The organism is Hydrogenovibrio marinus, assembly GCF_013340845.1.
Lineage (GTDB): Bacteria > Pseudomonadota > Gammaproteobacteria > Thiomicrospirales > Thiomicrospiraceae > Hydrogenovibrio > Hydrogenovibrio marinus.
Genome location: NZ_AP020335.1, coordinates 1 through 57,671, shown reverse-complemented (window position 1 = coordinate 57,671; position 57,671 = coordinate 1). Strand labels below are relative to the sequence as shown.

Here is a 57,671-nt window from a genome sequence, read left to right as displayed (position 1 = left end):
CGTATTAACCACTACCAATAAATTCTTGCCATTTAATTGATAAACATCATTAATATAAGGGAATTTTTTATTGACCCCAACCTGGCAGATTTTATCAACCTTTACCTAGATTTTCCGGTACCTGAATTTTATGGAAAATCGCATAAAGAACCGGCACAAACAGTAATGTCAAAACGGTCGAAAATGCCAAACCAGCCATAATCGCCACGGCCATCGCCACAAAGAAAGCATCTGTCAAAAGCGGAATCATACCCAATACAGTCGTTAATGCTCCCATGCTCACTGGACGAGTTCTGGAGAGCACCGAATGAATCACCGCATCGAATTTTTCTTTTCCATTTGATAACTCCAAATTGATTTCATCAATCAGCACAATTGAGTTTTTGATCAACATTCCCGTCAAGCTGAGGAAACCAAGCAATGCCATGAAATCAAAAGGTTTGTCAGCGGTATAGAGCCCAAATCCTACACCCACCAGCGCCAACGGAACGGTTAACCAGATAATGATGGGCTCTTTGACAGAGTTGAACAACATGACGACAATCAACACCATCATCACCACAAACATTGGAATAGACGCCATCAAACTCTCTTTTGCGTCATTGGAAGATTTATATTCACCTTCCCATTCCAGCCGATAGCCATCCGGCAGTTTCAAAGCCTCTATCGGTGCTTTCACCTTCTCGAAAATGGAACTTTTCAAAGCGCCGATTGCCGGATCACACATCACCTTAAACTTTCTCATACGGTTTTTGGTGTGAGATGCTGCATCGACAAATTTCACTTCAATCTTCTTGATAACTTGATTGATTGGCACATATTTACGGGCACCGCTTGACCAGACCTGAATGTTATTGATCTGGCTGACATCCAAACGGTCTTGTTCGGAAGCACGCGTTACCATTGGAATCATTTCGTCCTGCTCACGATAGTAACCTACGGTCAGTCCGTCGAAATTCAAATCCAAACTCTTGTTAAAGTCTTCACGAGTCACACCCACTTCACTGGCACGCGCTTCATCAAAGACAGGAACGACTTCTTTAACCCTTTCTCGCCATTCGCTGCGGATGGCCGTACCGCCTTTCTCTCGCATAATGGCTTTGATTTCTTCGCCAATATGACGCAATACATCAGGATTCGGGCCATAGATAACCGCTTCTACCGCCGGATTGGTCGGACCTAGTGCAAATTGCTCAGGTCTCGGCAACACAGACGGATAATGGTCTATCACATACTGTCTGAACTTCGCCATCAACGCTGGAATGTCATGGTAATCCTTGACGGTAATGACCAGAAATCCATAACCTGAAGGATCTTTTTCCGGGGTATAAGTCAATAGGAATCTAGGCGCGCCACTGTCAATGAAGCTGGTAACATCCTTAACCTTATCGTCTTGTCTAATCACATGTTCAATTTTGTCGGTGATTTTCTTCACCTGACTAATATCCGTATCTTCAGCAAAATAAAGATGGAACATGAATTGATCACGTGTCGAAGATGGAAAAAAACTGTTCTTTAGATTGCTAAATGCCAGGAATGACAGCGCCAATAAACCAACCATTACCATGACGGTAATCCAACGTCTTCGGATAAGTACAACCAACACCGATTTCATCCAGCGATAAAACTTGTTATCGAAAGGATCTTTATTGGCTTCTCCGGCTTTAACTTTAATGAACATCACACCCAGTAAAGGCACCACCGTGATTGCCACCAACCAGCTCAACAGCAACGAATAGAGAATGACATAGAACAATGAGCGGGTATATTCACCAGTACTGTCTTGTGACAAACCAATAGCACCGAATGCCAAAACTGCAATGATGGTCGCACCCAATAATGGCCAAAAACTTTGAGAAACTACTTCACCGGCGGCTTTGACTCTATCCATACCTTTTTGAATACGAACCAACATGCCATCAATTACGACAATGGCGTTATCCACCAGCATCCCTAAAGCAATAATCAGTGCGCCAAGAGAAATGCGCTCGAGCATAATACCCTGCATTTTCATGATAATGAACGTTGCCATGACGGTAACGAACAACGCCGTTCCGATAATGCTGGCACTACGGAATCCCATGAAAATCATCAGAACGGCAATAACAATGACCACGGCTTCCATCAAATTAACCATAAAGGCGTTAATAGAGGCTGTTACACGATCCGATTGTAATGAAATAGGGTGTAACTCAATCCCTACTGGAATTTCGGCTTGTAGTTGGTGTAGCTTAGCTTCTACCGCCTCACCCATTTTGACGACATTACCACCTTGAACCGTGGATATACCTAAAGTCACGGCTTGGGTACCATTAAACTCAATGTATTTACTGGCGGGCTCTTGATAGCCGCGATAGACTTTAGCAATATCTTTCAAATAGATCAGACGTGAAGATTTATTATCATGATCTTTGGATTCAATCACTAAATTCTTGATATCGTTGACCGCGTCAACTTTGCCCGTTGGATTGATGGTGATGTAATCTGACCCGACTTTCACTTTCCCAGCTGGGACTAGAGTATTTTTATTATTTAAACTGTCGAAAATATCATCAAGACCAATTCCCAAAGTGGCAATTTTGTCGCGATTCAATTCAATATAAATGGTTTCCGGCTGTTGACCTTGGATGTCTATTTTGGCGACATCTTTCACTAACAGAAGTTGTTTTCTGAGAAATTTGGCATAGTCATACAGTTCTTTATAGCTGAAACCTTCACCAGTTACAGCGTAAAGCGTGCCATAAACATCACCAAAATCATCATTAACAATAGGTTTAGAAACACCTGGAGGGAGTTGTGGGATGACATCATCAATCTTCGAACGAAGCTTCTGCCAAATAAGCGGTAAATCCTTTTTACCGTATTTGTTTTTCATAGTCACGGTAATGACCGAAGTGCCACGTTTGTTCAACGCCTGGACTTCTTTTACTTCGCCTAACTCTTGAATCTTAGTTTCGATTTTATCGGAGACTTCTTCTGCAACTTCTTTTGCGCTGGCACCTGGATAATAAGTAATAATCAAGGCATCCTTAACCGTAAACTCAGGATCTTCAAGGCGTCCTAAATTTTCATAGGAAAAATAACCGGCAATAATGACAAATAAAGTGAAAATTAAGGTGACTGTGCGTTTCTTAATAGCGTATTCAGCAATATTCATAATAGACACCTTACTGCTGCTGAGGTGGAAGTAGTTTTACCTGTTGTCCTTCCGTAAGATAATGCACACCGGCAACGACAATTTTCTCTTTCTCTGAAATCCCTTTGAGTACTTCGATTGAGCTCCCTCTTAATTCACCAACTTCAACAGGCACTTTATGTACTTTTTTGTCTTTGTCGATTACCCAAACAAATTGTTGATGATTGCCATTAGGGTCAGCAAATACAGCATCTACTGGTAACTGTATTGGGCCAGACAATGTTGAACCGGATAATTCCACAGTAGCAGTCATACCTGGAAAAAGATTGAATCCTTCCTTATCAATAATTCCCAATGTGATTTTATAAGTACGGGTAACAGGATCAGCTTCCGTGGTGAACTCATTAACCTTTAAAGCGAATTTCTTATTGGGAATAGTCGAAATCACAGCGTTGATTTTTAAATGATCTGCATTTTCCTTTTGCGCAATGATTTGTTCTGGAACGGATATGACTATTTCCAGATCATCATTGTTTTGCAAACTGACAATGGATTGTTTGGCCTGTATATCGGTAAAGTTTCTAACATATTGTTTGGCAACAGTTCCCGAGAAGGGCGCCAACAGTTTGGTATCATCCAACGCTTTCTTAGCCAAACGAACATTGGCATCGGCTTGATCTTTTTGCGCTTGAAGTTTATCCAGATCGGATTGAGAAATGTATTCTTTGGAAATCAGCCTTTTGCCTCTCAAATAATTGGCATTGGCATTTTTGAAACCGGCAACTGCAGAATCGTATTTTGCTTGAAAATCCCGCGGATCTAAAGCACCGATCAATTCACCTTTCTTAAGATGTTGACCTTCTTTAATGGGTAATTTCGTTAACTTTCCAGATACTTGGAAAGACAGATCAACACGATCCTTGGCTTGTAATGTTCCTGGAAACTCACGCAAACCCGCACTATTTGGTGCGGACACTTCAACATATTTGACAGGTCTGACAATTTCCTTTGTCGTTTCTTCGGAGTGATGACCACATGCAGTTAAACCAAAAATCACCGTCAGCATAATAAAAATTAAACGCAAATTCATGAATACATCTCCGAAGGTTTTATTGTTTTATTATGCGTATTTATACGATTTTATTTAATTAAAATCAAAGTCATCTAATTTCGGTTGTGGTGGATTTCCATCATAAATCAAATTCATTCGGTACTGCATATAGGATTCGCGCATAAAGATGTAAGGATCCGGCTGGCTTTTCATCTCGCCCGTTAAATTCACTACCTTGGTGTAATCAACAAACTTACTACCAACAAACAGTAACGCTCTTCCTGATAAATCTGTTTGAATGACATAAGGGTAAGTTGGGTTATAGACCGAATCTATTGATCCCCCCACCAATTCACGCGTGGTATATGGACCTAAAATTGGCATCATAATAAAAGAAGATTTGTCCCAAAATCCCCATTTATAGAGGGTTTGACCTAAATCTTCTTGTTGATATTTCAATTTGGCAGGAGTTGCAATATCCAATAATCCGGCAAGCCCCAAAGTACTGTTAATACTGAATCTCATAAAACTGCTGAGTGCTTCTTTTGGTTTACCCTGGAATAAAGCATTAACCACATTTAATGGTTCTTTCAGATTTTGAAAAAAGTTACTGATGCCCTTTCGTGCTGGAGAAGGGACATAATTCTGATAGGCATTCGCAACCGGCATACCGACAGCATCATTAAATCCCATGTTAAAAGCAAATACTGCACGGTTATAAGATTCATAAGGATCTTTGTCATTCATCGGTGAACCAGGATCGGCAAAAGCCGATACCGAAAATAACAGTAATAAACTTAAGAATAATGTCTTCATAAATATCAATTTTTAGTCGTACATGGCAGCTGAATTGACAATAACAATTCTTGGAAGAGTTTGAGTAATTTCGTTCTTGGAAAACTTTTTCGCCAAGCCATGATAACCGTTCTTTTTGGAATAGGGGCAGTAAGTGGCTTATAAACCAATAATTCATTACTGTTTTCTTGAACAGCAGTACAAGGCAAAATTGTCAATCCCGCTCCGGAAGCGACCATATAACGGATGGTTTCAAGTGAACTACCTTCTAGCGTTTTTTGTAATGGATGACTTTGATAACCGGAGTGATTCAAATTGGGATAGGCTTCAAGAACCTGATCTCTAAAGCAATGTCCGGCACCCAATAAAAACACCACATCTTCTTCAATTTTATTCAAATTGATTTCTGGCTCTACAGCCATTTTGTGATGCACTGGTAAAGCTGCAACAAATGGTTCTTCATAGAGGGTTATTTTTTCAATATTTTTGTCATCGAAAGGTTCGGCAACCAAAATAATGTCCAATTCTCCTGATTGCAGTTTTTTCGCTAATTCATGGGTGTAATTTTCTTCAACTGTCAAACGAACCTGCGGTGCATTTTGGTTAAGTTGTTTGATAACACTTGGCAATAAATAAGGGCCAATGGTATAGATAGCACCAATATTTACTTCAGAAACTTCAGAAAACTCATCTTTTGCAATCTGTTGAATCATTTGCGACTGCTTCAATATATTTTCAGCAATTTCAATAACTTGTTTACCAATTGGTGTCAGTATAACGTCATTTTTTCTTCTTTCAAAAAGTGTGACATTCAATTCATCTTCTAACTTTTTGATAGCAACGCTTAGTGTTGGTTGGCTGACATAGCAGTTTTCAGACGCTTTTCTAAAATGTCTGGTTTTGGCTAATTCAACGCAATATTTAAGTTCAGTTAATGTCATATTATTTAAAGAAAGATATATATATTCTTTTTTTCTTTTTTTGTTGTTATTAGTGAAGCTTTATTTGGTGCATAACTCTATAAATCAGATTGTTTTCAACGATTTATAATGTGGATATTTCCTGTTTAAATTTAATGATAGCCCTTTGATGAGATGTGATTTATTTGTGGATAAATTTTGTGGCTTTCAGTTATTCAAATTTTATTCACAGGTTGTAACAGGTTTTACAGAGGTTTTTCACTATCAGGGTTTTTAAGGATTATATTATTAACCCGTTTATAATAGTTAAAATTAAATTATTACAGTTATCACTATGTCATTAGCCCAATTGATAAAAAATCGCCGTACGGTTTATCAATTTGAAGATAAACCTATTTCATTGAATTTGATTGAATCTTTTATTGAAGCAGCTGTTCATGCCCCAAATCATAAACTAACGGAACCTTGGCAGTTCTTGATTATAGGTCGTCAAACCCAAGATCGTTTAGCTAAGATTTATGCAAGTAATCGTGCATCGAAAAATCATGAAGAAGGGTCTGAGGGTTATCGTTTGTCTTTTGAAAATTCGATTAAGAAATTTTTAGCGATTCCTCAGTTGGTTTTAGTGGTTCAAAATTTATCTAAAGATCCAGTGATTTGTAAAGAGGACTATGCTGCCTGTAGTTGTGCAATACAAAATTTTCAACTGTCTGCTTGGGAACAAGGAATCGGTGTGCAATGGAGCTCAGGACCGATTCTTAAAGATGCTGAAACCTTTTCAATTTTAGAGTTAGATAGTGAAAATCATGAGTTGATAGCAGCTTTATATATGGGATATCCGTTAGCTGTAGGAGAATCTCAACGAAAAGCAATTTCTGAAGTGATTAGGCATTATGATTAGTTAAACTGGATGGATTCTTCTTCTTCTGAATAATTTGGCCCATTTTGGCTTAAAGCTTGTCTTAAGAAACGTTTGAAGAGCAGTTTGTTTTGAACGGCTTCTGGGAAATCCGTAAATAGTAGTATTTCTTTTTTGATCAATACATCAATAACGTCTTCGGTGATACGAACCATATCTAAATCCAGGTCATACATGATTCGTTTGACGTTTTCTTGATTGTCTGTTTTTTGGATAAAGTTTTTAACGTCTTCATTGAAAATGGATGATTTCTCATAATCTGCTTTTTGATCAAAGCAGATATCAATAATTTGATTTTTTTCATCTCTCTTAACGTAGATCATGGAATCATCCTATTTTTTAATTTTCAATTTCAGAGATAACGCTTCCCAATAGCTCGGTTAGACGGTCATTTTCAGAGTAATCGACAGGGCAATCGATAATGGTGACTGTATTCGAAGCTAAAGCGGTTTTCAATGCAGGCAGTAATTCGTCGGCAGCGTTAATTCTGATACCTGTAGCGCCAAAAGCTTCAGCATACTTAACGAAGTCAGGGTTTTTGAAATCTATGTAAGCAGGGCGGCCATAACGGCGCTTCTGTTTCCAATTAATTAACCCGTACTGGTTGTCATTCCAAATCAATATGACAAAAGGCGTTTCACTACGTAATGCAGTTTCGATTTCTTGAGAGTTCATCATAAAACCTGCATCACCTGTTACAGCGACAACCGCTCTATCTGAAAAGGCGAGTTTTGCGCCGATGGCTCCAGGAACGGCAATGCCCATACTGGCAAAACCATTTGAAATAATACAGGTGTTTGGCAACTCGCAACGGAACATACGCGCCATCCACATTTTGTGAGCACCGACATCACTGATAGCGATATCTTTTTTACCCATCGCAGTTCTGAGATCCCAAATGATTTTTTGCGGCTTCATTGGCCAATCTTGGCTTTGTGAAACACGCTCCATTTCATCAAATAAAGATTGCCTTAGTGGGAATTGAATTGGCGTTTTCGGTTGCTCAGGTAAAGCTTGTCTTAAAGCATCTAAATTAAATGCGATATTACCAACCAATTCGACATGAGGGATATAACTGTAATCAACTTCTGCGGAACGGGTGTCGATATGAATAATCTTATGTTTGCGGTTTGGATTCCATAGGTGAGGGTGGTATTCGACCATATCGAATCCTACACAAATTACCAAGTCTGCTTCGGCAAAACCGCCGTTGTTGTAATCACCTTTTTGTAATCCGGCGGTTCCCATAGAAAGTGGGTTTTTATAATGTGGAACCACCCCTTTTGCCATAAAGGTGTTGATGATTGGGATATTGTAGTGAGTTGAAAAAGCATATAGGCTTTCTGATGCTTTAGCTCTTACTGCCCCATTTCCAACCAAAATCAAAGGTTTTTTTGCGGTTTGGATGATATTTGAGGCTTCTGCAATCAACTCAGAATCAGCCAAAGTCAGTTTTGAATGAACAACCGGTAAAGGGGTTTCTTCAATTTCCATTTCACTGATGTTTTCCGGAAAATCTATAAACGAAGCGCCGGGTTTTTCGGCCTGAGCCAATTTAAAAGCTTTTCGCATGACTTCAGGAATGGTTTCCGGTTCAAGAATTTGAATGGCATATTTGGAAATGGGTTTAAACATACTCACCAAATCCAAAACTTGGTGAGATTCTTTATGCATGCGGGTAGTGGCGGCTTGTCCGGCGATGGCAACAACAGGGGAGTTATCCATATTGGCGTCGGCAACCCCTGTGACTAAGTTGGTGGCGCCTGGACCAAGTGTAGAAAGACAAACTCCTGCCTTCCCGGTCAAACGACCATAAACATCTGCCATAAAGGCAGCGCCTTGTTCATGGCGGCAGGTGATGAATTTGATTTTAGAATCAACCAAAGCATCCATAATCTCCATGTTTTCTTCGCCTGGAATGCCGAAGATATATTCGACGCCTTCATTTTCCAGACATTGAACAAAGAGTTGTGATGCTTTCATTAGGAGTCCTTTTTATCCATAGTTAGCTTCTACCCAACCTGGCAGATTTTCATTATTTTTGATTATAAACCAATGGATTTAAAAGGCGATAAAAAACGGCGCAAGCGCCGTTCTCAAAAAAGAAAATTGTTTTGAATATTATTTATGGGTAAGTTCGTTAACCAATTGCCAAAGTTGTGGTTTACCTTCTGCCATTGGAACATCAGTGTGGTATTTACCATTGACGATAACCGCCGGTACACCGTCGACACCATATTCTTTGGTTAGAATTCTGGCTTTTTGAACCATTTGATCGACTTTAAAACTCTTGAACATCTGAACATAATCGCTGTGTTTTACACCGAATTGCTCGCAGTAATTGGCAAGGGTTTCAATATCGAAAATACGTTTTCCGTCACGTTGAATGGCATCAAAATAGGCTTCGTGAAACTTATTTAAGATTCCCAATGCCTTAGCCGTATAAAAAACACGCGCCATAAACACCCAGTTTGGATTATCCAAAACCGCAGGCATGCGTTCGAAATGAACGTTTTTAGGCTTGGTTTTTAACCATTGATTTAAACTTGGTTCAAGGTGATAACAGTGCGGGCAGCCATAGAAGAAGACTTCGACGACTTTTTTCTTATAAGGCTCGATAGAAATGGGTTTAGGCAGTTTCTGGTAGTTGATGCCTTCCAAAAATTTTGATGGTTGAGCGCTCCACGCCTGGGAACTCAGTCCCAGTGTAGAGGCACCGAATAGAGTAGTTAAAAAATCTCTTCTTAGCATAGTGTTATTGATCTATTAAATATTAAAGTTCACCGTATGAATGTAGTCCTGATAGGAACATATTCACACCAAGGAAAGCGAAAGTCGTTACCAAAAGACCAATCAATGCCCAATAAGCCATTGGACGTCCACGCCAGCCTTTAGACATACGGATATGTAACCAAGCCGCATAGTTCAACCAAACAATCAATGCCCAGGTTTCTTTAGGATCCCAAGACCAGTAACCCCCCCAAGCTTCAGCAGCCCATAGTGCCCCTAGGATAGTTGCAATGGTGAAGAAGCCGAAACCAAGAGAGATGGCTTTGTACATTAAGTCATCCATTTTTTCCAATGCTGGCATTCTGGCTGCGAATTCGCTGTTAGGGTTTTTCTTAACGGCAGAATCTGTCAATAAATAGGCGAAACCGACCATTGCTGCAATAGAGAAACTTCCGTAGCCAATGAAGTTAGCAGGAACGTGTATCTTCATCCAGTAACTTTTCAGAGCAGGTACTAGAGGTTGGATAACATAAGCATGACGATCAAAGGTATACCAAAGGATAAAGGCAACAGCAGCACTCACTACCAACATAACGAAACCACCCATGGCACGGGTTTTCAATTTTTGCTCGTAGTAAAGATACAGTAGGGTCGTGATGACTGTAAACAGGATGAATACTTCATACAAACTACTGACCGGGATGTGGCCATAATCAGGGTTGATCAAGTAAGATTCACGCCAGCGAACCAACATTCCGACCAACCCGAATGTAACACCCGACCAAGCTAGGGTAGAAGCTACCTTACCGGTAAATTCAGATTTATTGAACAATGCAAAGAAGTAGGTTGCCATGGCCATGACATACAAAGCGCTCATCCACATAAATGCCGATTGGCTCGAGACCAAGAAGCGTAGGAAGAATGCGTGCTCGTTTGCACTGATTTGGTTATTGTGGATGCTGTAAGACCACAATGCCAAAAGCGTTAAAGCGGTAATGAAATAAGACAAGGTTCTGATGCTAGGCCAAAAACGCCCCAACATGATCAGACCGACAGTGGCTCCGACCAGAATGGCGTCTTCGTAAAGTCCCATCAAGGCATTAAATTCCTGCCAAGCCAAGAAACTTCCGATAGCGACGAGAGCTGCCCAGATAATTTCTCTAATCAAATGGTTCTTATTTCCATAGTTTGTTTCAATTGTCGAGTTGAGAGTGTTCATGATTATGATACCTTCAAGTTAGTTTTGACAATCTCTACGAGTTGGTCAAATTCAATTTTCGTTTCCGGAAGATCTTTTCTATCCTTACCGGCAATCGTGAGTGCGTTTTCTTGTTTAGAGTAAGCCAGCCAAACGCGTTTCTGACGAACATAGAATAGGATGAATACCCCAATTATAAGCATTGCACTCCCGAAAAAAACGACATCTTTTCCAGGGGATTTAGTGATTTGTAACCCGGTTGCATTGATTTGTTTGAAGGATTTCACTTCAAAATACATTGGTGGTCCATAGTTTGGTAAGCTGTTGATTGCATTCAACGCATCTTCAAACCATTGTTTGTCGAAGTCAGACAAATTGTTTCCGCTGATATGCTTATCTGGGAAAGTCTTGTCCATAAATTCAAGGTAAAGCATCTGCAAAGCGTAGCTTGTTTGACTTAAGTAATAGTCTTTGACCTTTTCTTGCTCGTTTTTAGGGACTTTTTTCTGAACGAATAAATCTATACCTCTAAAACCTTTGTCTCGGAACAACACCATCAATTGCTGCAGCAGTTTAAGCTGTAGGCTGTAGGTTTTGTCATCCAAATTGTTTGATTGTGGAATGGCATCTTTCAGATATTGATGGATTTGTACCGAATTGTTCAATAAAGCTAAGAATTTGAAGAAACGGTCTTTAGTACGCTTATCATCCGCAGGAATGAACAGGTAACGGTATGGCGCAGATGGTTCAGTACGCATACCGGTCATGAAAAACCAGCGACCATCCTGTAGGTTAGGTTGCATGTAGTTTTCATATTCCCAGGCAATTCCTTGGTCGTTACGAACCTTAAAGATAATGGTAGGGCCATTGTTGTGCATTTTTTTGCCGGTTTTTTCTTGCTCTTCTTTCGTTGCTGGCACGATATTGAACATTTTGAAATCATTGAATTCAGCTTTGAAAGTACCAATAGGTGTTTTCAAAGGTTCAACCTGACTTACTGCTGTGTCAATGTCCAGAGCATTTGGATATGGCGACAAAAGCGGGTGTATTGCCAACTTCAATTTGGTTCCGCCATCCCCGAAAGACGATTGATAGATTGAATAGTTTTTGTATACCAGCGGGTGGTTTACTTCAATAGTCTTAACAATAGGTTTTTTCAGATCCGGCGCCGTCAGGACAACATCTGATTCAAAAGATTTTGGCATTCCGGTATCGTAGTAGCGAATACGGAATTGCTTAACGTGGATTGAGAAAGGTAGTTTTTGTACCAAAAATCCTTGGCCATAAGGCAAGAAAAGTACATCGGTACTTTGACCTTCAGCGACGTTGACTGTACCACGGAAAGAGAAGTTATTCGGGGATAACCAAGACTTTTGTGGAATTTCATTTAATGGAATCGAGCGGGTTTCTGGTGCAAGCGTTCCTGTCAGTTGGCGATATTTCAGTAATAAGTCGCTATCAAAGAGTGCGCCGACACAAATCACGATAATGGATACATGGGTGAAAATATAACCTAGGCGGCTCCAACGACCCTTCATCCCGGCAACCGTGACGTTACCATTTTCACTATGGTGTACTTTAGTCTTATAACCGTTTTCTTCTAGGGTTTGCTTCGCTAATGCTTCATCGAAGCCTTCAACCGCATAGGTTTCTGAGTAAGGCTGATGTTTGTAAGCATTGATCGACATGGTTTCACTGTAGTGCTTCATGTCTTTGATAAAGTTTGGCGAGTTACGTACCAGACAGGTTGCAGTCGATGTTAGAAGGAAAAGCAGGACTAAAATAAACCAAGCGGCGCCATATACATGGAATAGACCGAGTGTATCGAACACATGGGTCCAAAAGGGGCCAAACTTAATAATATAGTTTTGAAAAGCTTCGTTTTGTTTGAGAACAGTCCCGATAACAGAGGCGATCGCCAGCATGACCAACAGCGTCACAGCAAGGTTCATAGACCCTAGGAATTGGATGAATAGGCTAGGTTTTTTAGATGTAACGATGTTTTTTTCTGACATTTTTACTGATTTTCGGATTTCATTAGACAAAAGATTGTAAAGTATAAACCGATTGTTATTATTGATAAAGTATTAAGGACTTTATCCCCATAACACTCGCTAAAACCCTATAAAATAAGCGGAATTTCGTCAATTCGATCACACAAATTATTATGCAACATCCTCTATATCAAAAAGCGCATTACCTCAAATCTGCACCTGACTTAAGCCATTGTCCTGAAGACGAAGGTTATGAAGTCGCTTTTGCCGGGCGTTCTAATGCCGGAAAATCTAGCGCATTAAATGTGCTTACTTCACAGAAATCCTTAGCGAGAACCAGTAAAACGCCTGGCCGCACACAGATGATTAACTTTTTCGAGTGTGATGAGAATCGACGCTTGGTGGATTTACCGGGCTATGGTTATGCCAAAGTAAATATCAATGTAAAGCAGGCTTGGGAAGCAGGGCTTTCGGCTTATGTAGAGCAACGCGAGTGTTTGCGTGGCATGATTTTGTTGATGGATGTCCGCCTGCCACCGACTGAAATTGATATGGTCATGTTGGATTGGACGTTAGATTTAGGGTTACCTGTTCATGTTTTGTTGACCAAATCGGACAAATTGAAGAAGGGACCGGCGCAAGCAAATCTATTGAAGCTGAAGAAACTCTTGAAGGAATCCTACCCTCACGCAACGGCACAACTGTTTTCTTCTTTAAAACGGCAAGGTGTTGATGTTGCCTGGCAAAAGCTTGATGAATGGATGGAATATGAAAGACCGCCAAAGCAAGTGGTTTAAAGTCTTATGCAGGATAAAGAAGTTAAAGGTATTTTAGACTTTTGGTTTTCGGATCATGTTAGACCCTTGTGGTTTAATTCCACGCTGGAGCTGGATACTGAAATTCGCGAAAGGTATCAAGATTTATGGCAACAAGCCCAGCTAGGGATGCTAGACAGTTGGCTTGCCGATGCCGAATCCGCGTTGGCGCTTATCATTTTACTCGATCAAATGCCCTTGAATATGTTTCGAGGGCTGCCTGAAAGTTTCCAAACTGAACAGCAAGCTGTTAAAGCAACTTATATTGCTCTTGAAAAGGGGTATGCAGATCAATTACCAAAATCTCGCTTGGCATTTTTGTTGATTCCTCTGATGCACAGTGAAAACTTGCATGACCAACAGAAGTCGGTTGAATTGTTCAAACATTATGGATTAGTCGATAACCTTCAGTTTGCCCGACATCATCAAAAGATTGTCGAGCGTTTTGGACGGTTTCCGCATCGTAATGCAATATTAGGTCGACTAAGCACCGCTGAAGAAGAGACCTACCTTACTTCAGGCGATGCATTTAAAGGCTGACCTAGAAACGATAGCCCGCTTTAATGCTATAAGTCGGAACATCTCCAATTTGGTTATATGCAACCAGAACATCCATAAAAGCTAAGTTGATATTCACGCCAACGGCTAATTTAGCTAAAGTAGAGCTTACTTTTTTCAACGTTACGCCACTGATGCGGTTATTTTCTCTTGGATTAACTTCACCCTGAATCACCCCTACCGACGCATAGGGCGTTAAGTTAGCTAAACCTTTCGAAACACCGAGATCTAACCCATAGCTTTTGTAATCTAACGCGCTGATACCATTTGATTGAGTGTAATGTCCATTAATTCCTAGCGCAGGAGACACTGTACTGCCTTCCAAAATTGCCCAATTTAGATTGGTACTCCAAGTAGAAAGGTTGCTGTTGGGAAATGTTGTATAGTCAACACCAATATCAAGACCAAGCGGCATCCCCTTAGCTAAGTGCAGTGTTACACCATTTAATGAACTGCTAGCATTATTAGAGACCGCGTCCATATGTTTGTGTTTGAGTTGCGAGACATTTGCGGAAATGCCTATATCAAATCCGGTTAAACCGAGAGGCTCTGCCGGACTTAAGGTTTTGTAGCCAAGCACTCCAGTGAGGTCGGTTGAAAACGCCTTAAACTGGTTTTGCGAGCTGAAGTTTAAGTAATCAATATTATTGCCCGCAAAAGCGTTCAATGAAAATAGTAAAAGAAAAGCCAAGGGCGCTGTAATCAAGCGAGTAGAAGCATGCATGATATTTACCTTAAATTGAGAATGAACATTTTCATTCTACATAAAAAACCCCTCATTGAGAGGGGTAAAAATTAAGCATTAAATGGAAGGTGAAGACTAGAAGTCGAATTCGATCCCAGCTGATGCAATCAACCCGGCATCTTTTTGTTTGTTAATAACACCAGAGAAGTCAGTTGTTGTTGTTGCAACATCAAGATTCAAGAAGCCGAATGTCAAACCTACGTCAGTATAAGTGTATTTATTTCCTGCTAGGTTTCCACGCATTCCTAAACGAACGTCTGGAACATACCAAGCAGAGTTGGTTGCATAACTAGCACTAGCACTCCACCACTGGGTATCTTGGTTGTTCAAGTCATTGGCTTTTGCCAAATCATATGACCCTGCAATTGTCCAGTGACGGCTGGCGGTATTGATTTGTCCTGTCACGCGGTACTGAGGCTTTAAAGTGAAGTCAGATTCGATATAACTTGCGAAAGCTGTGCTGGCGCTGGTTGTTGATAAGTTATGAGTTTTGAATTTTGGTGAAGTCAAATTCATCCCTACTAACCCGAGGGAGTAGTTTTCATGAATCCAGTTAATACCCACATCTGCTGTAATTGCAGTTTCGCTAGAACCCGTATTTAAGTCAGATAGATAGTCCCCGGTATCTTTACTTCCACTACCACTGTTATCGCTGACAACTTGGCTGAAGTCAACCATCTTGGTATTTGATAGTAAGCTTAGGTATCGAGCAGTAACACCTACAGAAAGGGTAGAGTTATTGTTTGAAATAATATTGGTTCCATAGCCTAAAGCAACTTCTGTAAGTTCTTTATAGCTTAAGTTCCATGCTGCGGCACCGGAGTTAACACTCAAATCATAATTAGATCCATTTGGTGTAGCGGTAACAACGATAGCAGTGCTCGTGTTGTCTACAACATTAACCTTAGTTGCAGCTTGTTTTGAAATATCTAGGGACAACCCGCCGCTGAAAGATCCGGACTTGATTAACAGAGGAATTGTTACTCCTGCCGTTGCTGCAATATTTCCATTATTATAGTTAGAAAAATATGTATTCAAGTTTGATTGTAGTTGGTTTTTCGCATTGTTAGCGTCTGTCGAGTTAGTATATGTTTTGTCTAGGATAGACTGGATATTATCTTTGAAGTAATCTGAGTATCCTTGCAAACCATGAGATTCAACGCCTATTTGGAACCCGGCGCCTAGACCAACGCGGTAACCACCTGTATCGCTTTTATTGATAGCGTTATAAGCGGGGTTAGCCAGCGGGCTGTAGATTGTATTTGAGTTAGATGCATCGCCATAGGTGATATTTGGGCCGATTGGCATGTAAGAGCTAGGTGCTGCATTAGCTCCAGTTGCGCAAGCTGCTAGGACGCAGCTTAATAATACATGTTTTTTCATGGCTTAGACTCCTCCAGAGAGATATAAATAATTGCGTAAATCTTATTATAGGCATCTTACATTAATATGAAAGCTATCTAAAGGCTCTCAATTTTAATTTTTATCTATTTTTTAGCAATATTGTCGCTATTGGATAATCGTTAATGCGCCTCATCCCAGTTGTCACCTTGACCGACTTCAACAATCAAAGGCACATCTAGTGATAAAGCGGCTTCCATTATGCGTTTGATCTCCGGTTGAGCAGCCTCTATATCCTTTTCTGCAACTTCAAAAACCAATTCATCATGTACCTGCATCAACATTTTGAGGTTCAAATCGGACGTATCTAACCATTTTTGAATATCAATCATCGCACGTTTAATAATATCGGCAGCGGTGCCTTGCATCGGCGCGTTAATAGCTGTACGTTCGGCATATTGACGTAGTTGACCATTTTTAGCATTGATGTCGGGCAAATAAAGACGGCGCCCCAATAAGGTTTCAACATAACCGTTCTCACGCGCATTCGCTTGGGTACTCTCCATATAGGTTTGCACGCTGGGGTAGCGGCTGAAATACAGGTTGATGTATTCCTGAGCTAGATTTCTAGGGATATTCAACTGTTTTGCCAAGCCAAATGCGGACATACCATAAATTAATCCGAAGTTCACTGCTTTGGCACTACGACGCTGTTCGCTAGTGACACTTTCAAGTGGCATACCAAAAATTTCTGCGGCAGTTGCTTGGTGGATATCTTTCCCTTCAGTGAATGCTGTGACTAAATTGGCGTCTCCTGATAAATGTGCCATGATGCGGAGTTCAATTTGCGAGTAATCTGCGGCAACGATTTTATACCCCTTCGGTGCAATAAACGCTTGGCGAATACGACGACCCTCGGCATTACGAACGGGGATGTTTTGCAAATTTGGTTCCGTAGACGATAAGCGTCCAGTCGAAGCCACCGCTTGCTGATAAGAAGTATGAACGCGCCCGGTTTTTTCATTGATTTGTTTTGGAAGACTATCGGTGTAGGTGGATTTCAATTTTGCCAAGCTACGGTATTCTAAAATCAAAGTTGGTAATTCGTGACCTTCATCTGCCAGTTGCGCTAAAACAGGTTCCGCAGTTGAGGGTTGGCCTTTTGGTGTCTTTTTCAAAACGGGTAGATTCAATCTATCAAACAGTACTTCTTGTAGCTGTTTGGAAGAATTCAGGTTGAATGGCGTTCCTGCAATCAAGTGAGCATCTTGTTCAAGTTGAACCAGTTTTTCACCAATCTCATAAGATTGATCGGCGAGCATTTGCTTGTCGATGAGTACACCGTTACGTTCGGTTTTTGCCAAGACCGTTAACAAAGGCATTTCAATGTCTTTGAAAATGCGGCAAGGCCCTTCATCTTTTTTCAGTTGTGGCCAAATAGTGAAATGCAGTCGCAAAGTAATATCGGCATCTTCCGCAGCATAAGGCGCAGCCTGCTCAACAGGAATTTGGTTGAATGTCAGTTGATTTTTGCCCTTACCAGCGATGTCTTCGAAATGGATAGTGCTATGGTTAAGGTATTTCAAAGCCAAGTCATCCATATTGTGACGCGTTGCCACGCTGTTCAAACAATAGGATTCCAACATGGTGTCGTAGGCAATCCCCTTTAGTTCAATGCCATGATTCATAAAAACATGCCAATCATATTTCAGGTTTTGTCCAACTTTCTGGATTTGTTCACTTTCTAAAATAGGTTTCAGGCGGCTGAGTGCTTGTTCGAAATCCAGCTGGTTAGGCGCACCCTCATAGTCATGCTTTAACGGAACATAAGCCGCGTGAATCTTGCCAGATGATTCGTATGCAAAACTGATACCGACGATTTGGGCGATCATGGTATCTAATGAGGTGGTTTCAGTATCTATGGCGAAACAATCGGCTTCCTTAAGTTTTGTCAGCCATTGTTCAAAAGTGCTTTCATCCAAAATCGTTTCGTAGGGCGCGATTTCGAAGTTTTCTGATGTTGCAGGCTGGGCTGGGTTTGAGTGGTGTTTGCCATTATGTTCACTGACCAGGGTTGCGCTATGCGCTTTGCGCCCTGTGAACTTGCTGAATGGAAGCTGGCCTTTCGCGATTTGTCCTTGCCAGTTTCGTAGGTCATACTCGGCAAAAAGTTCTGCCAATGCCTGGACATCGGGTGTATGGCGTTTGATGTCACTGAGGTGAACCGGCAAATCGCAATCAATGCGGATTGTTGTCAATTGTTGTGACAGTTTTAATTGATCCAAGTTATCTCGCAGACTTTCCCCAATTTTCCCCTTGATTTCGTCGGCATGGTTTATCAAATTTTCGATGGTGCCGTACTCTTCCAGCCACTTTGCCGCCGTTTTTGGACCGCATTTCGGAATTCCTGGAATATTGTCTGAGCTGTCGCCCATCAAGGCAAGGTAGTCGATTATTTGTTCAGGTTTCACATGAAACTTTTCCAACACCTTTTCCGGTGTCATCAACGTGTCATTCATAGTGTTGATAAGGGTGATATGTTCATTCACCAGTTGCGCCATATCTTTATCACCCGTTGACAATAGAGCGTCCATTTTCGCTTCAGTGGCTTGTTGTGCAAGGGTTCCCATGACATCATCGGCTTCAACACCGTCAATCACCAAAAGAGGGATTCCTAACGCTTTGATAATTTGGTGAATCGGTTCTATTTGAATTCTCAGTTCATCTGGCATCGGTGGGCGATGCGCCTTGTACTCTTCATACATTTCATGACGGAAGTTCTTGCCTTTGGCATCGAATACCACGGCAATGCGTTCAGGTTGATATTGCTCCAACAATTTTCCGATCATATTGATCACACCGAAAATTGCGCCAGTGGCATGACCTTTGGAATTTGTCAAAGGAGGCATGGCGTGAAAAGCGCGGAATAGATAAGAAGAACCGTCTACGAGAATAAAGGGCGCTTTTGGATTGAATTCAAGTTGCATTGCTGTCATGAAACTGCCTAGAGATTTATTGAGTTATGGTAAAATTCGATGATTATTTTAACCTATATTAACCGGATTTAGAGTGTGTCGGTCTATACAGTCATAGAACAAGCAGAACTGGAAGCTTTCCTAGCGGATTATAATGTCGGAGCCTTGGCCTCTTACGAGGGAATTAGTGCCGGAATTGAGAATACCAATTATTTTGTCAACACGGAAAAAGACGGTCAGCTTCAGCAATTTGTCTTAACGGTATTTGAACATCATACGTTTGGTGAATTGCCTTACTTCCTGAATATCATGGCCTTCATGGCTGAGCACGCTATTCCTACGGCTCACCCGGAAAAAAGTCTGTCCAACGGCTATTTGAAGTCTTTACAAGGTAAGCCCGCCGCTTTGGTGGAGCGCTTGAAAGGCGATGGCGTTGAGCTACCGACTCTAAAGCAGTGCGAAGTCATGGGCGAGCAGATGGCCAAGTTCCATCTTGCTGGACAGGATTTTGAGGATTTCCGCGAAAATGACCGTAATCTGGATTGGATGCAAACCACATTCGATTTGATTCAACCCCTCTTGCCTAAAGATGAAGTTGCCCTGATTTCCGAAGAGATCAACACGCTTTCTAATTATGAGTGGGAAGTCTTGCCACAAGGTGTTATTCATGCCGACCTATTCTGTGACAATGCCTTGTTTGATGGCAATGAGCTTTCCGGGATTATCGATTTATACTACGCCTGTAATGGTCCATTGCTTTATGACCTTGCCGTAATGGTCAATGACTGGTGTCGTTTGCCTGATCTTACTTACGATAGTGACAAGGTCGCCGCAATGTTGTCGAGCTATCAGCAGATTCGTGAATTGACCTGGCAAGAAAAGGTCACTTGGCCTTACGCTTTGCGTTTAGCAGCATTACGTTTTTTCCTTTCGAGATTAAAAGATAAACACATGCCGCGCGAAGGGGAAATGACGCAAATCAAGGATCCAAATGTCTTCAAATCGGTTCTGACCTATCATCAGAACCATGCGCAGCCATTGTAGTGGCTTATCAAAGCGCATGTCTTTAAAGGACTTTGAGGAAAGCATTCCTCTCTTTACCCGACTCGAACAAACACTCAATTGTGACGCCTATACCGAGCTACCTAAAGATTGGTATGTGGTCGTCACCGATGTGGTGAACTCAACCAAAGCAATCGAGCAGGGTCGCTATCGTGATGTAAACGCCGTTGGTGGCAGTACCATCGCTGCGGTGGTGAATGCCACTAAGCCTCAGAAAATTCCCTATGTATTCGGTGGCGATGGTGCCAGTTTTTGTCTGCCACCAGAGTTGATGGAAAAAGTCCGGCGCGCATTGCGCGGTTGCCAAGAACTCGCTTCAGATGGCCTGGACTTAAAACTTCGCGTTGGTATTGTGCCTTATCAAGCTTTAACGCAAAAAATACATCTATGTCGTTACCGAAGTGCGCCGAACCTGACCCAGTATTTTTTCATGGGGGGCGGCATGGATGAAGCTGATGGACTGGTTAAAAGCCACCTCGGTTATGAATTATCGGAAGACACGATTTCAGATGCCGACTTTTCCGGTTTTGAATGTCGTTGGAACCAGATCCCAAGCCCCAAACAAGTCACTTTTAGCCTGTTGGTTAAATCTCGACTAGCGGAAAACAAAGATACCTTGGCGCTCTATCGGAAGCTGACCCAAAAAGTTGATGAGTTGTTGGGTGACCGAATTGAGCACCACCCATTAAGTCAGGATAATTTGTCATTAAGTTTCAGTGCCGAGAAGCTCAAGGCAGAGACACTCGCGAAAAGTTTTCATCACAACCTTTGGTATCGTTTGAAAACAGCGATTCGCATTCGTCTGGAAAGCCTAGTGGGTGTCTATTGGATAAAAACCAACAAGGCGGTTAATGGGTATGAATGGGGCGACTACAAGGCCGATTTGGTAGAAAATACCGATTATCAAAAACTTGACGATAACTTCAAAACAGTAATGTCCTGCAACCAATCTGATTTACAAAACCTGTTGTCCTGGTTGGAAGAACAACATCGGGCGGGTATTCTTTTTTACGGTTGCCATCAAACCAATGCCGCAGTAATTACCTGTCTTGTCGAAAAGACTGGAACCGATCACGTCCACTTTGTCGATGCCGCTGATGGTGGTTATGCCGTGGCGGCAAAACAGCTCAAAGCCCAAATAAAACTAGGGTCAGAAGCACCTGTCCATTAATTTATTTTGTGTAATCCTGTCTAAATCATTGAACTTTGATTCGCCGTTGAAAAATAGTTTTGAAAAAGCATTTTTTAGGAATAATCTAGTGGCGAAAAATTTGTGGTTCTCACTTTTTGAGGAGTTCACGTTGTGAGTTCTCATGGTTTTTCTTCTACTTGACCCAAAACTGATATAAGCCGATGTGAAGGCTTTTGATTATTTTGAAGGAAGTGGTAATCACTTCATGCAGGTAATCGGCGGCACTTAAGTTTTGTCATATTTTGGATTTTTCTTGTTTTACCTTACGAGGGAAATTTTAATGAAACGTTTTTTGAAATTAGTGTTGTTCGTTTTTGCAACCAGCGCGTTTACGCTATCTGCCCAAGCAGCAGAGCCAGCACCTGCGCCTGCCAAAGCCATGGAAAAACCGATGAAGAAGCCTAATGGCAAAGGGTTTTATCATGAACTACTGCATGCGAACTTTATGCCGAACCTGATGCCGAAATTGCTAAGAAGTTACACGCACGGCAATCCGCTTAAGCTAACTAAAGAGCAATATGAAAAATTGGCTAAATATCACAAAGAGCATTTTCCAAATGTTAAAGCCATGATCAAAAATGTGATGCATTTGGAAGCAGAAGCTCGCAATATGGCATTGGCTGGCAAGGATGATAAAGACATCATCAAAGTGGGTGAGCAGTCTTTGAAAGTGCGCTCAGATATCATGCATGCTAAATTGAAATGTCGTGCGTTCGTACGCTCTGTATTGACGCCAGAACAGTTCACAATGTTGGCGGACAACTTTCATCATCCGAAAAAAATGATGCCAAAGCCTGCACCAGCCGCTAAGGCTTCATAATTTCAGCTTTTCATATCGCTGAATGAAACCTGAAACCAGCCTTGTGCTGGTTTTTTTATTGTCTGGACAATCGCTGAACTTTTGCGATAAACAAAAAAGCCCAGAAATTCTGGGCTTTTTTCCTAGTTAACAACTTCTTATTGAGGAATAGCAGCGCGTAGTGCTACTACGAGGCTAACACACAGAGCAATCATCATAATCGCTCCGCTAGATGCAATTAAATCTTCCATGGGTGACTCTCCAGTTTTCTCGAACAAACGTTCAATCCTTTTTACCAAGGATGTTCAAAAAACAAATTCCCAAAAGCTTTAGCTTGGCGGGAACCAATGATGGAAATGTGGGTATTGCTATCCACATGGGTGTGAAAATTGACTTAATTGATATTTGATGTCAGAGATTCTGACATCACCACTTTCAATGATAAGCCTAAAGTTGTTGAAGTTACTAGTGTTTTTTGCCGTTAAGCTTGCCAATATAGAAACAATTTATAACAATTCGCGTCATGATAGAGCGAAATGAATCCGTTGTTTAACGCGCTTTTAATGCTTGAAAAACATCTCCCAGAATCCCATGAATACTTCCACAAGAATCAGCAGAATAATGATCCACTCCAAGAAAGAACTGTGTTTGTGTTGATAAAGATCGATCATCATCGTTATATCTTCTTTCAGCGTGTTGAGCTTATAAGTCACCACCTCAAAACGTTCCTGAAGATCTAAGAGTTCTGCCAAGCGGTTGTATAGTTGCTCGTAAGCTTCATTGTCCCAAAGGATATTGGGCTTATCCAACAGCATCAAATCCAGCACCATATCATGGCGCAAAAGACTTAATTCAATTGCATAGTCGGCAAACTCATGGCGCTTCATCCAGCTAAAGGAAGTGGAGGTCTCAACCATATTTCGACCTTTGCTGTAAAAGCGGTCGACCTCTTTTTCGAATTTCTCCAGACCCACACTTTGCGCAATGACCAAGCTGACAATCATCAGTGGCCAAAGGCTCAATTCGCGCAACTCAATTTTGTTGTTGTCTACGTGAAAAGGGGTGGTGGCGTCTGTATTCAAAGTGATGTTGTAGTCTTGGTAGAGCGTCGCCTGCTCATAGGATTGCGTTAAACCGAGCTTCTTCAACGCCTTGCTGACATCTTCTTTCGGCCAATTGACGAAGGTGATGACGTCAAACTGAGTGAAGAACAGAAAGCGGCTCGGCGAGGTGTCGGTGATTTCGGCGTAGAAGGAGGCTTCAATTCCTTTTTTCAAAGGAATATTCAGTTTATCCGCTACCTCCATATGGCTGAAATCTGCGGGAAGATAAACAGACAGCAGGTTAATCTGAGCGATTTTAGAAGCGGGCGATGAAGTGTTCATCATGATTCCTTAGTAAAGTAATAACAGCATGAAAATCTGCCAGGTTGGGATATTTTAAAATAAAGCAATGCGTTGTTTTTGGAATGTTTATGGCCTGAATGAATCTTTTTCAAGCGCCCGTTTCTATGTGGTAAATCGCCGCTAAAGGGGATAAGAACGATAGAAGAAATGACCTCTCACCCAACGGCCATATAGCACTTCGAAACTGACGGACAGTAAGACGAAAGCAAAGAAAATAAGTACTGCCACTTTTTGGGTTTCGTAGGTGTGTATCAGTAAGGTGATGAGTGCCGCCAAGCTCGACATACCGGCAATGAAGAATATCCAGCGATTGCCTTGGATTTGGTCATAGAGCTTTAAAGCACTTAGATTGACCATCAGAAACACCAGCAAGAAACTTGCACTGCCGATAATCGCGATTTCATTCAAAGAAATACTATTGGCGAGTAGCAAGCTGAGTACGGATGTAGCGACTGTCGCCATAAAGGGTTGGTTACGCTTTTCCTTCTCCAGGAACTTCGGCAAATTGCCTTCTTTGGCGATGATGTAACCCAAGCGAGCATTGCCGTATATGGTGGCGTTGATGGCGGAAAAAGTCGCTAACAGGGCAGCAACTGCTACCAAAGTAAAGCCGAGTTGTCCCATTGCCGGTTTCGCCGCCAATGCCAACGCATAGTCCTTTGCCTGCATCAGTTGTGCTTCGGGTACTGCGCCAACGGTGATGATGGCGATGAGCACATACAGCAAAATCACGAAAAGTATTGAGCCGTAAAATGCGCGGGGCAAGTTACGCTCCGGGTCTTTGATTTCTTCTGCGGAATTGGCAATCAACTCAAATCCTTCATAGGCGACGAAAATAATCATCCCCGCCACAAAGATGGAAAAGGGTGCTTTCCACTGATGAGGATCGAGAGCTTTTGGGTCAACAAAACTCGCACCGGTGACGATAATAACCACCAGTAAAAACACTTTGATGAGGACAATGAAGGTTTCTGAGCGACTGACGAAAGCCGCACTGATCCAATTGATCAACGTGGGCAGAAGAATCGCCAAGGTGATAAAAAAGTGGTTCAGTAGATTGGAGTGTTCATTCGGAAAAAATGTCTGGGCATAGGAGGAAAAAGCCACGGCGTAGAGTGAAATCGTTACCAGATAACTCAACCATAGCATGAAATTCATACTGCTTGATAGGATGTTGTGGCGGAAAGCCTTGTCAATAAAAACGACTGTTCCACCCTGACTTTGAAATGTTACCGATAGCTTGGCGTAGGCATAAGAGGTTAATAAGGCGACTGCACCAGCGACCAGGAAGGCAACCGCCGTCGCGCCATGTGCCAAAGAAACCGCTTCACCCAATACGGCAAAAATACCACCCCCCACCATGCCACCGATACCGATGGCAAGTGCGCCAAGCAAGCTGACACTGCGGACAGGTTCGGTCATGTAGCGCCTCCGCAAGACCTAGTCGACATAGATGCTATAACCATTTTTTCCACCTGAGGACAGCCACTTGGCCTAGGACGACCAAACATAAGAGCCCGACAAAGATCCAAAAGGCCGAGTTGCCTTGAGCGCCAGGAATACCGCCAAGGTTGACCCCCAATAAACCGGTCAGGAACCCCAAAGGCAAGAAAATGGCAGATAAGATTGATAGCACATACATGCGCTGGTTCAACTGTTCGGACAAGCGGCTCAATAATTGTTCGTTCATTACCGAGGTTCTTTCTCTGACCACATCGATATCTTCAATGTGCTGTATCAGGCGCTCACCGACTTCGCGCATTTTTCTGCGGTGGATATCCTGAATCCAACTCACCTGCTCCACCATGATTTTAGTCAAGGCATCGCGTTCCGGTGACAAGTAACGGCGAAGGGCAATAGTTTGACGGCGTAACACTGATAAGTCATGGCGCAAATCACTTGGGTTTTCAGTCAGGGCTTTGTCTTCGATATCGTCGATTTGTTCTTCAAGTTGATCTACCGTATCAATCATGCGCCAGACCAGCCTGTCTGTCAGATAGACGATGAACTCCGCCATGTCTTTTGGTCCTTTGCCGCGTTCCAGTTGGCGCAACAAGTCTTTGACGGATAGCAGTTTGCGTTTGCGAGTAGAGATGATGCGATCGGCTTCCGCCCAGATACGGATAGATACCATGTCTTCAGGGTCGGCGCCGGGGTTGTTGTTGACACCGCGTAGCGTAATCAACAGGCCGTCATCTATGTTGGTGGTACGGGGACGAGTGTCTTCCGTTAGGAGTGCGTCGATAATAATTTGATCTAGTCCACTGTCGCTTTCCAGCCAGCTGCGGGTAGCGGTAACTGTGTAGTCAAAGTGAACCCAGATTTTCCCTTGGTCGGGTGTCCAATCTTGAAGCTCTTCCCAGCTCAATAACCGACCACCGCCTTTACCGTTCATCAAGAATGCATGAATTAATCCTGTTTCACTGGTTTCCTGGACGACTTGTTCGGCCATACAATCTCCTTGATGAGGGTGAAGGGCTATTCTAGTTTCGGGTTGAGCATACTATTTTTGGCAATTTCGATGGCTTCTTCAAGGTTTTTGGAGAAATCTACCCTTCCCGTTTGTTTATGGATGCCGGCTTTTTGTAATTTTAAAATCAGTCTTTCATTACATTGATTAATAATGATAGCGATTTTTTGAGCTTGCAACCTTGAATAAATCGTTTCTAAGACCATTATCGCACTCATATCAAGCATAGACACGTCGCTCATATCCAATATGAGGACCTTAGTGTCGGGGTTGACGGTTGCCATACTGTGTAACGCCTTTTGAGCGGAACCAAAAAATAATGGGCCGTTGATGTCATAGACTAACACTTCTTTCGGTAAATTTTTCAAATGCGGGTGCTCGGATTGATGTTCCCATTTTTTCACTTCCGTGAGCTGAATGCTGCGGCTGATAAACAGCAGTGCCGCCAAGCCCATGCCGATGCTGACCGCCATGACCATATCGAACAACACGGTGATAGAAAAACAGGTCAACAACACGGCAACATCAGCACGCGGTGCAATTTTCAAAATACGGATAAAGTGTTTCGCCTCACTCATGTTCCACGCCACCATAATCAACAGTGCCGCCAAAGCTGCCATGGGGATGTGCGATAACACCGGCGCAAAGAAGACGATTGCACCTAATACAAATAAAGCATGCACCACCGAGGCCAACGGTGAGCTAGCACCGGAGCGAATACTGGCGGCAGTACGGGCAATGGCCGCGGTTGCAGGAATGCCGCCGAAAAACGGCACCACAATATTGCCGATGCCTTGGCCTATTAACTCCTTGTTGGGTTGATGTTTGGTTCCGGTCATGCCATCGGCAACGACAGCACAGAGCAGTGATTCAATCGAGCCCAACAGCGCAATGGTAATCGCTGGCCCCAGTAAATCGTGAATCAGCTCAAAAGACAAATGTAAGGGTTTGCCGTCAGCACCGGGTTGATTCCAAGGCAAGGACAATTCCGGCAGAAAAGGGGGAATCCCTTGACCGGAAACACCATCCATCAGGTAGTGAAAGCGTGACCCAATGGTTTCGACCTGAAAGGCAGGCAGAAAATAGGGTAGTGCCAATGCGGTGAGGGTGCCGACCAATAAGGCAATCAGGTGAGGTGGGATGTAAGATTTCTGTTTGCTCCACAGGATAAAGGTCACCAGTGTCAGTAACCCGATCAGCGCCTCTTGCCAATGAAATTGTGGCAATGACTGAAGAATGGTTCCCGCATTTTCAATGAAGTGCCCGGTTAGTGTCGGCAATGGCAAGCCAAGCAGATCTTTGATTTGTAAGGTTGCAATCACCACTGCAATCCCAGAGGTGAAGCCGACGGTAACAGGATACGGTACTACTTCAATCAGGCGACCCATATTGGTCAGCCCCATGATGATGAGCAGTATTCCCGCCATCAGTCCACTTAACAGCAAACCGCCCAATCCATATTGGTAAACGATCGGCAGTAAGACCACGACAAAGGCTGCCGTCGGCCCGGAAATATTGATTTTGGAACCGCCGAAAAGGGCAATGACCACCCCGCCAATCATCGCGGTGTAAAGACCATGCTGTGGCGGCACGTCAATGGCAATCGCCAGTGCCATCGACAAAGGCAATGCGATGATACCGACAGTCAAGCCTGCCAAAACATTGGGTTTCAGGTCAGAAGGGTGAAGAAGGCTTTGCCAAAAACTCTGTAAGTTCGGGAACCAGTTTTGCAACATGGGCGCTATGTTCCTCTATAGATAACAAAGAAGTGATAGACAAAAGTTTATCAAAATCCTCAAATCAAAGGCAAAAATCTACCAGGTTGGGGGTGTGAAGCGAGGAATGATAAAAAATACGTTTTGTGACAATTTCGTGAGGATTTAAGGGGTTAGCAAACCCGATAATGAAATTCCTTTTTAAATCATCACATGGAGAAAAGGAATGAAACTACACAAAATGTTAAACTTGAAAACAATGGTTTTTCTGGGACTGAGCCTGTCTATGCAAGCTTCTTTTGCCCAGTCTACCAACAAACTACCAGCGCCAACGGTGGATGGTATTGAATTTCCGGCTGGCTATCAGGATTGGAAATTAATTTCTGTTACCAACCGTGACGACAACAAAACGCTGCGAGCGGTGTTAGGAAATGATGCGGCTATTAAGGCGATTGAGGAAGGCAAGACCAACCCATGGCCTGATGGCGCTGCATTAGGCAAAATCGTTTGGAAAAAAGAGAAAGATCCACACTGGCCGACAGCAGATGTTCCTGGTAAGTTCGTTCATGCGGAGTTCATGTTCAAAGACAGCAAAAAATGGGCTGATACCCATGGCTGGGGGTGGGCCAGATGGGTTGGTATGGAGCAAAAGCCTTTTGCAGATGCCAAAGGATCCGCTCATGCCAGCTGCATCGCTTGCCATACGCCAGTGAAAAATCAGGACTGGGTGTTCCATAAACCAGCTCTTTTACCAAGCCGTTTGCCTTAATCGGTAGCGCCTCTGCCCAGAACACAACTTGATGGGCAGAGTTTAAGGAATTCATATGAGCGACCTATTCAAAGCTTTGATTGTAGAGGATGATGCAGACATCGCCAATCTGGTTCGTTTACAGGTAGGCAGCCTCAAAGGACAAGCCACGATATTGGATCGATTAGAGCAGGCGAAATCCTATGTTGAATCAAATGTTATCGATCTTCTTATTCTTGATTTGTCTCTTCCTGATGGAGATGGTCTTGAGTTTTGTCGTTATTTTCGCAGACAAAACCATATTACCCCTATTTTGATGCTGACGGCGCGTTCCGATGAGCAAGACAAGGTTGCGGGCTTGGAACTGGGAGCGGACGATTATTTGAGCAAACCTTTTGGGCTGGAAGAGCTCAAGGCACGTATTAAAGCTCTGATGAGACGTTCACGAACGCACAACACTCTGGACACGATTGTTCAGGTCGGCTGCCTCAAGCTGGATTTGCAATCTCACCAAGCCTGGCTGAAAGACACTTTATTGGAGTTGACCACTAAGGAGTTTGACCTGTTGAAGTTGTTCGCGGTGTCTCCAAACCAAGTTTTTACCCGACATGATTTGTTGGCGCAAATTTGGGGATCAGATTATTTCGGGTTTGAGCACACCATCAGCTCACACATTAATCGCTTGAGAAAGAAAATTGAGAAGAATCCCGCCAAACCCAAAATTTTAGAAACGGTTTGGGGGGTGGGCTACCGTTTGAATCCAGTTTGTTTATCCGAGACAATCGAACATGTTTAAATCGAAAATCTCCAGACAATATAGCTTGTGGCTGGTCGCGATTTTTTCCGTGATGGGTATCAGTTATCTGGCGTTGAGCCTTGCCTTGTCCAGCCACTATTTGAAGCAGGTGCAAATTAAGATCAATGCGGATGTTGCCCAAACCTTGATACAAGACAACGAGTTGGTCAAGCAAGGTAAGCTCAACGAACCGGCGATTGAAGATACTTTCCATCGCTATATGCTGTTGAATCCGAATCTTGAGATTTATCTTGTCGATTTATCCGGAAACTTGCTTAAGTACTCAGCAAACGCCGATAAAATCAAGCGTAATCATATCGACATCCAGCCTTTGCAACGCTTTTTAAAGCATCCATCCGAAGGGCTGATTCTGGGTGACGATCCCAGAAGCTTTGATGGTAAAAGCCTCTTTTCGGTTGCCTATTTACCCAATGCCGAGCATCCTGAAGCTTATCTCTATGTGGTGATTCAGCCTCATATTGCCGAAGAGGTCGACAGACGGTTGCAAGAGAGCATCCTCCTTAAACTCAGTGGTTGGTCTTTCTTGACCAGTTTGCTGTTGGGCTTAGGATTGGGAGGCGCGTTGTTCTATTTTCTGAATCGTCGTATTGCCTTGCTGTCAGAAAAGGTAAAACGGTTTGAACAGGCGCCGCAGCACGTGATTCCGCCACCGGAGAAACTCAATGACGAATTGGATGAGTTGGCACTCGCCACTTCCGATATGTCAGTACAGTTGCATGATCAATTGGAACATATCCAACAGGCGGACCAACAACGGCGGTTTATGATTTCCAGCTTATCGCATGATTTGAGAACGCCCTTAACCAATTTGCTGGGTTATATGGAGCAGGCAAAAGTCGACAATTCGATGGATTATTTGGATACGGCTTTCCAAAATGGTTTGAAGTTGAAAAACTATCTGGATAGATTATTCGAGTACGCCAAACTGGATTCAAACTTAATTCAGTTGAATGCACAGTATCAGTCTCTCAGTGAGTTTTGTGAAACGTTACTTGAACAGTATCAAACGCTTTCCCCAAATGCTGATTGGTGGATAGATATCCATGCAGGCATTGAGATCGCATTTGATAGAGAGTTGATGGAAAGCGCTATCAGAAACCTGTTGGATAATGCGATGAAATATGGAGATGGTTGGGTCAGTTTTGGGCTTTATCGCCTTGATGACGATATCACCATCCGTGTATGCAGTGCCGGAAACGAATTACACCAAGTGAATCGGTTATTGGAAAGTAAACTGGCGGTTGGAAATGCTGCCAACCATCCTGCACAGAACCATACGGGCTTCGGGTTGGCGATTGTGCGCTTTATTGCCGAGAAGCATGCTGGCTCTCTTGTCTATGAGCATGAAACCAACAAGAACTGTTTTGAAATCCGCCTTAGCAAGGCATCGTAATTGCTGGCTAGCTAACGTGTAATGGAAAGGCACCATGGATGCCTTCAATCAGCATTTGCACGCCAATGACCGCTAGAATCAATCCCATCATTCGTGTAATGACACCCAAAGCCCCTGCACCGATAAAGGTGACAAAACGCTCACCGAAAATGAAGATGAAATAGGTGATGACACACAGCACTGCAAACGCAAGAATGGTGGTCACCATTTCAAACAGACTACCGCCAGCGGAAAAATTCATGGCTGTTGCTATGGTCCCCGGCCCAGCCAGCAATGGCATGGCAAGCGGAGAAATCGCCACACTCAATTTGGCATCTATCGCCTCTTGGCTGTCTTCTTCATTCAGTTGGTGAACGCTGGAGGCATTCCCCTGTAGCATGTGATAGCCAATCAACAACACAATAAAGCCACCTGTGATTTGGAAGGCAGGTAAAGTAATGCCGAATAAATCGAAAATCACCTTCCCCAGCACCGAAAAGGCTACCACAATCACGAATGCCAGCAGCAATGCGCGCAAGGCGATGCGCTTGGTGGTTTTGGTGTTGTCTTGCGATGTTAAGCTGAGAAAAATGGGTGTGTTTGCAATGGGGTTCATGATGGCGAAGAAACCCATAAAAACGGTGAATAAATGTAATGAGATGGATTCTAACACTGCGAAACCCCTGAATTTCTGTCAGTTCATTATATGCAAAAACCACAGAGATAAAAGGTGACGATTGTTTGAATGGAAGGATTCGGCGGCTTCAGATAGAAACCGCCTAGAAAGTATTTAATAGAAGAATCGGGACTTAACGGTTTGGGCCACCACCACCCATGCCGCCGCCTTGTCTCATCATGCCAGGCCCCATTCCTGAGCCGGGTCCCATACCGGAACCAGGACCCATTCCCGAACCTGGTCCGCGAGATGCTGGTGGTTCATCTGGCAAAGTTATGCCCTGCTCTTTGGCACGCTCTTGCATTTGTTTGTGGTGTTCATTTCGAATTTGATTTCTTTCTTCTTGCGTCTTGGCAGCTCGCATTTGGTTACGATATTCATTCATCTCTTGTTGTGTCATGAGTTGTCTGCCATAGATTGGCTGATCCGAATTCGGTGTTGCGGCAAAGGCATTCGCTGAAAACAATGACAAACTGCAGGCCAAAGCCGAAACAAGTATCGTTTGTTTGATCATGGTAAATTCCTTGTAAACTAATGTGTTGTTGATTGTTTCACGGTGCTGTGTGCTCTGTAGATAACACACAGCACCTATCTGTTTTATTAAACGCCGATTGTTTGGTGAAAACTAATTAAATCTATTTATTTAGAGCGGCTGGTAATTAGTTTGTTTAATTGTTCATCTGCCATGTCGTAGCCTAATCTGATCATTTCTTTGGCTCGGTCAAACTCCAGTGTTCCGCAGGCATTGCTGGCAATCTCAATAAGATAGTCCGGCGGATAAGCGGCCAGTTTCTGGCGGGAAATTGTTGTTTGCATGGCATCAAATGCTTGGTTGGCAATGTCGTAAATACTCCAGTCTGAGCGCTCGGTTGGTGCTTCGGTCTCGGTAAATCGACGGATGAAATTGTGGACCTTTTCATAGAAGGGATTGGGTTCAGATGAATTTTCTGATGTGCTGGGTTGAGGTGCCTGTATGTCACCATTCAGGTTGGCGGCAATGGTTAAATCCGTGGCATCACCAAAAGTTGGCGCGATGGGAACCGGGTTTAGCACACCGCCATCAATCAGGTCAATTCCATTGTGGCGCATGGGGGTGAAGAACAAAGGCAGGGAGATGGATGCACGGATGGCATCAAACAGTTTCCCTGAACGTAACCAGACTTCCTTTTGGTTTTGAATATCCGTCGCAACGGCAGTGAAATGGACGGGCAACTCTTCAATTAGCTGGTTGCCGACCAAATCAATCAAGGAGTTGATAATTTTGTCACCTTTGACCAGCCCGTTTTTTTGCCAGGAAATATCCAACAGAGCGACCATATCCATTTTACGGATGGCGCATACCCATTCTTCAAAGTCGTCCAGTTTTCCCATGGCGTAAATGCCACCGATCAGTGACCCCATGGAACACCCTGAAATGGAAGTTATCTCGAAGTCATGTTCTTCTAGCCAGCGGATAACACCGATATGTGCGAGGCCTCTAGCGCCGCCACTGCCTAAGACAAGAGAGATGGTTTTTTTAGGAGAGTTGTTTGACATAGTGTGTCCGTTGCTTTTAATTTTTTGTCAGGCTGACTTCCGGCAATCGCCAAGTCCAGAGTGCGCCGATGATGGCGATAACACTCAATAGTAAAATCACGCTTTGTACCGACCAAATATCTGCTAGCAACCCGACACCACCCGCCAGCAACATGAAAATACCGATAAGAGTATTACTCAACGCAACATACATGGCACGGTTTTCACCATTTGATAAATCCACCAAGTAAACTTTGCGCCCCAAGCGGATGCCGCTGTGAAAGAGGGTGATTGCCATAAAGAACCCGGCGTGGGTAATTGGATGCGTCAGCCAGGAGGATTGTTCTTCAACCATCGCAAACAATAAAATGCCTAATAAGCCCGATAAACCGGCGGCAGTGATCATGACCTTGCGGCTGGATTTGTCTGACATTTTCCCCCAAATCGGTGCGCTCAAACTGCTGGCGAGACCGCCAGCGATAATCAGCATCCCTAAACCGCTTAAGGCACCTTCACTATAAGACTGGGCAACCAATACATAAAATGGTGGAACCAAAGCGGTACTCAGGAATAGTGTTCGAGCAATGACATATTGGCGAAAAGGCGCGTCTGTTTTCAGTAAAGAGAAACTTTCAATCGCGGCAGCCAGAGCATTCTTGCCACCTTCGGTGGCGCCGGGTTGTTCGATAATGCGGTTAAAGCTGAAATAAGCAACAACCCAAAGTACTGCGCCCAATGCGAGAAGGCTTGCCAATAAAAGCTGCGAATTGCCACCTTTATTTTCCCCGAGCATTTCGATAATGGCACCGATACCTAAGGTAATCACGCCCGCAAAGCTGGCACTATAGCCCATCAATACGCCACGCTTGCCTTTTGAAATGGTCTTGCCCAGGACATCCTTAGCAGAAACCGAGCAAAGCCCTCTTGCCAAACTGAAAACAAGCAATGCAATGATAATCGCCCAACCCGCCATCGCACCGCTGGCATAAAACGCGGTAATCGCCATGCCGAACAAAGCCAGTGCTGACAAGGCTGCGCCGAGAAGCCAAACCCCTTTTCGTACTGGGAGATTGCGCACCAATGCGGCGACCATGAGTTGCGGCAGTAATACGCACGCCTCACGTATCGGTACCAGAAAACCCGCAAAAATCGCCGGTGCGCCGAGCATGCCAAGAAGCCAAGGCAAAATCAATTTGGCACTGGCGAGTTCATCGGCGATTTTGCCAAGGCTGTTGGCTGTTAAGTAAGCGAAGAAATTTCTGGGTTGATCGTGGCAGGCGGATTCCGGTATGTCTTTGCATGCACGTGTGTCTTCGTCGCCGTGTATCAAGTCATAAAGACGGTTAAGTTGTTGAGAATCCGCTGTGTTCACGTTTACCTTTTGCCTAAGCTAGATGTTTTCTTAATTAGTTTTTCGGAACCTGCCATTTCTGAGAGAAGGCTTTCAGTGCTATCAACTGTTGCTCAATCAATTGTTGAATTTTCGGGTCAATCAACTCGCTTTCCTCATTGAAAGTGTTGGCGAAAGCATTGCAAAACACCTCTGGACGATTCAGCAGGTGCAGGTTCAAAAATACGCAGACTTGGCGCAGATGGTATTGTGCACGCGAGGTACCCATGCCGCCGCCAGCGCCCATCATCGCCGCAGGTTTGTCGTTGAGCAAGAGGTTGCTCGGCTCTCTGGATGCCCAGTCTAATGCATTTTTCAATGCCGGGGCGATGGAGTAATTGTATTCCGGGCAGGCAAACAAAAAGCCGTCTGCTTCAGACATTTGTTGAAAGAGAGCTTCCACCGAGCTGGGTTTATCTTTGATATCTTCGTTATAAAAGGGAATATGTGATAAATCGGCAATTTCGATGGTCATGCCTTCCGGCACATGCGCTCGAGCATAACGAAGCATGCCCATGTTAGTGGATTTTTTGCGAAGACTGCCGCAAAGACCAAGAATCTTCAAGTTTTCCATAACAACCTCCTTCAAGCGTTAGCTTTTTGAATGGTAGCAATGATTGTACGCCGAAAGACAGGCAATGCAACTGTCTGTTTTTGAATGCAAAAATCTGCCAGGTTGGGGGTATTACTCAAGCATTAGGCGATAAGGTCGCATAGGTGACGCTTGAAAACCATGCTTTTCATAGAAGGTTTGCGCTGCAGTATTGTGATGGTCAGTCAGTAAGGTGATGCGAAGGCAGTTTTGGCGCTTGGCTTCGGCAATGGCGGCTTGAATCAGAAGTGATCCGATGCCTTGATGTCGCACCTCATGAGAAACTACCATGTCTTCCAATAAGGCGACCTTGCCGCCAAGGGCAGTGGAGATAGTGAATAACAAATTCACCATGCCATTCATTTTTTCCGGCGCAGTTGTTTCACATGAAACCAGAATGCAGCCCATGGTCGGGTTTTGCAAAATCTCGGTCAAGCCACGGGTTTGCGCGGCGATATCCGGTACGAATTCGTCTTCCTGTTGAAATAATGCACACAACAAATTATTGAGTGCGTCCATGTCTGCCAAAGTCGCTAGGCGGCAGGTGTATTCAGGGGAGCTATTTTCGTTCATGGTCGTCCTCGTCGGAGACGGTCTTTTCGCCGGTAAGCATGGATTGAATCAGGTTTTCATTGTGTACCACACTGGAAAATAGTACACCGATGATGTGGACAGTCACCAGAAACAAAGTGGTGTTGGCAAGAAATTCATGGATGCCTTTCCAAATGGAGTGGCTTTTGCCGCCATCGGCAAAGGCAGTGCCGATAGGACTTAAATCTAGCGACAATCCTGCTAGAGGCCCCTTACCTTCTGCCGCATAGGCTTCTAGCCCTGTCCAGGTGGTGAGCAATAAAAATGATAAAAGTAGGATAATCATCCAACCACCTAGCGGATTGTGACCGATGTAATGAATGGGGCGGAATTGCAAGATTGAGCTAATGTAGGTTTTCACCGTTTCCCGACCGTAAACGAAGTTGGTGAATCTTGCATAACGTGTACCGATTATGCCCCAAATGATGCGGATAACCACCAACGTCAATACGATATAGCCGGTGTAAGCATGGAGAATACTGTCGTCACCCGTAAGGTAAGCTAGGAAAAACGTCGGAACGAGCGACCAATGAAAGCTCCTAACGACGATATCCCATACCTTGACCTGATGTGACATGGCTTTCTCCAAGTTGAAAGCGTTGAGTTGCTATGCGGAAGCGCCGAACATCAAGCCCACATATGTGGTGATTCCCATTGCGATAGCTCCCCATATCAGCATACGGACGCCGCCTTTAATCATATTGGCACCGCCGGTTTTCGCAGCGATAGCCCCCAAAATGGCAAGTAGTGCCAGAGAGCTGAAGGCAACGATATACCCTAAATTCTGCATGGGTAGAACCGCCACCAGAATGACCGGAATCCCTGCACCGGAGATGAAAGAAGCTGCTGAAGCAAAAGCGGCCTGCAAAGGGCGTGCGGTATGAATTTCGGATAGCCCGAGTTCATCGCGGGCATGGGCATCAAGAGCGTCATGTTCCATCAATTCGGTGGCAACTTGGTTGGCGGTGGCTTCACTGACACCGCGCTGCTGATAAATCAGTGCCAGTTCTGCATGTTCGGTTTCCCAGTCATCTTCCAGTGCTTGACGTTCAATTTCCAAATCGGCTTTTTCAGTATCCGACTGAGAGCTGACGGAAACATATTCGCCAGCCGCCATTGAAAGTGCGCCAGCAACCATGGCGGCGACGGCAACCAATAACACATGCTCTTTATCCGAACCGGCGGCGATGACACCGACCAACAAACTCACGACGGAGATAATGCCATCATTTGCACCTAGCACGGCGGCACGCAGCCACCCCATGCGGTGGCTGTAGTGTTTGTCTGCTAAATGCTCATCAAGCATTTCTTCGGTAAAGTGAGACATGGTTTTTGCTCCTGACTAAAAATTATTCTGGCTGCTCGGCTTCGTCTTTTTCTTTGTGTTTTGAGAGGCTCGAAAACAGTAAGCCAAGTATAAAACCTAAGCCGATCAGAATCACCACCAAAAGCGCAATTTGAGCGGAAAAGCTCCAAAATAAAAGTTTAATTTCGACAATTGCTGTGTTTTGCAGCGCAAAAATCGTCACCAGTATGATGGCGACAATGGAACTGATGGAATGTAGCTTTTTCATCATCTCTCCTTTTCAGTTGTGCTTAAACCCAGACTTCTTCGCCATGCTCCACAATATGCACGGTTTTGTTGAATCGGTCTTGAATAGCGGTTTTGAAAATTTCCTGCTTGTCTCTTTCGCCATGAATTAGGAATACCTTTTCCAGATGTTGGAATTGTCCAATCCATTCCAGCAATTCTTTTTGGTCAGCATGCGCGGAAAACCCGTTGATCATATAGGTCTTGGCGCGGACTTTAATTTCTTCACGGTAGATGCGGATGGTTTCGGCACCGTCCACCATCAGACGACCCAGTGTGCCTACGGCTTGATAACCGACGAAAATAACACTGTTTCGTGCATTCCACAGGCGATGTTTGAAGTGGTGCAAAATCCGACCTCCAGTACACATACCGCTACCGGCGATGATGATACAGCCGCTTTCAATGTCATTGATCGCCATGGACTCTTCGCCTTTCAAGGTGTAGTGAAGATATGGAAAGTCGAACACCGAACCATCTTGTTCTAAAAAGGCTTGTGCGTCTTCATTCAACTCCTGAACATATTGGCTATAGATGCGTGTGGCACGAATCGCCATGGGGGAGTCGACAAAGATTTTGCACTCTGGCAGCGTTTTGTCGTAGTACATTTGTTTGAGCAACAGCAATATTTCCTGGGTACGCTCAATAGCAAAAGACGGGATCAGGACATTCCCTTGATTGATTAAGGTGTCTTTGATGGCGGTCTTGAACTCTTCGATACTCTCGGTCAAGGAACGGTGGTTGCGATCCCCATAGGTGGATTCGATATAGAGTGCATCACCATTACGGACGCTTTCTGGCGGAGGGAGAATCAAATCTTTCTTATTTCCCAAATCACCGGAGAAAACGATAGTTTTAGTGGTGGAATCTTCCTCGTAGTCAATCTGAATACTTGCCGAACCCAAAATATGGCCGGCGTTATGGAAGGTCGCCTTGATGCCTTTTGAAAGACTAATCGGTTTGTTGTAGTCAGCATATTGAATCGATAGGTTGAAGACATCACCTACATCGTCCATATCATACAAAGGTGGTGTTACCTTGTCTTCTTCACCGCGACGTTGCGCCTTTTTCAGGTCAGTTTTGTAGTCTTCCTGCATAATTTTGGCGCTGTCGAGCATGATGACTTCCGCCAGCTCTAAGGTAGCACGCAGGCTGATAATGCGCCCGTCAAATCCCTCTTTCACCAACTTCGGAATTCGGCCCACGTGGTCGAGGTGAGCATGGGTGACCAGCAAGATATCCACTTCACGAGGGTCAAAGCCAAAGTCATCACTATTTTCATGGTCGGTGTGGCCTTGGAACATGCCACAGTCGATTAATACGACGGGACCTGATTTGAAACGTACTAAGTGGCAGGAGCCGGTAACGGTTTCAGCGGCACCAAAAGATTGAATCGGAATCATAAATGTCTCCTTGTTCAGTGTTCAGGGTTGACTGGAAAGTAGTTTCGCAGCCAAACCGACAAAAATGAATGCTGTGATGCGGTACAGAAGTCGCTGCGCTTTTGGAGAAGTGTTCAGCTGTTTCAATCGCCCGGATAACAACGCAATAGAACTAAAAACCAGAAAGGTCACCACAATGGTCGTGAATCCCATCAACCAGATTTGTTGTGAAACATTGCCGTGTTCGACAGAAACAAATTGAGGTAAAAATGCGAGAAAGAAAAGCGAGACTTTCGGGTTGGACAGGTTCATGAATACGCCACGGCGATAGAGTTTCCATGGGGAAAGCATGGGTGTTTTCGTTGCTGAGAGTTGGAGTTGTCCGGCTTTGAATGCCTGCCATGCCAGATACAGCAAATACAGCGCCCCCACAATTTTCAACAGAGTGAATGCGGTGACGGAACTCATCAATAATGCTGCTAGCCCGAGTGAAACGGCAGTGGTATGCACCATCAATCCCGTGCATAACCCCATCGTTACCGAAATGCCGGCGGAGTGTCCATGCAGAACGGATTGCATCAACACATACAGATTATCCGGCCCAGGTGATAGTGCAATCAGTACCGTGATGCCGATAAAAGAAATAAAAACACCAACTTCCATAGTTGTCCGTCCCTTTATTCTTGGTGTTGATTGTCCATTCGCTATCAGACAGCTAGTCGCGTTTTTCCTGAATAATCCATGAATGACTGAACCAGCGCCATTTGCCATCTGCTGTTGGCTGAGTACAAGCATAGCGATCACGCGGTGGTGACAGTTTTTCCTTATCTTGCACAACCAGCGTCAAGGGAGTTTCCCAGCGGAGCTGCAAGGGCTCACCTTTATGATTAAAACATTGTATGCCTTTTTGTGGCGTCGCGAAGTGCAAAGTGAGTCTTGGCGGGTTTTGTTTGACCTCTGGATCGAAAGGTTCATAATGTTTTACCGGCAACACTTGAGTGTTCACTTTGACTTTGAAAGACTTGATGTCGCCATAAGTTTCACTCATCGGAAAACGCATCAGCGCGAGCATGTTCGAGTCATAGCCGACGGCTCCGGAATTTTGTGCAACGGCGGTGTAACCCATTTGTTTCACCTGTTGTGCCAAGCCTTCGGAAAACTCGCCATAAGGGTACGACAAGAGTTTCATGTCGTTACTATTGGTTCCCAGCTCTTTTTTCAATCTTGCTTGTGCAGCGTTGATGTCATCTTCCACGCGCTTATGCCATGCGGTGAGACTTTCATTACCGGTTTGAATCAAGAAATCATGGGTTTTGGTGTGGTTGGCGAACTCCATGCCATGCTGTTGCATTTCTCGCATTTGATCCCAAGTCATGTTGGATTTATAGCCCTTGTCCACAGGGCTTGTATTGACGAATATCGTCATTGGCCAGCCTCTGGCTTTCATGCGTGGATAGGCTGCGGTATAGACGCTCTTCCAGGCATCGTCCACCGTCAGCACCACGGTCTTTTCAGGAATTGGAGTATGATTTTTCAATGCGGCGACCAGTTTGGACAGTGACCAGACATGGAAATGGTTGTCAGCAAGATAGTCAAGTTGAGCGTCAAATTGATCCAATCGAATGCTGGTGCTGGGCAACTTATCTTCCCCAAAACGGTGGTAGAGTAGGATGACGGCACTGCCTTCCGGGTTTGGATTCAAGGTGGCGGATTGCGCTTTATCTTCCGCCCAAGCGGTTTGTGGTAAGCCGGTAAGCAGCAGGATGAAGCAAGTGATCGAAAAAAATGTTTGGACGAATCTGTGAGATGTCATAAGCGGAAGAACCCTTTCTACCTCCAAGTTATACCTTGATTCCAAAGGCTTTCAAGGCAATCAGCATTAAGAAATAACCGCCAGCGGTCATTAGCATTGATATTAGCGCACTCAAATAAAAATGTAAGCCATTTTTTAATAAAACCGGCAAGGCAATGAAGAAGATAAAAGAGGGAATCACCAGCCAAATGATTTGGTAGGACAGCTCGGAAATTTTTTGTACGTCCTGCGTGTCATGGTACAGCCAGAACATCGCCAAAATCGACACCAGGGGTAAAGAAGCGACTAAGGCACCAAATACACTGCTACGCTTAGCGGTTTCCGCAATCGCCACAATCAGTACAGCCGAAATAAGGACTTTAATGAGGTAATAGAACATGAATGCTCCTATTGATGGTTAAGTTAACGGTGCAAAATGGAGAATGAAAATCTGCCAGGTTGGGATCTGACTATCATAACTTGAGCAGCGAATTGAGACCTAGAATTGATTTAGCACAAGGTTCATTTTATTTAAAGAAACAAGAATTTATTTTCCTTTATGCCAAGCGTATGATGGGAAATCGAGTGGTTTCACACTTGGACAAAATCATTGGAGGGTATCGGAATGGAGAAGTTACAAGAAGCAGGTGCGACGATTCAGCGGTTATCTGAAGATATGCCGCAAGCGGTCGGAAATTTTATGGCATTTATTGCGGCGGCTGAGCAACCAGGCGCGCTGGAAGAGAAAACCAAACATTTGATGTTGTTGTCTTTGGCGGTAGCGTTTCAATGTAGCTGGTGTATTGCCGTTCATGTCAAAGATTGTGTCGACGCTAAGGCAACAAAAGAAGAAATGCTTGAAGCTGCAATGATGGCGGTTGTGATGGGCGGTGGACCTAAATTGATGTATATCGACTTGGTTTACGAAGAGATGGACAAATACTTCAAGTAATTTGCAATTTCTTTGGAAAGTATCGTTTTCCCGCCAATCTGTTTATTTGGCTGAGGCTTCAGTACGGATTTGATTTCGTCCATTGTGCTTGGCGCTGTAAAGTGCCATATCTGCACGATGGATGAACTCCGCAATCGGTTCGTTTGGTTTGATGGATGCAATTCCGATACTGACGGTCAAGGGTTTGGCAATAGAAAATTCGTGATCTTCCACCAGCTTGCGGAAGGCGTCTGCGGTTTGTTCAGCGATGGTCAAATCGCTGTTTTCCATCATCACGATAAACTCCTCACCACCCCAACGACCCAAGTGGGCATTCTCGTTGAAAAACAGCTTCAAGCAAACCGATAACTCAATTAGAACTTGATCACCTTGATTGTGACCGAAAGAGTCGTTGATGGACTTGAAGAAATCCAAATCAATCAACAACAGACTGAAAGGCGTATTTTTTTGTTCAAACTCTTGCTGAAAAGTTTCCAGCAAGCTTTCCATTTTTAAGCGGTTATACAATTGTGTCAGAGGGTCGGTAATCGACAATTCTTCGAGAATACGGTTTTTTTCCAGCAATGCTTCCTTGGTTTCATAAAGCTTGCGGGTACGATTTTCCACTTCTTTTTCCAGGGTTTCATTCGCCTGGTTGAGGCGTTGATTCATGCGCAGAAACTTACGACCGATGATAAAAGCTAATACGACACTCGTGAAGACAATCAGTAGCGTGAAGATAATGATGACATGCACCATATTGTCGACTTGGTGTTTGGCTTCAGTAATCAACTGCTTGGTGTCTTGTGCCTGATCACGGGAAAAGTCGTTAACTTTCTCACTAAATGTATTGAGTTGTGGTATCACTTCATGTGTTAAGAGCTCGATGCCTTGAGCACGTTGGTCGTCCAACGCCATGTTGGCGATGCGGTCTTGCAACGGCCCCGTGATTTTCGCCATGGCATTGATTTGATCCACCCAATGCATTTCGGTTGGGTCGCCTTGCACCAACTCGGCCAGTTTATCTCGGTGAATGGTATAGTTGCGTCCGCTTTGATAAAACGCGGTCATCGCCTTATCTTGTTCGAAGGGATCTTCAAGCATCAATATCAAGCTGAGGTTGACGGTACGATTTTGCCCAGACAGGTGGAGGTTTAATAGGTTATGGAGTTTTTCATACTGAAGATTGGCCATTTTTGCGGCGTTATCGATGGTGCGCTCGGTCAAACGTTGTGCAGAAATGGCCATGATAATGACTAAGGCGACGGAAAACAGAAAAGCCGCTAATATCCACCACTGATTATATAGATTGCGTGCTAGCCACGAGAGGCGGTTTTCATCGGGTTGTTCGATGGATTTCGTCTTCATTAACGTATGTTCGTTAGCGGTTTAAATCGTTAATATTAAAAGAAATTTTTGTATAAGGCAAGCTTAGTACGAAGTGATGCTTATCCCTCTTCATTTTGTATATTGATGTGCTTGGAGGGATTTTCCGCAGATTTTTGGATAAAATAGATGCCGGAAATTTAGAGGTTAATTCATTGAAAGATATCAACATCACACAAGCGATGGCGCTTATACAAGCTGGAGAGATTCTGGCGTATCCGACAGAAGGCGTTTATGGGCTAGGTTGCGATCCTTTCAATCAGCAAGCATTTGAAAAGCTGTTGGATGCCAAACAAAGACCCGTTGAAAAAGGTGTCATACTCATCGCATCAACGGTGCAGCAAGTTAAAGATTTGGCCGATATTTTTTATCAACCCTGGACACAAAATGTACTCAATTCCTGGGAGTCGATCCTTAGACCGACAACTTGGATTTTACCGGCTACTGAAGCCGTTCCAGACTGGATTACCGGTGGACGTGATACGGTTGCGATTCGTGTGACGCATCACCCTCAAGTCAAAGCGCTTTGTGATGCGCTCGATATGCCTTTGGTGTCTACTAGTGCCAATTTAAGTGGACAACCGCCGATCAAAAATCGTGCAGTTTGTCACGACACTTTTCCTGACATTCCGATACTGGAAGGGTGTTTGAGTGGTCTTTCCGAACCTTCCCAAATCTGGGATGCGCAAACGATGGCGAGAATCCGTTAACGGGATTGCTTTGCTTTGAGATAGAGCGGCTCGACGAGTTTAGCGTAGTGTTTTAGATCTTCTATTCGTGAAGCATTGGATGGGTGAGTGCTGAGAATTTCCGGTGGCGCGTCTTTTGAAATCTTACTCATTTTTTCCCACACGTGTACCGCCGCATAAGGGTCATAACCGGCTCTAGCAGCAAGTTCAACCCCCATGCGGTCGGCTTCTTGCTCGTGTGTGCGGCTATTGGGCAGAATGAAAGTGGCCTGCATCACCATATTGCTGGCATCCAGTGCTGGGCCTTGAATGCCAGTAATCAAGCTCAATGCGTTTAGCCCAGCTTGACCAACCATGGCTTCTGATGCGCGCTCTCGACCATGTTCTCTTAGGGCATGGGAAATTTCGTGCCCCATAATGGCGGCGATTTCATCATCGGTTAAGTGCAATTTATCGATAATGGCGCTATAGAAAGCAATCTTACCTCCAGGCATACACCAAGCGTTCAACTCTTTGGATTGAATCAGGTTAACTTGCCAGTCCCATTTAGGCGCATCATCGCGGAAAATTTTCGTTTGCGGAATCAGTCGATCAGCAATAGCTCGCAGGCGCTTCAATTCCGCCGGATTATTATTGAGTTTATTTTCTTTCTTCGCTTTTGCCAGAATCTGAGCATAGGCCTGATTGGCACCCTGTTCCATTTCTGATTCTGATATCAGCATCAACTGACTGCGTTGGACTCCCACGGTTCCCTGCTTGGTAACATTACTGGTACAACTTGCCAGTAGAGTGAAAACCAATGTCAGGATGGCAGGTTTGTAGCGGTGAAAAAACGAAAGTGAGTTCATGGTTAACCAATCGTAAAGCTGTTTACAGGATATTTTAAAAAACAATCAAGGGCTTTTCTATAAAATAGAGTCCATTAAACGTTCAACTGATGGAGAAAGCATGTCCGAAATCAACATTGATGCCGTAAAAGATTATCTGTTAAACCTGCAAGCCGATATTTGCCGTCAGTTAAGTGAAGAAGATGGTCAGGATTTCATTATCGACGAATGGGAAAGAGCAGGCGCAGAGGGCGCAATGGGATTGACCGGTGGCGGACGCACTCGTGTGTTGGAAAACGGCAACGTTATTGAAAAAGGTGGTGTGAATTTCTCTCATGTACGCGGCAAAACGCTACCGGCTTCTGCAACGGCGCATCGCCCGGAGTTGGCGGGACGTTCTTTTCAAGCGTTGGGGGTGTCTTTGGTGATTCACCCCCGAAATCCTTATGTGCCGACATCCCATGCGAACGTACGCTTTTTTGTTGCCGAAAAGGAAGGTGAAGCGCCGGTTTGGTGGTTTGGTGGGGGCTTTGATTTGACGCCTTATTATTTGGATGAAGCGGATGCGATACATTGGCACCAGCAGTCCAAAGAAGCATGTGACCCTTTTGGTGAAGAGATTTACCCTGCGTATAAAAAGTGGTGTGATGAGTATTTTTATCTGAAGCACCGTGACGAAACCCGTGGTGTTGGCGGGCTGTTCTTTGATGATTTGAATACTGAAACCTATGGATGGGATTTTGATAAATGTTTCGCATTCATGCAATCTGTTGGCGACCATTACATTACGGCGTATCGCCCTATTGTTGCCGGAAAAAAAGACAAAGAATATGGCGAAAGACAGCGCGACTTCCAATTGTTCCGTCGCGGCCGTTATGCCGAGTTCAACCTTGCGTTTGACCGCGGCACCATCTTCGGTTTGCAGACGGGTGGGCGTACCGAGTCGATTTTGATGTCGATGCCGCCATTGGTGACTTGGAAATATAACTATCACCCGGAACCGGGTACGGAAGAAGCGAAATTATACGAATATCTGTCTCCTAGGGAGTGGTTGTAAAAGCGTGTCCGAAGCGTTAGATAAACTGAGAGTTGATAAATGGTTGTGGGCAGCGCGATTTTTTAAGACGCGCGGTTTAGCATTGGACGCTATCAAAGGTGGAAAGGTCGAGCTGAACGGGCAGAAGCCCAAGCCGAGTAAGACATTAGCGACTGATGACCGTTTGACCGTGACGCAGGCTCACCGCCAAGTTGAAATCACAGTATTGGCATTATCCGATAAGCGTGGCAATGCCGAGGCTGCTGAGAAGCTGTATCGCTTAGACAAAGAAATACTCAATCAACGCAAGCCGATGCCCGACATGGCATTGGTCGGTTTCCGTGAGAAAGGCGCTGGAAGGCCGACCAAACGGGATCGCCGTAAGATTGAGGACTTCAGTAAAGGGTTTTAACGGGTGAGTTTTACCCAACACCGAGGAGGCAAAGTGGCAGAATCAGCGTTTAAATATACACTGGTCTTTGATGCTGACAAGCAAACGGAATTTGAAGAGACCGTTTTACCGTCACTTGCTGATTGGGATGTTGAGCAGCAGTCTTTTCAGAATTTGTTTGCCGAAGGGTCTTCTCCGTCATTTGATGAAGATAGCCGATTGTTAGCATGGCTAAGTGATGTGCAGTTGAGTCAATTTCTAGCCGCCGCTTCTCAGAGTGGTTGGCAGGTCGGCGTGTTGCCACACCCCGAAGCCATTAGGTTCTACCGCAGTTTCCCTATCAAAAACAAACTCCCCGATGCTCTAGAAGATATCCAAAGCACCGATACTCCCAACCTGGCAGATTTAATGACCTGTAACGGTGAACTGGTTTTCGGCTCGGTGATGTTGGGTAAACGTGAAACCATGGCATCCGCTTCTCAGGTAGACTTGGGCTTTTTCAGCAAAATAAAGAACTTGTTGAAATTGACATTCAGCCTCAGTCAAACGCGCCTGAACCCTTTTCGATTGGAAACCGCCAAGCAGACAGTTATCAATACCGCAGCACTGGGTATTGCCGTTGTTTACCGCCCTGCTGATAGTGATTTTACCAAGTCGATTGTCGGCGAAACACCGCAAGACGAGTCCAGCCTGAATGCAATCGTTCTGGCTCCGAGAAGTATTTCTGAGGTGGTCAGGTTTTTGATTAGTCGGGTTTTTCCGAGAAAAGGACACAACAATCGTCTCAGAAGTTATCTGGGCATGATCAAGACTGAAAAATTGATCATTTCGACATCCAACAACACGGTTGATTATTACCTGAATGGCGAAGAACATAATGCAGAGAAGGTGGAAGTTGAAGTTCAGGTTGATGCCTTAAAATTATTGACGCAACTGCTGCCTGAAAAGTCGGGACAAACCGATTTGAAAGAATCACTTCGAGTTTCCGGATTGCCCATTGGACAAGGGGTGGAAGAGCTGGTTGCTTATCCTTTGCCATGGATTCACCACGCCGATCCCGAAGAAGTCAAAGAAACCTTTGTCACGCTGAAAGAGAATGCCAAACTTTCGGAGTCCTATGTGGTTCTGATGGTGTTGTCGACTTTGTTGGCCACACTGGGTCTGTTTGCGAATTCGGCGCCAGTAATTATCGGTGCGATGATTCTCGCTCCGCTGATGTCGCCGATTATTTCTTTGGCGATGGGGGTGCTCCGTCAAGAAACGGATATGATGATTCATTCCGCCAAAACGCTTTCTATCGGTATTTTGCTGGCGCTGGGATGTGGGACGATCCTCACGTTCCTACTGCCTTTGCATGTGATGAACCATGAAATCAGCGCGCGGTTAAGTCCGACTATTTTGGACTTAGGCGTGGCGATTATCTCCGGCGTGGCGGGCGCCTACGCCAATGCGCGTTCTGAAGTTGCTAAGAGCATGGCAGGTGTGGCGATTGCGGTGGCATTGGTGCCACCTTTGGCGGTATCGGGCATTGGTATTGGTTGGTATGATTTTGACGTGTTTTATGGTGCGTCTTTATTGTTTGTCACCAACTTGATCGGCATTGTCCTTGCGGCGGCAGTGACCTTCTTGCTGATGGGATACAGTCCGTTCCATTTGGCGAAAAAAGGCATGGCGTGGAGTTTGTCGTTTGTGATTTTGGTTAGTATCCCGTTGGTCATCTCTTTCCACCAAATGGTGACTGAGCAGAGTATGGTGTATGCGTTGGAAGGTTGGGAAGTTGATGGCGTGGAGATCAGGAATGTTAAAGTCAGCAACGGTAAGCAAGGCGAACCTGACTTTGTTGCAGCGACACTGGTCTCGCAAAAGAGTTTAGGCAATAAGGATATTGACCATATCAAGCAACGTATTGAACAGAAGCTTGGACATTCTATTTTGTTGGAGGCGACGTTGGCAGTACAGCGTTAAGTTGAGAAAGCCCGAGACATAAAAAAACCCGCAAATGCGGGTTTTTTTGTCGAACGGAAGTTGATTAACCGTTCAACTTCGCCATAGCAGCGCGTTTTTTCTCAATCAAGTTGTGGATGATTGGAGACATCATTAGATCCATCGCGGTAACCATGTGTGAACCGTTACAAACCAAAGTCTCAGGGTTTTGCAAGAATGCACCTGGGATTTTGTCTTTGATTTGTTCTAGGTTGATGTCTTGGTGACGTACATGACAGATAATCAATGAATCTTCTGGAGCTGGCCCCATAGGCGCATCTTCAGACATCGTTGAGAATGGATCAGACGTATCAATTAACGGTACACGGTGGAAGTTGATGTGTGTACGGTGGAATTGAGGAACGATTGTCTCGATGTAATCAGGCATACGCTCAAGAATCACGTCGCGAACTTGTTGTACTGAATAAGGACGCTCAGACGTATCGCGGTAGATTTTTTGCATCCACTCGATGTTGATAGATGGTGCAACACCGATACCTAAATCAACGTATTGAGCAACGTTATGCATGCCTTCTTCTGGACCGTGATCCATACGCTTAACCATACCGTGAAGACCTTCATAGAACAGGATATCTGTTCCTTCAGGAATTGGTTCCCAAGGTGTAAATTCACCTGGAGCCAAATCAGTTCCTAGACGGCCGTTGTGCTCAACTGCTTCTTCATCGCTGTGGATGTAGTAACGACGTTTACCAGTACCGTTTTCTTTATATTCTTTAAATAGAGCTTCCAATTCATTGAACAGGTTCGCTTTTTCAGAAAAGTGTGTCAGAACCGGACCATCGTTCGCTTTTGACTCTGCAACTTTTTCTCTCATGTCAACACGGCTGTACTTGTGATAGCTGTCGCCTTCAACGATAGCAACGTTCAAGTTTTCGCGTGCAAAGATTTTTTCTACAGCGCGTTTTACGAAAGATGTCCCTGCACCGGAAGAACCAGTAACCGTTACAATTGGATGTTCTACTGACATTTCAGTCTCCTTAACTAAATGCCCTTCTTGCTTTTTAGCAAGTCAAGCATATCCAAGCCCTTGAATTTAAAGGTTTATTTAAAAATAAACTCTAAAAATCTGCCAGGTTGGGGTTTAAAGTTTAAAAAATAATTTGCGTATTTAATCCGATTTATCGTTTTTTTGTCAAATGACACTTTTTTATAAGTGCTTGAAATTTCGTCACACATCGCTTCGAAAAGGACGCTATAAAACGTTATGAGAAGCTAAAGGGCCAGGCAAAATTCGCGAAGAAGCGGAGTTTACATGAATGTAAATGAGCATTCTGAGCGGATTTCAACGAAGCAAATCAGTTTCGGAATCGTTTTTTAGTGTCCTAAATCACACGTCGATGTTTTCAGCTTTCAGTGCATTCGACTCGATAAAGTCTCTACGTGGCTCGACTTCATCTCCCATCAAAGTGGTAAAGACTTGGTCAGCCTGAACGGCATCTGCAATCGTCACTTGTAGCAAGCGACGTGCTTCTGCGTTCATCGTGGTTTCCCATAGCTGTTCCGGGTTCATTTCCCCAAGACCTTTATAGCGCTGGATGGTTTGACCACGTTTCGCTTCATTGAGTAACCAGTCTAGCGCCTCACGGAAATGTGTGACTGGCTCTTGTTTTTCGCCACGCTGAATATACGCTGTCTCCGTCACCAAGCCGTGTAATTCGGTACTGGTTTTGGCGATTTGCTCATAGTCAGCGGAAGCAAAGAAATCTTCATCAAACACTTGCGAGCTCAAGGTTCCATGTTCACGCTGTTGTAAGCGGATTTGGAATTTGGTTTCGCCTTCATGTGCTGGTTCTACCGAAAGCTGGTATTCCACTTTTTGTGATTCACCAGCGGCCTTCAATCTTGGTAAGGCTTCGTTGATCCAAGCTTGTGCTTGATCCATGTTGTTTAGCATATCAAGCGACATTTTCGGTAAATCCGTCATCAGCTCCAAGAAAGGCTGACTGTAACGACGAGAAATGCGTCCGATAATGCGGTTGGTTTTCAAGAAGCTCTTTGCCAAATCTTCCAAAGCAACACCTTGAATCGGCGGTGTGCTGGTTGAAGGATAAAGACCTGCTTGATCCAAAGCACTTTGTAGCAAGTAGCTTTCAAGTTCAGAATCGTCTTTCAAATAGGCTTCTTGTTTACCTTTTTTCACCTTGTAAAGTGGTGGTTGAGCGATGTAGATGTAACCGCGCTCAATCAACTCCGGCATTTGACGGTAGAAGAAAGTCAACAGTAGGGTACGAATGTGCGAACCATCGACGTCGGCATCCGTCATGATGATGATACGATGGTAACGCAGTTTGTCCGGGTTGTAGTCTTCATGACCGATACCGCAACCTAAAGCGGTAATCAAAGTACCCACTTCCGCAGACGCCAGCATCTTATCGAAACGGGCTTTTTCAACGTTCAGGATTTTACCTTTCAACGGCAGAATCGCTTGTGTACGGCGGTCACGACCTTGCTTGGCAGAACCACCCGCGGAATCACCCTCCACCAGGTACAGTTCAGAAAGCGCAGGATCTTTTTCTTGGCAGTCTGCCAACTTCCCAGGAAGTCCGGCGATATCCAACGCGCCTTTGCGACGCGTCATTTCACGTGCTTTACGAGCCGCTTCACGGGCACGGGCAGCATCAACAATCTTTGCGAATACTGATTGTGCTTCTTTTGGGTTTTCCAATAGATATTCGGACAGTTTCTCGTTCATTGCGGTTTCAACCGCAGACTTCACTTCGGAAGAAACCAGCTTGTCTTTGGTTTGAGACGAGAACTTAGGATCAGGCACTTTTACCGAGATAACGGCAGCCAACCCTTCACGCGCATCGTCACCTGAAACGGTCATTTTGTATTTCTTGGTCAGACCTTCTTTTTCGGCATATTGGTTTAACGAGCGTGTCAATGCAGCACGGAAACCGGATAAATGCGTTCCGCCATCGCGTTGAGGGATGTTGTTGGTGAAGCAGTAAATGGCTTCTTGATAAGCCTCTGACCATTGCATTGCGACTTCTACAACAATATCGTCTTTAACGGTTGAGAAATAGAATGCTTTTTCATTAATAGGGGTTTTGTTGGTGTTGATATAGTCAACGAAAGCCTTGATTCCACCTTCGAACTCGAAGACTTCATGGCGGTCATCACGCTTATCAAGTAGCTCAATATGAACACCAGAGTTAAGGAAAGAAAGTTCTCTTAGGCGTTTCAACAAATAGTCAAAACTGAATTCGGTTTGGTTGGTAAAGGTTTCTTTACTTGGCAGGAAGCGGATTTCCGTTCCTGTTTCATCTGTGTCGCCAACCGCTTCTAACGGTGCATCTGGTACACCATGGGTGTAACTTTGCTTCCAGATGTGGCCTTCACGTTTGATGGTCAGGTGCAGTTCGGAAGACAGAGCGTTTACTACCGAAACCCCCACACCGTGCAAACCACCGGAAACCTTATAAGAGTTGTCATCGAACTTACCACCGGCATGAAGCACGGTCATGATAACTTCGGCTGCGGAAACCCCTTCCTCTTCGTGGATACCGACGGGGATCCCACGTCCGTTATCGGAAACGGATACCGAACCATCAGTGTGAATGGTGACAACGACTTTGTCACAGTGGCCGGCTAGCGCTTCATCGATACCATTATCGACTACCTCGAACACCATGTGATGAAGACCTGTGCCGTCATCCGTGTCACCGATATACATACCGGGTCTTTTTCTAACAGCATCTAGTCCTTTAAGGACCTTAATCGACGAGGAATCGTATTCGTTTGTTTGCGTTTCTGGAAGGGTGTTTTCTGCAGTCATAGATCAGAATTCTTTGTGAGTATCTTTGTTGTTGTTTTATAGGGGTTTTACTTCGATTTTACCGATGCAAAAACTTAAAGAATTTTACCACAAAACCCACTCGTTTGCACAAGCATAGATGTGCCTTCGTGAAAGGACGTATCTATTTGAAAATAAACAATTTTTATTAAGAAAATAAAAAGATTTTAAAACCAAAAAAATTTAATAGAGTTTAAAATTTCCTTACCCTATTTAGGGAATAGGGCAATCAGACCTAAATGGAGGGTTAATTATGAGCTTTTTTTTACGAACAATTGATCCACTAAAAGAGTTGCGTGATTTAGAAAAACGCTTCCAATCCTTTTATCCTGAAGCTATGGCTAAAGACAGCGGTACTGTAGAGTTTTCACCTTCTGTTAATACGCGTGAAGGTGAATATGCGTACCACATAGAAGTCGATTTGCCAGGCGTGAAAAAAGAAGACATAAAGGTCGAAGTCAACAACGGCCAGTTAACCATCTCAGGAGAGAGAAAAACGAAGATGGAAACTAAAAAGGATGATTACTACCGTATGGAAAGTCAGTATGGGAAATTCATTCGAACGTTTAATCTTTCTGACCAAGTAGATGCGGAAAACATTACGGCGAATTGCGAGGATGGCGTTCTGGAAGTAGTGTTGCCCAAATATGAAGGTGACAGAGGGGTGCAACAGGTTGAAGTGAAATAGCTTTCAGCGCATGCACAAAAAATGAAAGAGCGGCATCTGCCGCTCTTTTTTCTCAGTCTGATTATACCCAACCTGGCAGATTTTGAGTTATCGGCAAGGCTTTTCGGCTGCTTCCTTAAACATTTTGGTGAAGGCATTTTGACGATTTTTTGCCTGCACATAATCAACGGGCAGTGGTTGAATCAAGTATACGTAATCGCCTTTTTCCAAGTCTTTTGGTTGTAACTGTGGTTTGTCCGGGTTAGTCGCCACAATAGGACTGATGACAACCACTTTCAGTTTAGGGTTGCGCTCTTGTAACAATGCGGCAGTACCCAAGTGAGATTCACTGTGGAAGGTGCCATTGGTGTGAATCACCTGAGCACCAGGGTTCGATTTAAGTGCTAGCAGAATGGATTCCGCCATGGTGTTGTCCCGTAGCAGTTGGGCTTCATAGCCTTTTTGGTTTTGCGTATGAGGTTTTGCCATAGATTGAAATTGCGCGAATTTCTTTTGGTAAGCGGCATTGCTCATAAAAGGCTGACTTGCAATCTGCTCTTTCTCTTCTGCCGTGAGTTTTTTCAAGTAGGGCTTGCCTTGCCTGCCGACACAACGCACGGCTTGAAAAGGCGCGTTGGCAGCAACGACAGGAAGGAAGTGTTGTTTAGCGAATTCAATCAATGGGCGGTAACTACCGCTGTAGTTTGACCAAGCATCACTTTGCTTGATGAAGGTTTTTTCGCCGATTTCACCGTCAAGGTAGCGATCGATGGCTTGCTGATGGTCTCGATTGAACTGTTCCATCGATAAGACTTGATTAGGTCGTAAATCGTATAGCGCAGATTGCAGCTCTGACTCGACAAGATGGGAGGCTTGATTGCCGTGGAATTCACCGATGAAAACCACATCGGCATGCTGTATTTTTTGAGCCAGTTGGTTAACTGAAATTAGCGTTCCGGTTTGGCTGTCAATCAGATCAAAACTGTAAAGGGTTTTTAACTTGGGATAAGTTTGTGAAGAAACCGCATCGTTGTTTGCATAGGCAGGGCTGAAGTTTAGAACCAGCGTCAGCAATACCCAATGCAAAAAACGACTCGGCATAGTGTTATTTTGGTTCGAAGCTAAACTTCTGTCCGCCAAGTGTTGCTTGATACATCAAACCGCCTTTGGCAATGGTAAAGGTGGCCATGCCACGATAGTAGTCAGCTTTTCCAGTGGCGTTGTTGCTACCGCCGCTTGCACCCGTAGCAGTTCCTGTCGTTCCGGCAGACGCGGAAGCACCAGCAGTGATGGCAACCACCGAGGCCTCACCACCAAACTCAAAGCCGTCTTTGGTAAAGTCGTCGTAAGCGTCTTTGTTTTTAAAGAAGATGATTTCACTGAATACTTGACCGCCCAGCTGGAAACCCAAGGTTCCTTGAATCAAGGTGCTGTTACCCACCCAGCTACCGTGTTTATAAACGCGACCTTTGCCATAAGCCCCACCAATCACAAAGCCGCCTTTCCCGACACTAGGGAAGATTGCATAGCCATAAGCATTTTTGAAGAAAGGTGCGGTGGCATCTACAGACTTAAAGGATTTCAGTGCTTCTGCATAACTGTCATCGGCATAAGCTTTGCCGACACTCAATGATGTTAGCAGTGAAAATAAAGTAATTGTTAAGATGTTGCGTAAAGACATAGAGCGCTCTCTGTTGTTTTTATATAGTGAAATTATTCATGAAAACAGCCTAAATAGCAAAGGCAATCACTGACATCCGTCTTGAAGCAGTTCGGAGAATTGTCCATTTTCAAGTTGCCAGACTTTGGCATTGTCAGCATCCAGTAGTGGAATCAAAGCCTTATCGGTGCTGGTAAGGATGTGCTGGATATCCAATGCCTGTAATAATTTAAGTAGTGTCTCACGGTGGTGGGCATCCAGTTCCGCAGGTAAATCGTCAATCAACATGATGACCGCTTCATTAGCCGTTTTTTCGTAAAGGCTGGCTTGTGCCAGTAGCAGTGCGCAGACGAACAGTTTTTGCTGCCCTCGTGAAAGTTTCATCAATGCATCCTGGCCGTCAAAACGAAACTTAATGTCAGCTCGGTGGCAGCCGTATTGTGTATGGCCTTGTTGCAAGTCTTTGTGGAAGTTGGATTCCAGTACTTGAGTAAAGGTACCTGATGATTTTGGCCAACCAGTACGGAAGTGGCACTCCGGTAAAACAGTCAGCTCCGGCATCAGCGCCTGACAAAATTCGGTGAGATAAGGAGACAGATCTTCAACATACTTCTCTCGAATTTGATCAATGGCATGAGCGGTTTCAATCAACTGTGCATTCCAAAGCTCAATCTGCTCTTTGGGTAATCGTGATTTCAGACCATGGTTGCGTTGTTTCAGTGCTCTTTGATAGTGTCGCCAAGCATTGATGAAGGGTTGTGATTGATGAAAACAGCCCCAGTCCAAGTATTGACGTCGAGCTTTCGGACCTTCTTCCAACAGGCGATGGCTTTCCGGGGTTAAAAGTTGCACCGGCAACTTACTGGCAAGCTCGGCTTGGGTTTGTATGGCTTCACCGTCCACCTTGATGAACACTTTCTCTTCAGAACGGGATAATCCGATGGCATGCACTTGGTGCTGTTGCTCGACTTTGGCAAATAAGGTCAACTCTGAGGTGTCGTGCTGAATCAGTTGCTGTGGTTTGGCGGTACGAAAAGAGCGCCCGGATGAGAGTGCCCAAACTGCTTCAATCAAGGACGTTTTCCCTGCAGCGTTATCGCCTGCAATCAAGTTAAGGCGTGGGCCGAATGTCAGTTTGTAAGATTTCAGGTTTCTGAAATGCTGGAGCTGTAATTCAAGTAGTTTAGCCAAGTGATGCTCACTTAAATGCTTGGGAAATCGGTCGTATCCGAAGGCTTAGAAATGTTGAGGATAGTGGATTTGACGAGCGGGTATTGAGAACCCACTCGTTTTCAAAAGGACTACAGACGCATTGGCATGATGACATGCTGGCAATGACAAGCTTCGTTTTGTGTCTCGACCATGCAGCTGCTGTTGGCATCTTTCAAGTACAGGGTAACCGTTTGCTCGTGCATTGAGTTGAGAACATCAATCAGGTAGTTAACGTTAAACCCGATTTCCATTTGCGTGCCTTGATAATCAATCGCCATATCTTCATGAGACTCGTCTTGATCGGAGTTCTGTGCATGAACTGCCAACAAGTTTGGCGCTAGAGACAAACGGATGCCCTTGAATTTGTCATTCGATAAAATGGCCGAACGTTGAAGGATGCTACGAAGTACTTCACGGTCGGTTTGTACCAATTGATCATTATGCTGAGGAATGACACGTTTGAAATCTGGGAAGCGGCCATCAACCAATTTACAGGTGAAGACCGTTTCTTCGAACTGAACTGTCAGATAGTTTTTCGCCAAAGAGAAGGAAATCAAGCTGTCGTCATCACCGATCAGTTTTTGTAGTTCCAAGACCCCTTTACGCGGCAAAATTGCCTGAGTCGCTGTCAGACCTTCTGTTTCCAAAAGAGTGGAGCAAGTTGACAAGCGGTGACCGTCAGTCGCAACCACACGTAAAGTTTGGTGACTGATGTCAAATAACATACCATTCAGATAGAAGCGCACATCTTGGCTTGCCATTGCAAATGCAGTGTTATGAATCAATTGCTTTAACTGATGCTGCTGCATTGAGAAGGACAGTTCTGCTTGAGTCAGGTCAATGGTTGGGAAATCGTCTGCAGGCAGTGTTGACAGTTTGAAATTCGAGCGTCCTGCAGAAAGCTTACAGCGCATTTCTTCAAATTCCAAAACGACAGTCAAACCGTCTGGTAAAGAGCGAACAATGCTGATGAGCTTAATGGCGGGCAGTGTGACGTCGAAATCGCCATCACTTGTTTCGAGTTCTGTAGACGCTCGCGTTTCGATTTCTAAATCGGATGCGGTAACAGTAAGGGTGTTTTGGTTGATTTGGAATAAGATATTTCCCAAGATCGGCATGGTCTGGCGTTTTTCAACAACCCCTCCTACCGTTTGAAGGACTTTTAAAAGGTTTTCTCGCGATAGACTGATTTTCATCCTGTTTCCTATTTAGGTTCCTCACTACTGACAGTTATTATGCCAAAATATTTTTGAATTCCTATGCTTTCTTGCAAAGAATTCATCACAAATTCACAGTTTTATTTAAGTCTGCTTAATTCGTGATGATTCTCACTAAGGAACTGAAATCTTCATCAATGCGATGATCGGACTCTCTCAGCTCTTTCATCTTACGCACGGCATGTAATACAGTGGTGTGATCGCGCCCACCAAAAGCATCGCCGATTTCCGGTAAGCTATGGGTTGTCAGCTCTTTTGAAATTGCCATCGCCATTTGGCGAGGGCGAGCAATATTGCGTGAACGTTTTTTGGATAAAAGATCCGCGACACGCACTTTGTAAAAATCCGCGACAGTCTTTTGGATGTTCGATAACGTCACCATTTTTTGCTGTAGCGCAAGCAAGTCTTTTAAAGCTTCTTTAGCAATTTCGACGCTGATCATTTGTTGAGTGAACTGAGCGAAAGCCCCCACACGCTTCAATGCCCCTTCCAAATCACGGACATTGCCTCTAAGGCGTTTGGCAATAAAGAATGCGACTTCGTCCGGTAGGATAAAGCCAAATTCAGACGCTTTTTTCATCAGGATAGCAACACGCATCTCAAACTCAGGTGGTTCCACCGCGATGGTCAACCCCCAGCCGAAGCGGGATTTCAAACGGTCTTCCAAACCATCGACTTCTTTCGGGAAGCGGTCACTGGTCAAGATAACCTGTTTGTTGCCTTCTAATAGGGTATTGAAGGTATGGAAGAACTCTTCTTGCGATTGTTCTTTGTTGGCAAAGAATTGAATATCATCAATTAGTAGAGCGTCTAATGAACGGTAAAAACGTTTGAAGTCGTCTATTTTGTTATGTCTAAGAGCGTTGACCATGTCGGCAACGAAGCGCTCTGAGTGCAGATACACGACACGCGCTTTTGGGTTCTTACGGATTAGTTCATTTCCGATGGAGTGCATCAAGTGAGTTTTACCCAGACCTACACCACCATAGATAAAGAATGGGTTGTAACTTCCACCTGGATTTTCAGCCACTTGTCGCGCGGCGGCGGCAGCCAGTTGGTTAGCTTTACCTTGGACAAACGAGTCAAAAGTGAAATGCGGGTTTAGGTTGTGCTGGATGGTTTTGGTAGTTGTGTCATCCGATCGGGCATCGGATTTAGGTTTTGACGGTGCTCTTAAGGGTTGTGGAACGGAAGTGTCTTCAGCGACATTCAGGCTTTCGATGGCGTATTCACCTGCCTCCAATGCAACACGTGGCGTGTTGACCGGCGACACCAGCGAAATGGCGTGTTCGATTTGGGATAGAAGATGTTTGTTGACCCAATCCAGAATAAATCCAGAGGGCGCAATCAAGCGTAATACTTCACGATCTTCAACGGCTTGTAACGGATTGATCCAAGTGTAAAGCTGTTGGTCCGTTAAAACATTTTGCAATTGCTTAAGCAATTGCGGCCAGAGAGGTGTTGTCAAAATATCCTACCTTTTCAATACTTTGTAGAAAAGCCAAAACAGCGTTTCTAACGTATTTTTTGTATCTATTAACGCATAGAAAACCCGACCACACTTAAGT

General features: G+C 44.3%; 53 protein-coding genes. 15 read left to right on the top strand and 38 right to left on the bottom strand.

The genetic code is table 11. From position 1 onward, the window contains the following. Nucleotides 1-94 precede the first annotated feature (94 nt). Genes HVMH_RS00265 through HVMH_RS00250 form a run of 4 tightly spaced genes read right to left on the bottom strand, consistent with a single transcriptional unit; the run spans nt 95 to nt 5,923 of the window. Entirely contained in the window at nt 95-3,157 is a 3,063-nt protein-coding gene (locus tag HVMH_RS00265; protein ID WP_029911354.1) for an efflux RND transporter permease subunit, read from the bottom strand. A gap of 10 nt (nt 3,158-3,167) precedes the next feature. After that, nucleotides 3,168-4,226, bottom strand: a complete 1,059-nt coding sequence (locus tag HVMH_RS00260; RefSeq protein WP_029911355.1) for an efflux RND transporter periplasmic adaptor subunit — start codon at nt 4,224-4,226, stop codon at nt 3,168-3,170. Between the two features lie 54 nt (nt 4,227-4,280). Beyond that, on the bottom strand, nt 4,281-5,003 hold the full coding sequence (locus tag HVMH_RS00255; RefSeq protein ID WP_081822734.1) for an MlaA family lipoprotein: 723 nt from the start codon (nt 5,001-5,003) through the stop codon (nt 4,281-4,283). A gap of 5 nt (nt 5,004-5,008) precedes the next feature. Next, entirely contained in the window at nt 5,009-5,923 is a 915-nt protein-coding gene (locus HVMH_RS00250) for a hydrogen peroxide-inducible genes activator (RefSeq protein WP_029911359.1), read from the bottom strand. A gap of 313 nt (nt 5,924-6,236) precedes the next feature. Between HVMH_RS00250 and HVMH_RS00245 the strand changes: the two genes are divergently transcribed. Continuing rightward, entirely contained in the window at nt 6,237-6,803 is a 567-nt protein-coding gene (locus HVMH_RS00245) for a nitroreductase family protein (RefSeq protein WP_029911360.1), read from the top strand. Here the strand turns inward: HVMH_RS00245 and HVMH_RS00240 are convergent. From HVMH_RS00240 to HVMH_RS00220, 5 genes are all read right to left on the bottom strand, one after another. Continuing rightward, entirely contained in the window at nt 6,800-7,144 is a 345-nt protein-coding gene (locus HVMH_RS00240; RefSeq protein WP_029911361.1) for a hypothetical protein, read from the bottom strand. The two genes, HVMH_RS00245 and HVMH_RS00240, sit on opposite strands and share 4 nt — an antisense overlap. Nucleotides 7,145-7,160: 16 nt before the next feature. Next, a complete protein-coding gene (locus tag HVMH_RS00235; RefSeq protein WP_029911362.1) occupies nt 7,161-8,804 on the bottom strand; it encodes an acetolactate synthase large subunit in 1,644 nt (547 codons plus the stop codon). Between the two features lie 138 nt (nt 8,805-8,942). Then, a complete protein-coding gene (locus HVMH_RS00230) occupies nt 8,943-9,572 on the bottom strand; it encodes a thiol:disulfide interchange protein DsbA/DsbL (RefSeq protein ID WP_029911365.1) in 630 nt (209 codons plus the stop codon). Between the two features lie 22 nt (nt 9,573-9,594). Continuing rightward, the gene (gene ccsB / locus HVMH_RS00225; protein ID WP_029911368.1) at nt 9,595-10,770 is read right to left on the bottom strand and encodes a c-type cytochrome biogenesis protein CcsB; all 1,176 of its coding nucleotides are present in this window, start codon (nt 10,768-10,770) and stop codon (nt 9,595-9,597) included. A 2-nt stretch (nt 10,771-10,772) separates the two neighbouring features. Next, entirely contained in the window at nt 10,773-12,764 is a 1,992-nt protein-coding gene (locus HVMH_RS00220) for a cytochrome c biogenesis protein ResB (RefSeq protein WP_029911371.1), read from the bottom strand. 152 nt (nt 12,765-12,916) lie between these two features. Here HVMH_RS00220 and yihA point away from each other — a divergent pair, with 152 nt between their 5' ends. Together yihA and HVMH_RS00210 are read left to right on the top strand one after the other, a co-directional pair. Continuing rightward, the gene (gene yihA / locus HVMH_RS00215; protein ID WP_029911374.1) at nt 12,917-13,540 is read left to right on the top strand and encodes a ribosome biogenesis GTP-binding protein YihA/YsxC; all 624 of its coding nucleotides are present in this window, start codon (nt 12,917-12,919) and stop codon (nt 13,538-13,540) included. Between the two features lie 6 nt (nt 13,541-13,546). Then, the gene (locus tag HVMH_RS00210; protein ID WP_029911378.1) at nt 13,547-14,098 is read left to right on the top strand and encodes a DUF924 family protein; all 552 of its coding nucleotides are present in this window, start codon (nt 13,547-13,549) and stop codon (nt 14,096-14,098) included. A 1-nt stretch (nt 14,099) separates the two neighbouring features. Here the strand turns inward: HVMH_RS00210 and HVMH_RS00205 are convergent, their stop codons facing one another. The 3 genes from HVMH_RS00205 to polA all read right to left on the bottom strand — a co-directional run bounded on the left by HVMH_RS00205 (nt 14,100) and on the right by polA (nt 19,198). Continuing rightward, nucleotides 14,100-14,840, bottom strand: a complete 741-nt coding sequence (locus HVMH_RS00205; protein WP_029911382.1) for a hypothetical protein — start codon at nt 14,838-14,840, stop codon at nt 14,100-14,102. Between the two features lie 96 nt (nt 14,841-14,936). Further along, nucleotides 14,937-16,244 (bottom strand): conjugal transfer protein TraF, encoded by a 1,308-nt coding sequence (traF, locus tag HVMH_RS00200; RefSeq protein ID WP_029911385.1) that lies wholly within the window; start codon nt 16,242-16,244, stop codon nt 14,937-14,939. 140 nt (nt 16,245-16,384) lie between these two features. Next, nucleotides 16,385-19,198: a DNA polymerase I gene (polA, locus tag HVMH_RS00195; protein ID WP_051623067.1), complete on the bottom strand. Its 2,814-nt coding sequence runs from the start codon at nt 19,196-19,198 to the stop codon at nt 16,385-16,387. Between the two features lie 75 nt (nt 19,199-19,273). Here polA and HVMH_RS00190 point away from each other — a divergent pair, with 75 nt between their 5' ends. The 3 genes from HVMH_RS00190 to HVMH_RS00180 all read left to right on the top strand — a co-directional run bounded on the left by HVMH_RS00190 (nt 19,274) and on the right by HVMH_RS00180 (nt 22,251). Next, on the top strand, nt 19,274-20,221 hold the full coding sequence (locus tag HVMH_RS00190) for a homoserine kinase (RefSeq protein WP_029911392.1): 948 nt from the start codon (nt 19,274-19,276) through the stop codon (nt 20,219-20,221). Nucleotides 20,222-20,237: 16 nt separating this feature from the next. Continuing rightward, complete coding sequence (locus tag HVMH_RS00185; protein ID WP_029911395.1) at nt 20,238-21,410, top strand: DUF3095 domain-containing protein; 1,173 nt, start codon at nt 20,238-20,240, stop codon at nt 21,408-21,410. Nucleotides 21,411-21,711: 301 nt separating this feature from the next. Further along, a complete protein-coding gene (locus HVMH_RS00180; RefSeq protein WP_029911399.1) occupies nt 21,712-22,251 on the top strand; it encodes a Spy/CpxP family protein refolding chaperone in 540 nt (179 codons plus the stop codon). A 539-nt stretch (nt 22,252-22,790) separates the two neighbouring features. Here HVMH_RS00180 and HVMH_RS00175 read toward each other — a convergent pair. The 4 genes from HVMH_RS00175 to dauA all read right to left on the bottom strand — a co-directional run bounded on the left by HVMH_RS00175 (nt 22,791) and on the right by dauA (nt 27,842). Further along, nucleotides 22,791-23,618, bottom strand: a complete 828-nt coding sequence (locus HVMH_RS00175) for an RMD1 family protein (protein WP_081822735.1) — start codon at nt 23,616-23,618, stop codon at nt 22,791-22,793. Nucleotides 23,619-23,756: 138 nt separating this feature from the next. Next, complete coding sequence (locus HVMH_RS00170) at nt 23,757-25,058, bottom strand: APC family permease (protein WP_029911405.1); 1,302 nt, start codon at nt 25,056-25,058, stop codon at nt 23,757-23,759. A gap of 34 nt (nt 25,059-25,092) precedes the next feature. After that, nucleotides 25,093-26,088 carry a zinc transporter ZntB gene (gene zntB / locus HVMH_RS00165; RefSeq protein WP_029911408.1) on the bottom strand — a complete coding sequence of 332 codons (996 nt, stop codon included), beginning with the start codon at nt 26,086-26,088 and terminating at the stop codon, nt 25,093-25,095. Between the two features lie 26 nt (nt 26,089-26,114). Further along, on the bottom strand, nt 26,115-27,842 hold the full coding sequence (gene dauA / locus HVMH_RS00160) for a C4-dicarboxylic acid transporter DauA (protein WP_035628996.1): 1,728 nt from the start codon (nt 27,840-27,842) through the stop codon (nt 26,115-26,117). Nucleotides 27,843-28,047: 205 nt separating this feature from the next. On the opposite strand from dauA, the gene HVMH_RS00155 reads away from it, so the two are divergent. From HVMH_RS00155 to HVMH_RS00145, 3 genes are read left to right on the top strand one after another with little or no spacing between them, the layout of a single operon-like run. Beyond that, complete coding sequence (locus tag HVMH_RS00155) at nt 28,048-28,590, top strand: cytochrome P460 family protein (RefSeq protein WP_029911414.1); 543 nt, start codon at nt 28,048-28,050, stop codon at nt 28,588-28,590. A gap of 55 nt (nt 28,591-28,645) precedes the next feature. Continuing rightward, nucleotides 28,646-29,365: a response regulator transcription factor gene (locus tag HVMH_RS00150; protein WP_029911416.1), complete on the top strand. Its 720-nt coding sequence runs from the start codon at nt 28,646-28,648 to the stop codon at nt 29,363-29,365. Beyond that, nucleotides 29,358-30,779: a sensor histidine kinase gene (locus HVMH_RS00145; RefSeq protein ID WP_029911419.1), complete on the top strand. Its 1,422-nt coding sequence runs from the start codon at nt 29,358-29,360 to the stop codon at nt 30,777-30,779. The genes HVMH_RS00150 and HVMH_RS00145 overlap by 8 nt, the downstream gene beginning before the upstream one ends. Before the next feature lie 7 nt (nt 30,780-30,786). Here HVMH_RS00145 and HVMH_RS00140 read toward each other — a convergent pair whose 3' ends face one another. The 13 genes from HVMH_RS00140 to HVMH_RS00080 all read right to left on the bottom strand — a co-directional run bounded on the left by HVMH_RS00140 (nt 30,787) and on the right by HVMH_RS00080 (nt 40,687). Continuing rightward, nucleotides 30,787-31,431, bottom strand: a complete 645-nt coding sequence (locus tag HVMH_RS00140; RefSeq protein WP_029911422.1) for a MarC family protein — start codon at nt 31,429-31,431, stop codon at nt 30,787-30,789. Between the two features lie 136 nt (nt 31,432-31,567). After that, nucleotides 31,568-31,948 carry a hypothetical protein gene (locus HVMH_RS00135; protein WP_029911425.1) on the bottom strand — a complete coding sequence of 127 codons (381 nt, stop codon included), beginning with the start codon at nt 31,946-31,948 and terminating at the stop codon, nt 31,568-31,570. Between the two features lie 125 nt (nt 31,949-32,073). Beyond that, complete coding sequence (locus tag HVMH_RS00130; RefSeq protein ID WP_029911428.1) at nt 32,074-32,970, bottom strand: patatin-like phospholipase family protein; 897 nt, start codon at nt 32,968-32,970, stop codon at nt 32,074-32,076. 16 nt (nt 32,971-32,986) lie between these two features. Further along, complete coding sequence (locus HVMH_RS00125; protein WP_029911431.1) at nt 32,987-34,321, bottom strand: MFS transporter; 1,335 nt, start codon at nt 34,319-34,321, stop codon at nt 32,987-32,989. Nucleotides 34,322-34,355: 34 nt separating this feature from the next. Further along, the gene (locus HVMH_RS00120; protein WP_029911434.1) at nt 34,356-34,913 is read right to left on the bottom strand and encodes an NADPH-dependent FMN reductase; all 558 of its coding nucleotides are present in this window, start codon (nt 34,911-34,913) and stop codon (nt 34,356-34,358) included. A gap of 111 nt (nt 34,914-35,024) precedes the next feature. Continuing rightward, nucleotides 35,025-35,504 (bottom strand): GNAT family N-acetyltransferase, encoded by a 480-nt coding sequence (locus HVMH_RS00115; RefSeq protein WP_051623070.1) that lies wholly within the window; start codon nt 35,502-35,504, stop codon nt 35,025-35,027. Continuing rightward, on the bottom strand, nt 35,491-36,099 hold the full coding sequence (locus tag HVMH_RS00110) for a cytochrome b/b6 domain-containing protein (protein ID WP_029911442.1): 609 nt from the start codon (nt 36,097-36,099) through the stop codon (nt 35,491-35,493). Before HVMH_RS00110 ends, HVMH_RS00115 begins: the two co-directional genes overlap by 14 nt. Nucleotides 36,100-36,129: 30 nt before the next feature. Then, entirely contained in the window at nt 36,130-36,849 is a 720-nt protein-coding gene (locus tag HVMH_RS00105; protein ID WP_081822736.1) for a VIT1/CCC1 transporter family protein, read from the bottom strand. 22 nt (nt 36,850-36,871) lie between these two features. Then, the gene (locus HVMH_RS00100; RefSeq protein ID WP_029911448.1) at nt 36,872-37,096 is read right to left on the bottom strand and encodes a lipopolysaccharide assembly protein LapA domain-containing protein; all 225 of its coding nucleotides are present in this window, start codon (nt 37,094-37,096) and stop codon (nt 36,872-36,874) included. A 22-nt stretch (nt 37,097-37,118) separates the two neighbouring features. Continuing rightward, on the bottom strand, nt 37,119-38,516 hold the full coding sequence (locus tag HVMH_RS00095; protein WP_029911451.1) for an MBL fold metallo-hydrolase RNA specificity domain-containing protein: 1,398 nt from the start codon (nt 38,514-38,516) through the stop codon (nt 37,119-37,121). 21 nt (nt 38,517-38,537) lie between these two features. Further along, entirely contained in the window at nt 38,538-39,158 is a 621-nt protein-coding gene (locus HVMH_RS00090) for a LysE family translocator (RefSeq protein ID WP_029911455.1), read from the bottom strand. 52 nt (nt 39,159-39,210) lie between these two features. After that, nucleotides 39,211-40,308 carry a polysaccharide deacetylase family protein gene (locus HVMH_RS00085; protein ID WP_029911458.1) on the bottom strand — a complete coding sequence of 366 codons (1,098 nt, stop codon included), beginning with the start codon at nt 40,306-40,308 and terminating at the stop codon, nt 39,211-39,213. A gap of 28 nt (nt 40,309-40,336) precedes the next feature. After that, entirely contained in the window at nt 40,337-40,687 is a 351-nt protein-coding gene (locus tag HVMH_RS00080; protein WP_029911460.1) for a DUF3147 family protein, read from the bottom strand. A gap of 225 nt (nt 40,688-40,912) precedes the next feature. On the opposite strand from HVMH_RS00080, the gene HVMH_RS00075 reads away from it, so the two are divergent. Further along, nucleotides 40,913-41,239 (top strand): carboxymuconolactone decarboxylase family protein, encoded by a 327-nt coding sequence (locus HVMH_RS00075; RefSeq protein ID WP_029911464.1) that lies wholly within the window; start codon nt 40,913-40,915, stop codon nt 41,237-41,239. 42 nt (nt 41,240-41,281) lie between these two features. On the opposite strand, the gene HVMH_RS00070 is transcribed toward HVMH_RS00075, so the two are convergent. Then, the gene (locus tag HVMH_RS00070) at nt 41,282-42,586 is read right to left on the bottom strand and encodes a diguanylate cyclase (RefSeq protein ID WP_051623071.1); all 1,305 of its coding nucleotides are present in this window, start codon (nt 42,584-42,586) and stop codon (nt 41,282-41,284) included. Between the two features lie 173 nt (nt 42,587-42,759). On the opposite strand from HVMH_RS00070, the gene HVMH_RS00065 reads away from it, so the two are divergent. Next, complete coding sequence (locus HVMH_RS00065) at nt 42,760-43,314, top strand: L-threonylcarbamoyladenylate synthase (protein WP_232087775.1); 555 nt, start codon at nt 42,760-42,762, stop codon at nt 43,312-43,314. On the opposite strand, the gene HVMH_RS00060 is transcribed toward HVMH_RS00065, so the two are convergent. Continuing rightward, nucleotides 43,311-44,141, bottom strand: coding sequence for a M48 family metallopeptidase (locus tag HVMH_RS00060; protein WP_029911479.1), 831 nt, complete (start codon nt 44,139-44,141; stop codon nt 43,311-43,313). The genes HVMH_RS00065 and HVMH_RS00060 overlap by 4 nt on opposite strands. Before the next feature lie 100 nt (nt 44,142-44,241). Between HVMH_RS00060 and hemF the strand changes: the two genes are divergently transcribed. Genes hemF through HVMH_RS00045 form a run of 3 tightly spaced genes read left to right on the top strand, consistent with a single transcriptional unit; the run spans nt 44,242 to nt 47,512 of the window. Next, nucleotides 44,242-45,177 carry an oxygen-dependent coproporphyrinogen oxidase gene (gene hemF / locus HVMH_RS00055; protein WP_029911482.1) on the top strand — a complete coding sequence of 312 codons (936 nt, stop codon included), beginning with the start codon at nt 44,242-44,244 and terminating at the stop codon, nt 45,175-45,177. 4 nt (nt 45,178-45,181) lie between these two features. After that, entirely contained in the window at nt 45,182-45,568 is a 387-nt protein-coding gene (locus HVMH_RS00050; RefSeq protein WP_029911485.1) for an RNA-binding S4 domain-containing protein, read from the top strand. A 33-nt stretch (nt 45,569-45,601) separates the two neighbouring features. After that, nucleotides 45,602-47,512, top strand: a complete 1,911-nt coding sequence (locus HVMH_RS00045) for a TIGR00341 family protein (protein WP_029911488.1) — start codon at nt 45,602-45,604, stop codon at nt 47,510-47,512. Nucleotides 47,513-47,576: 64 nt separating this feature from the next. Here the strand turns inward: HVMH_RS00045 and HVMH_RS00040 are convergent, their stop codons facing one another. Together HVMH_RS00040 and gyrB are read right to left on the bottom strand one after the other, a co-directional pair. Further along, nucleotides 47,577-48,518: a phosphoribulokinase gene (locus HVMH_RS00040; RefSeq protein WP_029911491.1), complete on the bottom strand. Its 942-nt coding sequence runs from the start codon at nt 48,516-48,518 to the stop codon at nt 47,577-47,579. 360 nt (nt 48,519-48,878) lie between these two features. After that, nucleotides 48,879-51,329: a DNA topoisomerase (ATP-hydrolyzing) subunit B gene (gene gyrB / locus HVMH_RS00035; RefSeq protein ID WP_029911494.1), complete on the bottom strand. Its 2,451-nt coding sequence runs from the start codon at nt 51,327-51,329 to the stop codon at nt 48,879-48,881. 271 nt (nt 51,330-51,600) lie between these two features. On the opposite strand from gyrB, the gene HVMH_RS00030 reads away from it, so the two are divergent. Continuing rightward, a complete protein-coding gene (locus HVMH_RS00030) occupies nt 51,601-52,035 on the top strand; it encodes an Hsp20/alpha crystallin family protein (RefSeq protein WP_029911497.1) in 435 nt (144 codons plus the stop codon). Nucleotides 52,036-52,122: 87 nt separating this feature from the next. On the opposite strand, the gene HVMH_RS00025 is transcribed toward HVMH_RS00030, so the two are convergent. From HVMH_RS00025 to dnaA, 5 genes are all read right to left on the bottom strand, one after another. Next, nucleotides 52,123-53,115 carry a ChaN family lipoprotein gene (locus HVMH_RS00025; protein WP_029911500.1) on the bottom strand — a complete coding sequence of 331 codons (993 nt, stop codon included), beginning with the start codon at nt 53,113-53,115 and terminating at the stop codon, nt 52,123-52,125. 4 nt (nt 53,116-53,119) lie between these two features. After that, nucleotides 53,120-53,695, bottom strand: a complete 576-nt coding sequence (locus HVMH_RS00020) for a lipid-binding SYLF domain-containing protein (RefSeq protein ID WP_029911504.1) — start codon at nt 53,693-53,695, stop codon at nt 53,120-53,122. A 66-nt stretch (nt 53,696-53,761) separates the two neighbouring features. Continuing rightward, the gene (gene recF, locus HVMH_RS00015; protein ID WP_029911507.1) at nt 53,762-54,865 is read right to left on the bottom strand and encodes a DNA replication/repair protein RecF; all 1,104 of its coding nucleotides are present in this window, start codon (nt 54,863-54,865) and stop codon (nt 53,762-53,764) included. 110 nt (nt 54,866-54,975) lie between these two features. Further along, nucleotides 54,976-56,082 carry a DNA polymerase III subunit beta gene (gene dnaN, locus HVMH_RS00010; protein WP_029911510.1) on the bottom strand — a complete coding sequence of 369 codons (1,107 nt, stop codon included), beginning with the start codon at nt 56,080-56,082 and terminating at the stop codon, nt 54,976-54,978. A 115-nt stretch (nt 56,083-56,197) separates the two neighbouring features. Then, nucleotides 56,198-57,571, bottom strand: a complete 1,374-nt coding sequence (dnaA, locus tag HVMH_RS00005) for a chromosomal replication initiator protein DnaA (RefSeq protein WP_029911513.1) — start codon at nt 57,569-57,571, stop codon at nt 56,198-56,200. Nucleotides 57,572-57,671 lie beyond the last annotated feature (100 nt).

Excerpts from the sequence above, each read along its gene's own strand:
- HVMH_RS00025 (WP_029911500.1), bottom strand. The coding sequence starts at position 53,115 with ATGCCGAGTCGTTTTTTGCATTGGGTATTGCTGACGCTGGTTCTAAAC.
- HVMH_RS00085 (WP_029911458.1), bottom strand. The coding sequence starts at position 40,308 with ATGACATCTCACAGATTCGTCCAAACATTTTTTTCGATCACTTGCTTC.
- HVMH_RS00070 (WP_051623071.1), bottom strand. The coding sequence starts at position 42,586 with ATGAAGACGAAATCCATCGAACAACCCGATGAAAACCGCCTCTCGTGG.
- ccsB (WP_029911368.1), bottom strand. The coding sequence starts at position 10,770 with ATGAACACTCTCAACTCGACAATTGAAACAAACTATGGAAATAAGAAC.
- HVMH_RS00170 (WP_029911405.1), bottom strand. The coding sequence starts at position 25,058 with ATGACCGAACCTGTCCGCAGTGTCAGCTTGCTTGGCGCACTTGCCATC.
- HVMH_RS00150 (WP_029911416.1), top strand. The coding sequence starts at position 28,646 with ATGAGCGACCTATTCAAAGCTTTGATTGTAGAGGATGATGCAGACATC.
- HVMH_RS00120 (WP_029911434.1), bottom strand. The coding sequence starts at position 34,913 with ATGGAAAACTTGAAGATTCTTGGTCTTTGCGGCAGTCTTCGCAAAAAA.
- HVMH_RS00155 (WP_029911414.1), top strand. The coding sequence starts at position 28,048 with ATGAAACTACACAAAATGTTAAACTTGAAAACAATGGTTTTTCTGGGA.
- HVMH_RS00095 (WP_029911451.1), bottom strand. The coding sequence starts at position 38,516 with ATGATTCCGATTCAATCTTTTGGTGCCGCTGAAACCGTTACCGGCTCC.
- HVMH_RS00185 (WP_029911395.1), top strand. The coding sequence starts at position 20,238 with ATGTCTTTAAAGGACTTTGAGGAAAGCATTCCTCTCTTTACCCGACTC.
- HVMH_RS00110 (WP_029911442.1), bottom strand. The coding sequence starts at position 36,099 with ATGTCACATCAGGTCAAGGTATGGGATATCGTCGTTAGGAGCTTTCAT.
- HVMH_RS00180 (WP_029911399.1), top strand. The coding sequence starts at position 21,712 with ATGAAACGTTTTTTGAAATTAGTGTTGTTCGTTTTTGCAACCAGCGCG.
- HVMH_RS00090 (WP_029911455.1), bottom strand. The coding sequence starts at position 39,158 with ATGGAAGTTGGTGTTTTTATTTCTTTTATCGGCATCACGGTACTGATT.
- HVMH_RS00260 (WP_029911355.1), bottom strand. The coding sequence starts at position 4,226 with ATGAATTTGCGTTTAATTTTTATTATGCTGACGGTGATTTTTGGTTTA.
- HVMH_RS00020 (WP_029911504.1), bottom strand. The coding sequence starts at position 53,695 with ATGTCTTTACGCAACATCTTAACAATTACTTTATTTTCACTGCTAACA.
- HVMH_RS00240 (WP_029911361.1), bottom strand. The coding sequence starts at position 7,144 with ATGATCTACGTTAAGAGAGATGAAAAAAATCAAATTATTGATATCTGC.
- HVMH_RS00145 (WP_029911419.1), top strand. The coding sequence starts at position 29,358 with ATGTTTAAATCGAAAATCTCCAGACAATATAGCTTGTGGCTGGTCGCG.
- HVMH_RS00115 (WP_051623070.1), bottom strand. The coding sequence starts at position 35,504 with ATGAACGAAAATAGCTCCCCTGAATACACCTGCCGCCTAGCGACTTTG.
- gyrB (WP_029911494.1), bottom strand. The coding sequence starts at position 51,329 with ATGACTGCAGAAAACACCCTTCCAGAAACGCAAACAAACGAATACGAT.
- HVMH_RS00040 (WP_029911491.1), bottom strand. The coding sequence starts at position 48,518 with ATGTCAGTAGAACATCCAATTGTAACGGTTACTGGTTCTTCCGGTGCA.
- HVMH_RS00100 (WP_029911448.1), bottom strand. The coding sequence starts at position 37,096 with ATGAAAAAGCTACATTCCATCAGTTCCATTGTCGCCATCATACTGGTG.
- HVMH_RS00210 (WP_029911378.1), top strand. The coding sequence starts at position 13,547 with ATGCAGGATAAAGAAGTTAAAGGTATTTTAGACTTTTGGTTTTCGGAT.
- HVMH_RS00245 (WP_029911360.1), top strand. The coding sequence starts at position 6,237 with ATGTCATTAGCCCAATTGATAAAAAATCGCCGTACGGTTTATCAATTT.
- HVMH_RS00080 (WP_029911460.1), bottom strand. The coding sequence starts at position 40,687 with ATGTTCTATTACCTCATTAAAGTCCTTATTTCGGCTGTACTGATTGTG.
- dauA (WP_035628996.1), bottom strand. The coding sequence starts at position 27,842 with ATGTTGCAAAACTGGTTCCCGAACTTACAGAGTTTTTGGCAAAGCCTT.
- HVMH_RS00250 (WP_029911359.1), bottom strand. The coding sequence starts at position 5,923 with ATGACATTAACTGAACTTAAATATTGCGTTGAATTAGCCAAAACCAGA.
- zntB (WP_029911408.1), bottom strand. The coding sequence starts at position 26,088 with ATGGCCGAACAAGTCGTCCAGGAAACCAGTGAAACAGGATTAATTCAT.
- HVMH_RS00265 (WP_029911354.1), bottom strand. The coding sequence starts at position 3,157 with ATGAATATTGCTGAATACGCTATTAAGAAACGCACAGTCACCTTAATT.
- HVMH_RS00075 (WP_029911464.1), top strand. The coding sequence starts at position 40,913 with ATGGAGAAGTTACAAGAAGCAGGTGCGACGATTCAGCGGTTATCTGAA.
- yihA (WP_029911374.1), top strand. The coding sequence starts at position 12,917 with ATGCAACATCCTCTATATCAAAAAGCGCATTACCTCAAATCTGCACCT.
- HVMH_RS00175 (WP_081822735.1), bottom strand. The coding sequence starts at position 23,618 with ATGATGAACACTTCATCGCCCGCTTCTAAAATCGCTCAGATTAACCTG.
- HVMH_RS00205 (WP_029911382.1), bottom strand. The coding sequence starts at position 14,840 with ATGCATGCTTCTACTCGCTTGATTACAGCGCCCTTGGCTTTTCTTTTA.
- HVMH_RS00235 (WP_029911362.1), bottom strand. The coding sequence starts at position 8,804 with ATGAAAGCATCACAACTCTTTGTTCAATGTCTGGAAAATGAAGGCGTC.
- hemF (WP_029911482.1), top strand. The coding sequence starts at position 44,242 with ATGTCCGAAATCAACATTGATGCCGTAAAAGATTATCTGTTAAACCTG.
- HVMH_RS00105 (WP_081822736.1), bottom strand. The coding sequence starts at position 36,849 with ATGTCTCACTTTACCGAAGAAATGCTTGATGAGCATTTAGCAGACAAA.
- polA (WP_051623067.1), bottom strand. The coding sequence starts at position 19,198 with ATGACAGCAATGCAACTTGAATTCAATCCAAAAGCGCCCTTTATTCTC.
- HVMH_RS00030 (WP_029911497.1), top strand. The coding sequence starts at position 51,601 with ATGAGCTTTTTTTTACGAACAATTGATCCACTAAAAGAGTTGCGTGAT.
- HVMH_RS00220 (WP_029911371.1), bottom strand. The coding sequence starts at position 12,764 with ATGTCAGAAAAAAACATCGTTACATCTAAAAAACCTAGCCTATTCATC.
- dnaN (WP_029911510.1), bottom strand. The coding sequence starts at position 56,082 with ATGAAAATCAGTCTATCGCGAGAAAACCTTTTAAAAGTCCTTCAAACG.
- HVMH_RS00130 (WP_029911428.1), bottom strand. The coding sequence starts at position 32,970 with ATGTCAAACAACTCTCCTAAAAAAACCATCTCTCTTGTCTTAGGCAGT.
- HVMH_RS00230 (WP_029911365.1), bottom strand. The coding sequence starts at position 9,572 with ATGCTAAGAAGAGATTTTTTAACTACTCTATTCGGTGCCTCTACACTG.
- HVMH_RS00255 (WP_081822734.1), bottom strand. The coding sequence starts at position 5,003 with ATGAAGACATTATTCTTAAGTTTATTACTGTTATTTTCGGTATCGGCT.
- HVMH_RS00060 (WP_029911479.1), bottom strand. The coding sequence starts at position 44,141 with ATGAACTCACTTTCGTTTTTTCACCGCTACAAACCTGCCATCCTGACA.
- traF (WP_029911385.1), bottom strand. The coding sequence starts at position 16,244 with ATGAAAAAACATGTATTATTAAGCTGCGTCCTAGCAGCTTGCGCAACT.
- HVMH_RS00135 (WP_029911425.1), bottom strand. The coding sequence starts at position 31,948 with ATGATCAAACAAACGATACTTGTTTCGGCTTTGGCCTGCAGTTTGTCA.